The organism is Lutimonas halocynthiae (genome assembly GCF_030409835.1).
Lineage (GTDB): Bacteria > Bacteroidota > Bacteroidia > Flavobacteriales > Flavobacteriaceae > Lutimonas > Lutimonas halocynthiae.
Window position 1 is genome coordinate 519,045 of record NZ_JAUFQO010000001.1, and the last position, 57,671, is coordinate 576,715.

Below are 57,671 nucleotides of genomic sequence, written 5' to 3' on the forward strand. Positions count from 1 at the left end.
ATAAAAATTTCTGCTCCACTTATAAATAAAAACATATTCTTTCAATTACTCCACAAAGATAAGATAAATACTCATTTGACAGCAGTAAGAAGCCAATGGCATGCCAGTTTTTTACTCTTTGTATCTCCAACTGGTCAGATCAGCGCCAACAGGGGCAGATTCAGCGATTCTTTTCATAATTTTAGGGACGTACATTGAATTGTATCTTAAGCGAGATATATGGTTTGGGTTTTCCTGATCCCCATTCCAGCAATGCTCGGCTCTGTCACCATAATCTACTTCTCCTTCATAATAAGGGCTGGTTGTACTTTCTAAAAAAGCCTCCATAGAATAGACTGCGTTGTTAAGATAGTAATTGTCCATGTCTCCGCAATAAATGTGAATCTTTCCTTTGAGTTTTTCTCCTAATTTATCCCAGTCGCGTTCCAAAATATGTCTAAGGTCATAGTTCTCTTTCCAATATTCTGCTACTTCATGATTGATATCACCCGTATACTTATCCCAGATCCTTTCAGGGTAGCCATCTTTTCCCTGAGGTGAATATGTCGCTTCCCAAATATCAAATTGCTGGCCAGAACGTGATTTGTCACCCAGGGCCAGCTCGAGATGATTGTCTTGTTTTACCGTTGAGCTGATTTGTCCGAGATAATCCCTGCGAGAAGGAACTTCTAAAGTCTTGAAGTCGGTGTCATAGAAATAGGCATTTTGATCTTTATAAATGTCTGTTAGACAATAGCTGCTAAAATCAATCGGATCAGGGCAGGCAGCAAAGCAACCATTGTATTCATCCGGGTATTTTACCTGAACGGCCAAAGCCTCCCAGCCTCCTGTAGAGCCACCATAAAGAAAACGAGACCAGCCTTCTCCCATGCCCTGAAATTCTTTTTCAATATGCGGAATGAGTTCGTAGGTTATGGCATCTCCATAAGGCCCCTGACTAGCTGAATTAACAGCATAAGAGTCATCGTAATAGGGAGTTGGATGTTGGATTTCAATAATAATAAACCTTGGAAAATCGGGCTCATTCCATCTTTTATAAAAATCATAGGCCTCTTGTTGTTGGGTGATATTATAACCTTCAACACTGAATCTTTCTGAATAATCGGGCTCTAGATTTTCATCTGGGGGCGTGGTCCTAAACCCTCCAAAATCTGAAGGAAAATGCCCGTGAAAGATCATTAAAGGGTATTTGGCTTCAGGATGTTTCTCAAAATTCTTAGGCATTAAAATGTGAGCTCCCAGATAGATGTCGCGACCCCAGAAAGCCGATAGTTTTTCTGATTTGAACTTAATATGTTTGATCCATTCCGTGTCTTTTGGTTCTTCAATTTCAGGAATAACCTGGTCAAGTACTATTTCAAAATTTTCAAGCCCATTCTTACCTGCTTTTACCTTAAAAGGTTTGCTGAAGAGGTTGCCCGGAGAACGGTTCCATTGTTGCCCTTCGCCATTATCCATTGGAAGTTTTACGGTTTGACCGGTAGACAGTTCAAATGTTTCATATACATGAAAGACGGCCTGTACATAATAGTCACCTTCTTTTAAACCTGACAAATTTTCTACAGGAAACCCGAAGGATTCACTGTCGAATCGTATTTTTTCCCCATAGACATGGTCATTTATATTCATTCCAAAAACGACCTGTGTTTTTAAACCACCATTGATTTGGAACCTGGGTTCAGTGTCATTATTATTTGCGAAGATTAAAAGAAGCCTCCCGTCTTCAGGTATCGTTTCTTGATCTGTTTCAAGAATAATGCTGATTTCAGGACCAGAATTTGTCGTTTTTTGAGTGCAAGCTGTTATTGTGAGTAAGATAAAACTTAGTAAAAAAAGAAAATGTTTCATGAAAATAAATTTGAGAACAAGTTAGTAATAAATCACTTTCTCAATTGCTATTTATTTTTGGTAAGCATTCTTTTTATTTCATTCAGTTTCATTAAGGCATCGATAGGAGTCAAATTATCTATTTCAGTGCTTAGAATTTCTTCCTTAATTTCTTCCAATAATGGATCGTCTAAATTAATAAAACTCAGTTGAAGGTTTTTTTCAGAAGCCGATTTCAATTTGGCTTGTATGTCTTCTGAAGCATGACTTTTTTCCAGATGACTTAGCATTTTATTTGCCCGATGCAGAACCGGCCCGGGCATGCCGGCAAGTTTGGCAACATGTATTCCAAAACTGTGTTTACTACCTCCGGGAACCAGCTTTCGGATAAAAATGACTTTATCTTTTAATTCTTTCACTGAAACGTTGAAATTTTTAATTCTTTCAAAAGTTTCACTCATGTCATTGAGCTCGTGATAATGTGTTGCAAAAAGGGTTTTAGACTTGGCAGGATGCTCATGCAGGTATTCGGCAATGGCCCACGCGATTGAAATACCGTCATAAGTACTTGTTCCTCTCCCAATTTCGTCCAGCAGAATTAAGCTCCTTTCAGATAAATTATTTAAGATGTTTGCCGTCTCGTTCATTTCAACCATAAAGGTTGATTCACCCATTGAAATATTATCACTGGCGCCAACGCGGGTAAAAATTTTGTCGACTATTCCAAGTCGTGCATTCTGAGCCGGAACATAAGATCCTATTTGAGCTAATAAAACGATAAGGGCTGTCTGCCTTAAAATGGCTGATTTACCACTCATATTTGGCCCGGTAATCATAATGATTTGTTGCTGGTCACGATTTAAAATTACATCATTGGCAACATATTGTTCACCCGTCGGAAGTTGCTTTTCGATTACCGGATGTCTTCCGTTGTTTATTTCTATTAAGGTTGACTCATCAACCACGGGCCTGATATAATTGTTTAAGACTGCAACCTTGGCAAACGATCCTAGACAATCTAGCTGGGCTATAACCCTTGCGTTCTTTTGAATTCCGAGAATAAAAGGTAGAATAGATTCTAATAAATCGCCATAAATCTGCTGTTCAATACCTGAAATTTTTTCTTGAGCACCGAGTATTTTAGTTTCGTATTCTTTTAGTTCCTCTGTAATATATCTCTCTGCTGAAACCAAGGTTTGTTTTCTGATCCAGTCTTCAGGAACCTTATCTCTATGCGTATTTCGTACTTCAATATAATAACCAAAAACATTATTAAAGGCTATTTTCAGGCTACTGATTTGCGTCCTTTCAATTTCTCGCTTTACGATATGATCTAAATATTCCTTCCCGGAATTTGAAATATGTCGGAGGTCATCCAATTCTTGATTGATACCATTTCTTATCGCATTACCCTTATTAATATTAACAGGCGCATCTTCTTCTAATGTTAAACTGATTTTTGTGATTAATTCCTGTAGAGGATCAATTCCCTCAACTAGCGAAATAAGAGATTCGTGACTGCTTTTTAAGGCGTTTTCCTTTATTGGGATTAACGATTCCAAAGAATTCTTTAAAAGAACAACTTCTCTCGGATTGATCTTGCCTGTAGCAACTTTTGAAACAAGTCTTTCCAGATCACTTATTTGATCAATTTGTTCATTTTGAGATTGCAAAAATGCCTCATTCTGGATAAAAAACCTCACAATATCGTGTCGGTTTTTGATATCCTCAATATTCTTAAGAGGTAAGGCAAGCCATCTTTTCAAGAGCCTGCCCCCCATTGGAGATATGGTATGATCTATGACGTCTAATAGTGTTACGGCTCCCGGTGTATTGGCTTGATACAATTCTAGGTTTCGAATCGTAAATCTGTCCATCCAGACGAAATCATTCTCCACTAGTCTTTGAATATTGGAAATATGTTCGAGCTTATGATGTTGTGTTTCAGATAAATAGTGAAGAATAACTCCAGATGCAACGATGCCTTCATTGAGGTCTTCGACGCCATAACCTTTTAAGGATTTAACTTTAAAATGCTGGGTAAGCATTTCTTTTGAAGCATCTTCTTGAAAGATCCAGTCATCTAAATAGAAAGTATAGTATTGACTCCCAAAGTGGGTATTGAAATCACTTTTACAATTCTTCTGAATCAGTACTTCACTAGGGCTAAAATTTTGCAATAATTTGTCGATATAATCCTTATTCCCTTGTGAGGTGATAAATTCACCAGTAGAAACATCAAGAAAGGATATGCCAATCCGCTTTTTACCGAAATGGAGCGCTGCTAAAAAATTGTTACTTTTTGATTGTAATACTTCATCGTTTAAAGATACCCCTGGCGTGATAAGTTCAGTGACACCTCGTTTTACAATCGTTTTAGTGAGCTTTGGATCTTCTAGCTGATCGCAAATAGCGACCCGCTTTCCTGCTTTGACTAATTTTGGCAAATAAGTATTTAAAGAATGATGTGGAAACCCGGCCAATGCAGTTTCGCTTTCAGAACCGGCACCTCTTTTAGTCAGCACAATGCCAAGAATTTTTGCTGCAATCTTAGCATCCTCACCAAAGGTTTCATAAAAGTCACCAACTCTGAAAAGTAATAGGGCGTCAGGATACTTATTTTTGATGTTGTTATACTGCAACATCAAGGGAGTAACTTTTTTCGCTTTTGCCTTTGCCAATTGTGGGTTTTTTTAGTAAATATTCTTCATCCACATTAGAAATAGCGGACAGGAAAGCAAAGATATAATATTAATGAGAATAAGGAAATCACAAAGCATCAAATGCAAAATGAAATCGAAAAGGCCTATGATGTGAGTTTTTTAAAGGTGCAAACCGCATTCAGTTTTAGGTGAATTGTTCCATCTTCCGTGACGATCTTCACCTGGCACCGTACAATGAAAACATCCAATAGAAGAGTAACCCTTAGATTTCAAAGGATGAAACGGAAGGTGATGGTCTTTTATAAACTGATCTCTTTCGCCGTAATCGATATCCAATAAGGGGTAAAATTTTAACAGGGTTTCTTTCTCTTCAAAAATATGTAGATTATTTCGATGATCACTCTGCCATTTCATGAGTCCTGAAACCCAAATTTTATAATCCTTTTTAATATGATCCAAGGGCTTTACTTTATTGATGTGGCAGCAACGGTTGGGATTCTTTGTCCAAAGTTGGTTTTCTTTCGAAAATTCATATTCCTTTGGATCAGCTTTAATACTAACCACATTAAGGTCATATAATTTAGAAAGGTATTCCTTGTAAATAAGTGTTTCTTTGAAATGATAACCAGTATCTATAAAGTAGATTACCTGCTCTTTATTAATATCTGAAAAAACTTTGAGCAGAAAAGCTGAGGTTGCAGCAAATGCAGATGTAATCATGATGTCTTTCGCATCAAAATCTTTATATAATTGCTCAACTCTTTTGTACACACTTAGGGTGTCATATTGTTGATTTAATTTTTCAATTCCAGAATGATTTAAGGTACTTATCATAACGATTATTCAAATTAAGAAGGCTAAAATACTAATTCTAGCAGGTCTTTACATAAAAAAAGTGTTAAATAACAACTTATCCTATCGGATTACTATGATAAATGTCATGTTTTTGATAATTTGATTCTATTTTAAATAAAAACGCAGAGAGGGAGACTTCCTTAGTTTGATTTTATAATTTCGCAATTATAAGAAGACTCCATCATGCGAAAATTAAAGAATAGTGAATTAAATAGACTGAATGTAGCAGAATTTAAGGCATCGGAAAAAATTCCCTTGATTGTGATATTAGATAATATCAGAAGTTTAAATAATATCGGATCTGTTTTTAGAACTGCAGATGCCTTTCTGATAAAAAAAGTCTATTTGTGCGGCATCACTGCTAAACCGCCTCACAAGGAAATACATAAAACCGCTCTTGGAGCAACAGAGTCAGTTGATTGGGAATATGCCGAAAACACTGAAACTTTGACCAAAGAACTTCAGAGCCAAAATATCAAAGTTGTCGCAATTGAACAAGCTGAAAAGAGTACTTCGCTAGAGCAGTTCATGCCAGTAAAAGGAGAAACTTATGCCGTGATTTTTGGAAATGAGGTTAAAGGTGTTGCTCAAAATGTGGTTGATAGTTCTGATCACTGTATAGAAATTCCTCAGTTTGGAACAAAGCATTCTCTTAATATCTCAGTGAGTTGCGGCGTAGTTCTATGGGATCTTTTTTCCAAAATCAGGTTTACAACCTGAATCGAAATGAGTTTCCAGAATTTATGGCACTGATTTTGAATGATAAGCAACAGTTGCGTTGATTCCGTTAATCTCTGTGTCACTACTAAATTTTGATACTTTTTTAACACCTTTCATTTGAAAGTTTTATATTTTCGCTATCAAGGATTTTTATACGATAGATAAGACGCATGACGGATAAAAAACAGAGAAGGTATGATCAGGCCTATTTAAAAATGGCTAAGGAATGGTCAAAGCTATCGCACTGTAAGAGAAAACAAGTTGGAGCACTAATCGTTAAAGGTAAAATGATTATCTCCGACGGATATAACGGAACACCGACAGGTTTTGATAATTGCTGTGAAGATGACGATGGAAGCACTAAATGGCACGTTTTACACGCTGAGGCCAACGCTATTTTAAAAGTAGCCTCATCAACCCAGGCATGCCAAGGGGCCACACTTTATATTACCTTATCTCCTTGTAAAGATTGTAGTAAACTGATTCATCAATCGGGCATTAAAAGAGTGGTTTATGCCAATGCTTACAAAGATGAATCGGGAATTGACTTTTTAAACAAGGCCAATATTGAAATTTTATATTTACCGATAAATGAATAGAAAAACCAGAATATTTCTTCCTTTGATCATTGCAATTTCTATTGCTTTGGGGATATTTTTAGGGACCTCTCTCAACTATCAGAAAAAGACAATTACTTTTTTTGGGGGTACGCCACAAGAAAGAAAAATCAAGAGATTGATAGACTATATTCAATATGAATATGTCGATGAAGTGGATACCGATAGTTTATTGGACGGAACCATAAAGAATATGCTGGATAAACTTGACCCGCATTCTGTATATATTTCAGCTAAAGAGTTGGAACAGGTTTCAGAGTCGATGAACGGTAAATTTGTTGGGATAGGAATACAATTTAAGATGCATAAAGACTCTTTGACAGTTGTCAAAGTGCTTGAAAACGGACCGAGTTTAAAGGCAGGAATTAAAGCGGGTGATAGAATTCTTATTGCAAATAATGATACGCTTTTTGGGAAGAATATTAACAGCGCGTATATTCTCAAAACGCTTAAAGGAAAACCGGATACTTCCGTTGATCTTATAGTCTATAGAAAATCAGTAGGCAAACAACTCCCTTTTACGATTATTCGGGGAGAAGTGCCTATTAAAAGTGTAGACGCTTTTTATATGCTAAATGAAGACCTTGGTTATATTAAGATCAATAAATTCGCCGCTACTACTTATGATGAATTTAAAGTGGCTTTGGATGACTTACTCGATCAAGGGATGAAAAAACTTGTATTGGATCTTCGACATAATCCGGGAGGCTATTTACAGGTTGCTACGAAAATTATTGACGAATTTTTAGAGGAAGGTAAACTCATTGTTTTTACGAAAAACAAGAAAGATAAAATAGATGAAACTTTTGCAACAAGTAAAGGTGATTTTGAAGATGGGCATGTATTTGTATTGATTAACGGTGCTTCAGCTTCAGCAAGTGAGATTGTAGCAGGAGCCTTACAGGACAATGATAAAGGCACAATAGTAGGAAGAAGGTCATTTGGAAAAGGCTTGGTGCAGCAAGAGATGCAACTCGGAGATGGATCAGCAGTTAGATTAACAGTTTCAAGATATTATACCCCGACAGGAAGATCGATTCAGAAGCCTTATGAAAATAAGGAGAACGGTGAATACTTCAGTGATTTTGAAAAAAGATACCACAACGGAGAATTGATGAATGCCGATAGTATAAAAGTCATTGATTCTTTAAAATTCTCAACACCAAAGGGCAAAATTGTTTACGGAGGGGGAGGAATAATTCCTGATGTTTTTGTTTCAATAGACACCACTATGTTCTTTCCTGAATTTCACTATCGACGTTCCAGAGAATTTGTTTTTCAACACTTCGATCAAAATGTAAATGAATTTGAAGGATGGAGTTTAGAGAAATTTTTAAATGATTTTGATGCAGACAATCATATTTATAATGATTATATGGAGTCAATTCCTTCTGAGTACGCGGTTTTAAATACGGAGGAAGAGAAGAATTTTAAATTGTATTTAAAAGCATTATTCGCTCAGCAAATATTTGATATTAATGCCTATTTTAAGATAGTGAATGCTCAAGACATCATGCTTGAAAGAGTTGTTCAATTAAATGAAGAAGGATACCCTCTGGAGCCCTAAGCCGAATTATTTAGGCTCAGAATCGTGAACCATTGAAGTTTGCCCATCATTCCAAAGCGTTAAAATCTCAGTAGCAACATGGGCGCCGCTTCCGGCTGCTGTGGCATACTGACTTCTCCAACCGGCTAAAACACCTGCAACATATAAGTTTTCATCGACCAGGTGATCACTATTTTTTAGTTGTATCCTTTCTTTTTTGGCAGGAAGGTTCTGATGTGATTCTACATATTTAAACAGCCCTTCTATGTTGAATAAATTTGAAGGACCTACTGCAATAACTACTACTGAACTGGAATAACTATTTTTATTGGTCTTGATCAGAAATCCTGCATCTGAAGGTTTTACAGATGTGACTTTCTCATTTTCGATTTGAACAACATGTGGGTAAGTTTCACTTAATTGTGTACGGCCCATCTCTAATAATTCCTTACCAGTAGTTCCTGGAGCAATACCCAGAACATTGTTGAACAGTGCCCCATCAAGCGCCGAAGCTTTTTGATGCATTACAATACCAATTTTTTTCCCTTGAGCATAAGGCTTTAACTGGGCCGAACCTAATACAAGAGCACAAGACATTCCTGCAACTCCTCCACCAATTATTAAGACATCGAATTCCATACTTTCTTAGTTAAAAAGCCCTTGAATATTAGAAGTAAAAAGTTTTACCGCTATCGCCATTACGATTACGCCAAATATTTTTCTGACAACGCCAATCCCACCTTTTCCAATAAACTTTTCTATTTTAGTAGAGGATTTCAATACAGCATATACAAATATACTGTTTACTATTATGGCAATAATGATGTTAATTGTTTGAAATTCAGCCTTTAAGGATAGAATTGTAGTCATAGTCCCTGCACCAGCAATCAAAGGGAAAGCTAAAGGAACAACACTCGCAGTATCTGGAGAATCTTCTTTGTATAACTGGACTCCAAGGATCATTTCAAGAGCAAGAAAGAACATGACAAACGAACCTGCAACGGCAAAGGAATATACATCAATTCCAATAAGGTTGAGTATTTGTACGCCGACGAATAAGAACAATATCATGATTAACATGGCCACTATCGAAGCTTTCTCCGATTGAATATGACCGACTTTTTGTCTAAGATCAATAATAATTGGAATACTTCCAATTATATCGATTACAGCGAACAATACCATAGTCGCAGTAAGTATTTCCTTAAAATTAAGTTCCATTGAAATGATTTTAAATGTGCGCAAAGTTAGAAAATTACATTCAATGTGTGAGATAAAAAAAAGTGATTTATCAAGGATAGAATCTTTACTGAAAAACGGATTTAAAAATGAGCTTAAAAGCTTTGATGGAATGACCGATTGTTAAAAAGAATGTACTTTTGCGAAAGATTTAAAATAAGAGATGATGTTTCAACTTGATAAAACGATTGTTTCAGAAGAAATACTTGAAAAAGAATTTGTTTGCAATCTAAGTGCTTGTAAAGGGGCTTGTTGTGTGAATGGAGATGCGGGGGCACCTTTAGAAAAAGAAGAGCTAAATGAATTAGAGGAAATTCTTCCGGTTCTAAAAAAATACCTGAGGAAAGAAGGTCTTGAAGCAATAGAAAAACAAGGGGCGTATACGACAAATGAACTTGGAGAACATGAAACAACCCTTATCAATGGAGAAGATTGTGCTTATGTGATTTATGATGAAAAAAAAGTGGCCCTTTGTGGAATTGAGGAAGCTTATAATCAAGGAGAAGTAACATTTAAGAAGCCTGTTTCATGCCACTTGTATCCGATTAGAATAAAACAATATAGTGAGTTCGCCGCTGTTAATTATGACAAGTGGGAAATATGTGATGATGCCTGTAGTTTAGGGAAGGAATTGGCTGTTCCGGTTTATAAATTTGTTAAACAGGCCTTAGAGAGAAAATTTGGTCAGAAATGGTTTGCAGAACTTGATAAAATAGCGAAAGAAAGAGAGCGTTCTTGATGCTTAAGAATTGTATACGACAGATTTAGATAACTTAACTTATATTTACGTTCTCCAATACAGAAAGATTTAATAACTGTGGTGAACCGAATAGCATATCTATTTCTTCTTATTCTAATTCCAACAATGGGTTGGGCTCAATTGCTTGATAAAGAATATGTAATTCTTCAAAATAAAAAAGCCGCTGAACTCAATCGTCAGGGTAATTTTTCACAGGCAAATAAAACGCTCGATCAACTCTTGGTAAGATTAGAAAAGGAACAGGCAAGTGAAAGTTTCTTTGCCACTACGTTCCAGACCAAAGCAAAAATTGTTCAGAGTCTTGGAAATTATGAGGAATCTTCAAAACTTGCCAGACAATCTTTAATGATATCCCTGAAGTCTAAGGATAGCTTAAATATTGCTGATAGCTATAATACCATGGGGATCAATCATTATTTTGAAGCTGACTACGATAGCACAACTTATTATTATGAGAAATCTTTTGAAATTAAAAAGAGAATAAAAACAGATCCGCATGCTCTTGCCGTATCTGCATACAATATCGCTTTGGTATACGATGACCTCGGACAGTCTGAAAAAGCCATGGAGTTATATCAGCAAGCAGAATCTCATTTATTAAATAGTAAACGAAAAGAGACTTTTTTATCCGATGTCTATGTTGGTATGGCACTCATCTATTTTTATTCCGGTGAACTGGCAAAATCGGAGATTTATGCAGAAATGGCTTTGGAAGAGGGCTTGAAGTCGTATGGTGAGTTTAACCCTAATATGACTTTTGTTTACACTACATATGCCAATATATTAGAAGCGAAAGGAAAATATCAGGAAGCAATAGATCTTTTAGAGAAAAATCTTAAAATAAGAAAATCAACATATGGGGAGTATCATAGATGGACCTGTGAAACATACTACGATCTGGCAAATTCATATTTACTCATAAAAAAATTCGATCAGGCAGAAGCGCATTATAAAAAGGCAATTGAAATAGGAAAGAAGATAAATAGTGAACAGTATCTCGCTAATGCTCGCAATTTTTTAGCGCAGTTGTATCTCAATAGAGGAATGCATTTAGATCATGCAGAAGATTTACTATTGTCTTCACTTGAAACAAACGTCGGCATTTATGGAAATTCAAGTGACTTGGTTGCAGAAAACTATCTTCAGTTAGCTAAATTATATAAGAAAAAGGAAGATAGCCCACTCATGCTAAATCATGTTGAGAAAAGTTTAAAAGCAGCAGATTATAATTACAATGATCTTGGAAAAGTAATTGGACCTCTTCAGGCTATTGGCGCGCTCTCGTTGATGAGTGACTGGCATTTTGAGACCTACGAGAATGATCGGGAGATCAGTCATTTATTTGAGAGTTATAAGTTAATTGATCAAAAAACGGCCTTGATCCGACACCTACAAAGTAATTTCTCTACTGATCGTTCAAGAATAGATTTTGCAAACAAATACAGAGAAATTTTCGAAAAAGATCTTGGGCTTTGCTGGTTACTGTATCATGAAACGAGGGATAATGCATATTTACAAAAGGCATTTGACTTATCTGAAATTAACAGAAATACTACTTTGTTAAAAGGATTGCAGGGAATAAAATTTCGAGCCTATGGCGATATTCCTAAGGCTAAACTTGATTTGGAACAAAAGACAAAAAAGGAGCTGGAAAGGATAAAAATGGATATCTTTTTTGAAAAGAGTGCCACAAAACCTGATAAAGCTTTCTATAGGTCTTTACTGGATGAAAGAATCGTATTGAGTAATCGTCTGGATAGTATTTATAAAGACTTCAATAAAAACTATCCAAAATTTAAAAATTTTAAAGGAGGTGAAGACCTGGCAAAAATTGAAGAAATTCAGGCCCAATTAGATAGCGATACACAAATGCTGACCTATTTCTTAGGAGACAAAAGCTTATTTACTTTTAATATTACTAAGGATAGCATTAGCTTATTGCGAGCTGATATTGCAAAGAGTCTAGTTGAGGTTACGAATGATTTTAAAAACCACTTATCGAAGAGGGAAGACATAAATGAACTCAGCCATGATTTATTTATGTATCTAATGGGGCAGCAATTAGAAAAAGGTAAAAAAAACATAGTGATTGTAGCGGATAATGTATTGAATTATATTCCTTTTGAAGTATTGAAACTTTCTGATGGTTCGTTTCTTGTGGAAAATTATAATATAAGTTATACCGGTTCTGGGAGATTATTTTTGGAGTTAAATAATGAATTTTTTCAATATGATTCACAAGAGGATTGGGCTGGATTTGCCCCTACATACGATCCAGATAATGAGATCGTTGCAGCAAAAAATGAGATTGATGATATTGCTTCATTAACCAATGGGATGAAGTTTGTTGGAAATGAGGCTAAGAAGGATACGTTTCTTTTTCACAATCAAGATTATTCTATATTACATTTAGCGATGCACGCTAAGATTGACAATGATAACCCACTTTATAATAGACTTATTTTTGAGGATGGAGAGCTGACTTCATCAGAAATTTATAATTCAAGGTCCAAAGCAAACATGGTTGTCTTAAGCGCTTGTAACACAGGATTTGGAAAAATTGAAAAAGGTGAAGGCGTAATGAGCATGGCTAGGGCATTTCATTTTTCTGGTATCCCGTCTATTGTAATGAGTTTATGGAAAGTTCCTGATAAGGAGACCAAAACAATTATGATTGATTTCTATCGATTTCTGCAAGAAGGAAAGAGTAAAAGTGAGGCTTTGAGACTGGCAAAGCTTTCATTTCTGAAAAAGAATAAGAATACGGTTTTAGTACATCCCTATTATTGGTCTGGATTTGTGATAAATGGTAATGCAGATCCGATTCAAATTGGGAAACCAACGCATACTCTGCGGTGGGGCTTAATAGTTTTGATCTTGATTGTTGGCGTTGTGTTGATTTACAGGAAGAGGAAAAAATCAATCCAAAAACGCTAATATTTCATTCGCAGCATCTTTTTTGACGTTTTCAGCTGGGTCATTTATTATTTTGTTTAATTCTTTTATGGCATTTTCTTTGTCATTTATTTGGACATAAGCAAGAGCTAAATACCATTGAGACTTTTTATTGAATCCCTTCTGTTTAGCATTTAAATCATTAGAATTAGAAACAGATTTTAATAAATCTATGGCTTCTTCTGGTTTATTAATCGCCAAAAAACTGATTCCTTTATAAAAATCAATATAGACTTGATCAGGATTTTTAACTGAATTAAAAAGATTGATTGCTTTGTGGTAATTTTGAGCTTCGTAGGCAACAAAAGCCCTGTATTCAATAGTATTTATATTTTCACCTCTAACGATAGGTTGCACAATGTTCCTCGAAGGTTCGAAATAATCAGCATAAATAGCTTCATTCGATGGAAAGTACTTGCTCTGTATTCCCCAAATACCCAAGCTAGTTAGGATCAAAAATGATGCAGCAACCATCCACTTTTTAGGAATAAGCATCAATCTTGAATTCTTTTGAGATCTGTTTTCTATTTCAACCAAAGTAGATTTCAGGTCTTCCTGTTGCTTAATGGCAATTATTTCTTTGAGGTCTTTTTGAAATTGAAACTCAGTGATAAATTCCTTATTGTTTTGTAATAGATCATTAAAAAGTTTCTGTTCTTTCGGGCTGAGAGAATTTTCAAAGTAACGATCAATCAAATCATGATTTTTCATAATGTTTATCTACTAAATCTTTTAACTGTTTAATACAGCGTGATTTTTGACTTTTTAAAACCTTTTTGTTACTATAATTCAGAATAGTTCTTATCTCATCGAGATTATAACCTTGATAATAGAACAAATTTAAGATACTTTTGCATCTATCACCCAAACGATCATAGTATTTTTTCAATAACTTCTGTTCTTTAGTTAATGTAGCTCCATAAAGGTTAACATCAAAATCAAGGTTTTCTTCTACAAGATTAAAATCATTGGTTAAGATCGTTTTTGATTGCACTCTAAAATTATAGTATATTTTATACTTACCGATAGCGAAAAGGTAGGTCGAAATATTGCTTTGTAAGTCATCAATTCGCCCATTTATAGCGTTCTCCCTTAACACCATTATCGAATCTTGGTAAATATCTATGGCATCATATTCACTTACATTGTATTTTTTTGCAAAATTAAGAAAGCCTTCTCTATTCTCTATGTAGATCTTCTCTAAGGTAGCTTTATCACCTTGTTTTAATAATTCAATAATAGATTTTGGCTCTTTAGAATTCATGATTAACAAAGAAAGTAAAAAGATTTATAATAAGACCTAAGATTCGTAAGGAAGCATATGGGTCAGTTTGTGATAATCAAAATTATAAATAGTCTTAAATATTGAGTAGGATAATACCATTCTAATTAGTAAGGGGAATCCTTTATTTGCATATAAATATTCGGAATGATCGAGTCTATGGAAATATTATTAACCTTCTTTGGAAACAATTTTTTTTAAGGGCTGTTGAAAAGTAAAAGCCACCTTTTCAACAGTTTTCTGCTGAAAAAGTGGCAATATTCATAAGGGGAATTGTCATTAATTTATTATTTTTTTATTAATTCTTGTTCCATCTTCCAAGAGTGCATTAATAATCAGAATATTTCCTGATGAAAGATGATTTGTCTTTAGGTCGAATTCTTCTTTCTCAGGACTGGCATTAATCAATAATTTACCAAGAATATTATATATTTTAATATTATCCACTCTTTTGGGTGAGTTAAAATGTAAATTATCCTGATTGATTGAGACAATGAATAGACTGCTTAATTCTTGATCATCAACTCCGAGAACGGCTCCTTTTTGAGCCAAGATTAGTGAAAAACGATTTTTTTGATTTTCATTTGAGTTATAATCAAATTCATAAGAAGAATCACTTAGGTCATGAATCATGTTGGTCAAATTATCTTTAAGATATATTTGAACTTCATTGAGTATTCCTTCCCTCTTTTCAATAGCGATATTGAAAACTCTTGAGGAGGCCTTCGCCCCAAACCCTAATTCAATTTGTACTTCATCTTGCAATGAATGTAATCCTTGAATAGCAAATTTATCATTATTAATCATTGAATAAAACTGTACAGGATTTGCACTAAAAGGCATTTTTAGGGCGTCATATCCCATGTCAATACCAGAAGTAGCATTTTTGGAAAAACCAATCAAAAGCCTATCCATACCTCCTTTATTAGAAGTGAGGCTTAGCCATAATAAATCTGTTTCCTTGGAATCGCTGTTAGATTTATTTTGAAGACGCTTATCATCATCATCATCATCATCATCATCATCGTCGTCGTCGTCGTCGTCATTGTCATTGTCATCATCATCTTCATTGTCGTCGTCATCGTCATCGTCATTTTGACCATTCCAATAATCGCTGTCAAAGTCAGCAAAATCAGGATATTTCTTATCTTTTTTATTAAAGCAAATATTTTCTCCTTCTAATTGAATCTTCCAGTCTCCATCATTTTTGTTTTTATCTTTTGCTTTTTTATTATAGAGATAGACTTTGATGTCTCCTTGAATTATGTAGACTTCTTTGTCCTTCAGTTTGAACTTCTTTCCGTTAAGTTCGACATAAGTATCTTTTGATTTTGGCTTTAACCTAATGAAGGTGGCATTTCCTTTATAAGAATATTCTTTTCCTTCTTTTTTCAAGAATTTCATGTCGATATTCCCTTCAGGAGTATGCATTAAGAACATTTTATCTTTTGATGAACTTGGATCTAATCCTATTTCACCTTCTAAATTATCACTACAGACAGGGGTCTCGATGACTGATTTACCATCACTAATACAGATGTTATCTCCAGCCAATTCAATCCGCCAATCACCATCATTCTTATCTTTATCTTTTCCTTTCTTGTTATAAAGTTTCACTTTCATTTTACCTGAAAAGACATAGGTTCTTTTATCATCTAGTTCCATAATCAAACCGTTGATCAAGAGGTAAGTGTATTTTGATTTTGGTCTTATTTTTAGATTTGTAGCACCTCCGGTATAAGAATAATTTTTACCCTTTTTCTTTAGGTCGCTTATTTCAATTTTACCTGAATTAGTCGTTAACACGAAGTTTTTGTCCTTAGAATTACTTGGATCAATTTCGATTAGACCAGTCAACTTATTATCACATTTCTGCTCTTCTACAAGATCAGAGCCATCACAATCCTCATCAATGCCATTATTGGGAATTTCTTTTGCTGCAGGATTAATATCAGGATCCAGGTCATTACAATCTTCTAAGCTATTGAACCCATCTTGATCAAGGTCAGCATAACCTGTAATTAAGTCATATCCATCACAGTCTTCATCTATTCCGTTATTAGGGATTTCAATAGCTCCGGGGTAGACATTAGGATTGTCGTCATCACAATCGTCAATACTGTTAAATCTATCACCATCAGAATCCATATAGTCAAGCGTCGCCGGATTACAATCATCATCTATGTCGTTATAAAGGATTTCAGTAGCTCCAGGGTTTATAGATGCATCACTATCATCACAATCTTCACCTTTTTCATAACCATCTCCGTCTACGTCATTCTCGTTATAATTTGCGTTTGCATCAACTACCCGCATTGAATTATTAAATACTGCCGTACCTGGGTTGATTGCTCTAACGAAAAAACCTTGACCTGAGTTAATATTTTCTGAGGGTAGATCAATTCCTTCACTGCTCATTGAAGTTCCTCCTAGGATGTTGTATGTTATAAAATATGAGGAGGTATAATCGTCACCTAGATTTTCGGTATTGTGTGCCCATAGATACACGGTAGGATCTAAATTTGTCACATTCTGATTCAAGAATCTATCAATGGCAATTCCAGAGGGATAAGGGTTTCCTAAAAAATTAAAATCATTTTGTAAATCACTATCGTTCAAATTGCCTTTGAGGTCAACTGAAATTAAACCATTGTTTGGAACTCCATTGAAACTTATTTCATGCATTCCTATGCTGCCTTGAGGCCCTTCAGATGCATATCCAACACCAGGTATCATATTCCCTGAAGCCATTGTCCAGACATTCCAGTAACTATTATCGGGGTCATTGTTTGGGTCGGAGGAAGTTGTATTTGACTGATCATAAGTAAATATCCGATTAGGGTTTACATTTGAGAAAACAGATCCCAGTGATGCCGACATAACAGGAGATGACCAATACGACAACTCTTTTGCGTCTTTGCGAGTAAAAGATTTTTCAATTTTTGAAATCGAACCTTCAACCGCTGCATTATCATCAGTCATTACCAGAGACTCCTTATCACCAATAGTAAAAGTTCCTTTAACGATTAGGTCTCCACCTACAACAACACTATTTCCGGTATTGCTGTTAAAATTTAAGTCAGAATTAATAAGAAGATCTTTGGACACTATATTCCCGTTTGAGGCTGAATAGGGAGCATTAACAATTACATTAACTCCTGAATTCGGCATTCCATTTGACCATGTGTCATTTTCCCAAACGGTTATTTTTGTATTTTTGATCGGAAAGTTGCTAAAGCTGACTAATTCTATATTATTTTCATTTGTAATATACGCGACAGGGGAGCTCAAAGATTTTGAAAATCCATAATGCGTAACCCCAGCATTCACACCTGGGAATCCCGATAGTTTAAGAATGATCAAGTTATCCTCAACATTTATTTCATTTATAGATACAGCGCCTGCGTTCACAAGAATGAAATTTTCTACTGGACTCGTCATGCTTAATGATGTTGCATCTGTTTCAATGATTAGTGTTTTATCATCTTTTAGATAAGCATCAACTACCATAGGCGTCTGCATGCCTTTTCCTTGTCCCATTCCATATAAATCTCTTCTTAAAAGTTGGTAGAGTCTATTACCAAATTCTTCATAACCACCTTCAAAACCAAAATGACAATCAATATTGGTTGCCAAAGGAGGAGCGTATTGTAACGATGCTGTCTGTATGACATGAATTTTTTCATCAGAAGATGCCAATTGTCTTTGCGCCTCTTTAATATGCATTAGACTGGTAGCCGAGCATGCACTTTTAGTTTGAAATATATAAATATGCTCTAAACCTTTGAAATCGTTTCGCCAGTTTTGAGTTAAATTTTTGAACCCAGCTACATATTGACTTAAAGAAGTATTCACATCGCTTTCACCTTGTGACCAAAAAATCCCGCGAACGGCATCTTTTAAACTACTGCTATTTAATCTGAAAAGTAATCTTTGGTAGTTATTTTTTGATTGGCTCTCGTCATAGTTTGCTGCAAAATATTCAATTGGTTTTCCTGGACTGGCACCATTAATGATCGCTACTGGTATTTTTTGCTCGTTGATAATTTCTCTAGCGACTTTCATACCCCATTGACCGGTATTACCATTCGTAAAGTTTGTTACATCTCCTTCTCCAACATACCAATATGGATTCTGTTCTAGCGCTAAAGAATTATTAGTTCCATTTGCAAACACCCTAACAAATTCACTTTTTAATGGATCTGAGCTACCTTCATAGGCCTGTGCTTCTGCATTTGACTGACCCTGGATAACGAATACATCGCCTGAGACAATATTATTACCTCTGCCTGAAGGGTTCGTAATCTCAGAAACATCTGAGCCGTTTATACCACTTAGATTTATCGAATAATTTGCCAATACAGCTTGAATTTCAATATCAAATTTAAAAGTTATAATTCCGGAGCTACCAACAAAAGATTTTTCTTGAACTGCGTACTCGGAATTCACTCCATTTAGCGTTCTAATAATAGTGATTCGCAAAGCATCATAAGAAACTTGGTTGAGATCAACAGAACCTTCAACTGAGAATTTACCAGTATTCGAACTGACAGCTCTTGGCACCAACTGGTTGTCAAGGGGCATATTTGTAATAGAAATCTGGCTCAGCCCGAAAAAGGGAATAAGAACCAAAAAGAAAAGTAGGTTTTTGAGGGTCATCGATTTTTTCATAACAATTTCAATTAGCAATATCATTAGGCATATCACAAAGCTATAACAGCTTGTAAATTGAATAGTAAGAAAGAAATAAAAATCAGCAAAGAGGGATGAAGGTTACAAGGAACGTAATTCCTGTAACAATTCAGTTATGCTTTTGCAGAGTAGTTTTTTCTCATAGCTTAGAGTTAAATTACACAAAAATAATACCTAATGTAAAAGCAAATGTAATAGATTTGGCCATACAATCCTAATAAAAATAAAACTAACGTATTTATAAACAGGGCGATAAGTTAGCTTAGTACGTTGATTTTAAGGATTAAAAATTCATAATGCCTGTTGAAATTATGAGGGCCTTAGAAGATTATTTTGGTATCTTCGATTTTTTAAAAATTGTAGAATGCAAAGGATATTTAAGTTAAAAGGAAAAGTTCAAAACTATGCATGGGGAGGAAATGATTTTATTCCGAATTTACTTGGTTTGAAATCAGACGGGCAATCTTATGCAGAGTATTGGTTAGGGGCTCATGTAAATGCTCCAGCCTTTGTGGAGACTATGAATGGATCTATTGCTCTCGATAAATTTTTGGCTGATAATCCAAAGCAGTTCTTGGGGAATGAAATATATAATATGTACGGAAGACTTCCGTATCTCTTTAAAGTGCTTGACGTTCACGACATGCTTTCCATACAAGTTCATCCTTCAAAAAATGAAGCAGAAAAGGGTTTTAAAAAGGAAAATGAATTGAAAATACCGTTAAAAGCCCCAAACCGAAATTATAAGGATGATAACCACAAGCCGGAGATTATGGTTGCTTTAAATGATTTTTGGCTTTTGCATGGATTTTTACCTAAAGATAGCCTGATAAAAGTACTTGAAGCCCGTAGTGAGTTAAATCCATTAATTGACGTTTTTAACAAAGGTAGTTACAGAAGCTTATACGAGTATGTGATGCGTCTTCCTGAGGCTGAAAGTAATGCAATTTTAGGTCCGTTGATCTCTAGAATCATGCCTCAATTTAAACAAGGAAAGATAGACAAAATGAGTCCTGATTTTTGGGCAGCTAAGGCAGCAATTAAAGATCTTGAATCGGGAAATTTTGACAAAGGAATCTATTCCATTTATTTTTTCAATATTTTGAATGTAAATCAAGGAGTTGGCGTTTTTCAAGATGCCGGAATCCCGCATGCATATTTAGAAGGGCAAACTATGGAGTTAATGGCAAATTCTGATAATGTTTTAAGAGGAGGTTTAACACCAAAACACATTGATATACCGGAATTATTAAAACATATCGTTTTTGAAGAGACGCATCCGAAAATTTTGAAAGGTGAGCTCATCAATCATGGAATGGAAACCGTTTATAAAAGTATCGCGCCTGATTTTGAATTAAGTCATATTGTTTTAAAAGAAAAGGAGGTCTTATCTTCAAAATCCAAAACTGCGGAAGTATTTATCCTCATGGAGGGAATTGCTCGGGTTACTGAAAATGAACATGTTTTAGAACTGAAGAAAGGAGATTCATTTATTGCCCTGGCTGATGCGGAATTTACGATTTCTGCAGAATCAGGAACTAACATTTACAAGGCAACAACACCATATTAATTGCACATGAAAAGTATGATTTCAATAACCACAATTCAAAGAATAATTTTTATTTTTTCTGTATTCCTTTTGCCTTTAAGCGCAATGAATGCCCAAGACACTTATAAAAGAAATAGCAATGCAGATGTTCAACATTATAGATTTGATCTCAGAGTCAATGATGATTCGAACGAGATCTTAGGACAGTCATTTATAAAGGTAAATTTTGACAAAGAAATAGACACATTTGCGATTGATTTAATCGGAAAGTCAAATCAATTTGGGATGGAAGTTCTCGAGGTTTTAGAGGATGATACAAAAGCAAACTACACCTATCATAACAACAAAATATTGATCATTCCTAACTTGAAGGATATCAAAGAAAGAACCTTTAGCATCAAGTATAAAGGAATTCCAGAGAAAGGCCTTGTTATGGATACCACAATGTACGGTCAAAGGTCTTTTTTCGGAGATAATTGGCCCAATTTGGCAAGGTACTGGTTGGCTTGTGTTGATCATCCTTATGACAAAGCTTCTGTGAGTTTTAATGTTTATGCTCCAGATTATTACGATGTGGTGGCTACAGGAACTAAAACAGAGGAAAGCAATCTAGGTGATGGAATGAAATTAACCTGCTATAATGAGCCGGCACCTGTTGCTACAAAAGTCATGACCATGGCGGTTACAAAATTTGCGTACAGCTATTTGGGAAAAGTAGGTGATATCGAGGTAAGTGCATGGGTGTATCCTGAGAACAGATTAGAAGGCTTTGCTGATTTTGAAGAAGCCACTAAGATCCTGGAATATTTTAGCACTAATATTGGGCCATACTCATACGCTAAACTGGCCAATATGCAGGCAAAAACACAATGGGGAGGTTTGGAAAATGCGGGGACTATATCATATAAAGAAGCGTTAATTACAGGAAATAAAAAAATACAAGAATTGATGGCGCATGAAATAGCACATCAATGGTTCGGAAATTCAGCAACAGAGAATGATTGGAATCATGTTTGGCTTAGCGAGGGCTTCGCAACGTATTTTGCCATTTTGTATCAAGAATCAGTCGATGGTAATGAAAAGAGAAAAACAAAATTGCTTCAAGATAAAAATGAGGTGATCGAATATTATCAAGAAAACCCTTCCCCAATAGTTGATTCAAGCATAAAAGACCCTAAAAAAGTGTTAAGCAGAAACACCTATCAAAAAGGAGGCTGGGTATTGAATATGTTAAGACATCAATTAGGAGATGAGGTTTTCTGGGAAGGAATAAGACGTTACTACGCTGCGTATAAAGACAGCAATGCCATGAGTTCAGATTTTCAGAGGATCATGGAGGAGGTTTCAGGAAAAGAGCTGAATGAATTCTTTGAACAATGGCTTTATGTAAAAGGTTACCCTGAATTGAAATGGGGATGGAAGTATACAAAAGGAAAACTCAAAATTTCTGTTAAACAGTTACAAAAGCACCATACTTTTAAGTTTCCAATTGAATTTGGAATTAAATCAGAAGATGATATCAAGACCATTTCTTTTGATGTAGAAAAAGGTTCAGAAACATTTGAGATAGAGATGAAAGACAAGCCCGAATCTGTTGTGATTGATCCTGAACTTTGGTTGTTATTTGAAGAAAAGTAAAAATTAATCTGATTTATAGCGTAGCTAATACCTCACATCCATAGTAAATCCGAGCCCTATGCCTTTGAGCCTTTTTTTCATTTTTAGCAGTCGCTTCCCGTCTTTTGCATCTAAACCGAATCCTGCGGCTAGATAAGCAATTAGTTCTTCTGAAAATCCGGTATAATCCGTTTCATCTTGGTAAAAATTGGCCCGCTCTTTATGCAATATAAATAAATCTTCAAACAATAACTTATGCGAAGCTTTACCTTCTGAAGGATACCAAATATCGATATCCAAGGGCCTATAATGTAGTTTGTTGTTTTGTGAAGTATTTGGTTTATACAGTCTCGTAGAATCAACCAAATGCATGGTTTTAAACCCGGCAATGTACTGGGAACCATTTTGGGCAAAGCCTACAGAAAGGATTGAAAGGCATAGAAGTGTAAATACCTGAATTATTTTCATAACACAAATATAATCGCCTCCAACTCATGCAAGAATTAAAGTTCTGTTAATATAATCACACTTTAAATCAAGGTAAAGAAGATATGATATTATGCAGCATTATGACTTTAGGATATCCCTTGACGCATTAATCCTTGAATGATAATGAATTTTAAAACGATTATTCCTCCTATACAAATTGTAGTGATCATGATTTCTATTTTTAGAATTTACAAAGCGAAGGTAAAGGCAATTTCAATGAATGATTACGGCGTAGCATGCCCGAGTCTAATTTTCACTATTTTTACTCTAATTAACAGCATATGAAAAAATATTATTCATTGGGGGAACTTCTGAAAGAATACAGAAGGATGAATCATTTATCTCAATCTGATTTGTCGATCAAAATGAATGCGGATATTAGGACGGTTCAGCGATGGGAAAAAAATGAAACGATTATTAAGGAGGAGAAGGTAGCAGAATTGGTTGAGGAAACTTTATTACCTTTTCAGCTTATAAGAAATTTGAATGCCAATGATCCGATTCCTACTTATTTTGACTTTAAGACTCAGAAGTATTCTTTATCCGAATTAGCAATTGATCTTCCGGATGCTTCCTGGTATAAGTTGAAAATGAATGCTAAAACAGACAGAATAAGAGCCATTGATTTAGATTATGATTTTGAATTTTTGATGAATGCGATGCAAATCTCTGAAGTCTGTCACAAAAGCATGCTGGCCTTATTAAAAGAGGCTTTGTTTCATCTTCCGAAGGTAAATATGCTTATAACAGATGAATTAGGTTTTTACGCGGGATTTTCTTTGGTATTGCCTATTAGTGAAAAAGCCTATCTTGATTTAAAAAGTCAAAAAATAAAGCCAGATGAACTTAATGAAACACATATTGTGGACCCTGATTTTCAAGAGAAGTGTATTTATTTGAGTTTTCATTTGACTGCTGACAGTAATGATAATATTCAATACCTGGTAGGAGCTCTATTGGAATTTTTTGACAAAATAAATGAAAAAGACTACCTGTATTGTATGATTGAAAATAGAAAGGACTCTTATCATTTACCAGAGCAACTTGGGCTGAAAGAGATTTGGAATGATGTCAGTGAAAATGATTTTCAAAGTTTTTTTGAAGGGGATTTTAAGGTGTTTTTAAAAGGGGCTTGAATAAATTACGATCTACATCAAACCTTTTTCTTCCAAGGATGCTTTCAATTTAGTATGATCTTTCCAAAACTGGTCTTCAATCTGATTCATCACCTCCTCAAAATCAGGATGACTTTTAAGGGGCTCAAGGATGGGGTCTATTTCCATAAAAACCAAGATCCAATACTGAAAATCTTTTTGTGTTGCAAAAATTTTGAGCTGCTCAATGGCCTCATCATTTTTCCCTTCAAAAGCATACTTTGAAGCCATACTGGCACTTTTATAAATAGACTCGTCGTTTTCACAATATTCGGAATAGGATTTTTCAAATTCCTTTGCCTGTGCATCCAACCCTTCCTTTTGGTAGACCCAACTGATTTTGAGATCCTCATGAGAATACATGTCCAGTCCGTATTTTACTCTGGCATTTGCAAAACTTTCATAGTAGGTAAAAGCAGAATCATATTCCTTCTGAAAGTAATAGGCTTTACCTATTTCCTGTAAAATATCCAATCGGGTACTATCTTTACTATATTCATAAATCAATCGATTTTTAGTCTCTTCTAAATCTCTGTTCTTGGCATACATAATATATGTTTTTACCAAAGGCGAATAATAATTGTTTGGATTGTAGTCAAGTGACATGTCGATATAAGTAATGGCCTCATCCACAAAACCAGTTTGAATAAGGGCATTACTAAGATGCAGATAGACATAACTTTTAGCAATCGAATCATTGGCTCCGATATTGAGTTGAATACCTTTTAAAGCGTATTCCAGATATTTGCTGGTATTAGGTATGGCACGGGCATATAAATCAGCCAGCATTTGAATCACCGGTGAAGAGTTAGGATTGTATTCCAGTGCTTTTTTAAGATAAGGAAGGGCTAACCTAAAGTCTTCAATAGTCATATAGTAAAGGGCCTTTGAAATAAGACTTTCTGCAGATTTCGAATCATAAAGAAGTGCCTTATCCGAATAATTATTGATGTCTTCTGTGTGTTGTTTATCGGCTTGATTTAAATCCATGAAATAATATGCAATGGCGGTATGCGCATAGGCCAAGGCAAATTGATCATCGTTTTCGATGGCCTTCTTAAATAAGGGAATGGCCATTACCAGGCCTTCCGTGGATCTGCTATAGTAAGGGTCAAGTGCCTGAAGGTAATAATCATAGGCCACCAAGTTTTCAGTCGGTATTTTCTCAATTTGCTGCATTTCTGCTGGAGTGACCATAGCCTTGATTGCAGTGGCTATTTTTTTGGCTACTTCATTTTGCAGTGCGAATACATCCCCCACTTCACGACTGTATTGTTCCACCCAAATGGGTCTGTCACTTGAAGCTTCGATTAATTGGATGTTGAGTAAAACCTGATCTCCAATTCGTTGTCCGCTTCCTTCTACCAAGTAATTGACGTTGAGTTCTTCGGCAATTTCCGGAATACTCATAGTAGTTTCCCTATACTTTTCAACGGAGGTTCTACTTATAACTCGAAGGTCTTCAATTTTTTGAAGTTTGTTTAAAGATGATTCCATGAGACCATTGACGAAATACAGATTCAAAGAATCGTTACTTTCATTTTTGAAAGGTAATACTGCAATAGATTTTTCCACTTCACTAGGCTTGGTATCTTTTTTATTGTTGAAAAGAAAAACAGATAGAACAATTAGTATCGCTGATGCTGTGCCCAAAATCAGCCATCTGTATTTGCTAAAAAGGTTGGTCTTTTCTTTAGCAGGCTCATCTTCAACTTTTCTTTTGCCTGCCTCACCAGGGGGGTATCCATAATATTCTCGAAAACATTTGATATAATAGGAGGTACTTCCAAAACCCACTTTGTAAGAAACCTCAGAAACCGTCATGGAATTCTGTTTTAGCATTTCCATGCTTTTCACAAGTCTTACTTGACGCATAAATTGACTCGCAGATAACGTGGTGTCTTTTTTGATTTTTCTCAGTAAGTTAGAACGACTCATGTTCATGACTTCTGCTAATTCTGAAACTCCGAATTGTTCATTCGAAATATTTTCCAGAATAATCGCTTCTGCTTTTTGAATAAATTCCGATCTGGTTTCTGAGGTATTTGACATGCCAAATTAAGTTCCTACGAAAGTAGAAAAATTTATGTAGATGCTAGCTATTAATCTAGCTACAGATTTATCGAAAAAAAGAGTTTTGCGTCATAATTTATATGCTTGCGTCATGTTTTTCACACCTTCATCAAACTTGATATAGATTGCTGCATAGCTGATTGGTAAGGCCTGCAGGCTTGTCGCATCTTTGTATCAACAAAAAAACATTAAAACTTTAAAAACTTAAAAAAATGAAAACACAAAAATTTAATTCCTTAAAAACTGTATTAAGCATGTCTTTAATAGTGCTATTATTTACGAGTGCCTGTGCTCAATCCGGAGGCAGTGCCAAAAAAGATGCCACTAATGGTTCTCAACCAAAAGAAGTTGTTAATGCTCCTGATATGGATTTGCAGGCTGCCGTCATGAGCGGTAATCTGGAAGTTGTTGAGCAACATATTACAGCAGGATCTGATTTAAATAAGAAGGACCAAATGAGTGGCTCTACTCCTTTAATAACTGCTACAACTTTTGATCAAAAAGAAATTGCAAAAGCATTGATCGATGCAGGTGTAGATCTGTCTATTACAAATAATGATGGTGCAACCCCTTTGCATGTAGCCGCATTTTTCTGCCGAGTTGAAATTGCTCAGTTCCTAATTGATGCCAAAGCAGATAAAAATGCCAGAAACAATTTTGGTGCAACACCAGGAGAAAGTGTGAGTGGACCATATGCTGAGATTAAGCCTATCTATGAAATGTTACAACAACAATTAAGCCCGATTGGTTTACAACTTGATTTGAATGAAATACAAGAGTTGCGTCCGGTGATGGCCATGATGTTACAATAATTAAATCTAAACAATTTTCAAAATGAGAGCAGAAAGAAGACACGATATAGATTGGTTACGGGTAATTGCCATTGGTTTGTTATTGATTTATCATATAGCCATCATTTTCCAACCATGGGCGATGTTCATAGGCTTTATCAAAAGCGATGAATCACTTCAATCCCTATGGAAACCTATGACCATGCTAAACGTTTGGCGAATTCCACTTTTATTCTACGTTTCAGGGATGGGGCTCTATTTCGCCATGCGCAAAAGAAATTGGAAACAGCTACTTCTTGACCGGACAAAACGAATTTTGTTACCCTTCGCTTTTGGCATTGTGGCTATTGTTCCTTTACATATGTTTATTTTTCAGAAATACTATAATTTGCCCCTGAGTTATTATCCGCATCAAGGCCATTTATGGTTTCTGGGGAATATCTTTGTGTATGTAATTTTACTTTTGCCACTGTGTTATTATCTAAAGAAGAACGAGGATGGGTTAATTAAAAGAGCCTTATCCACTATAATGAGTCATCCAGGAGGCCCTTTATTGATATCCTTATTTTTTGTCATTGAGGTTTTGTTGGTAAGACCCCAGCTGTTTTCATTGTATGCCCAGACCTGGCATGGTTTTTTTAATGGACTTCTTGCCTTCTTTTTCGGTTTTCTTTTAGTCTACAGTGGTAAGACGTTCTGGCAAACTGTATTGAAATGGAGGTGGTTGTATGTTGGTGTAGCCATCGTACTATATGGAATTAGATTCATAGTATTTGCGACTGAAGCACCTTCATATCTGACGGCTATTGAATCTAATTGCTGGATTTTAGCAGTATTCGGATTTGGCTATAAGTACTTGAACAAACCGAGTAAAACACTTACCTACTTGAGTCAAGCCGCTTATCCAGTATACATCATACACATGTTTGCACTGTACGCAGGAGCTCTGTTTATTTTACCATTGGAGATAGCTCCGGTACTGCAGTTTATTGGGATTATCATGTTTACATTTACAATGTGCTATTTTATATATGAATTCATCATCAGAAGGATTCGTATCTTGAGGCCTTTATTTGGAATGACGGTCAAAAATTCAAGGAAACCAAGTCAGATAACAAACGAAATACCACAGGAATTCATATTAGAAAATAGCAGTAGTGAATTCAGTGAAGATTTAATAAAATAGGTATGAATAAGAAACAAATAAAACGATTACTCAGAATAGTATTAATTATGGCAAGTATAGGCTCTTTGTATTTCGTGCCATGGATTTTGGTAAAGGCTTGGATATTACCACTACCTGATTCGGTTCAAGAACAAGTAGAAGAGGCCATAGATCATGGATTTGATGGGATGATCGTATATGTAGACGAAGGTGGCAAACCTCCTGTATTTTATGCCTCAGGTTGGAAGGATCGAGAAAATAAGATCCCTGCCGACCCAGAGGCCTTATTCAAGATTGCCAGTATCAGTAAGTTATATGTGGCTGTTGCGATCACAAAATTGGTCAATGAGCAACGTTTGTCTTTAGATAAAACGCTCGCTGATTACTTTCCGGAACTTGCAGGAAGAATAGAAAATGCTGATAGAATTACCTTGAGATTGATGGCGCAACACCGGAGTGGCATTCCCAATTTTACCAACCATCCGGGTTTTTGGAATAATCCGCAGGAAAGCAGTAAAGATGTGCTTGAATATGCACTTGATTTGCCGGCTAACTTTGAACCAGATGAAGACTATGAATATTGCAATACCAATTATTTGTTGCTTTCCAGACTCATTGACAAGGTGGTGGGTTATAGCCATCATCAATATATCCAGGAGGAAATATTGATCCCTCTTGGGTTGAACAATACGTTTTTTTCGCTTAGTGAAGTGAATATAGACGATTTGATGAGTGGCTATTATGTTGGATATGAAGAGGATCTGAAGACGAATGATTATGGTTCAATGATCGCTACAGCAGAGGATATCGGTATTTTCTTAAGGGCATTAAATGAAGGGTCGGTGTTTAAAGAAGGCGGACAGGAAATCTATTCTTCCATTTACGTCTACGAGCATGGTGGTCTGATTCCTGGCTATCAGAGTCTGGCAGAATACCATAAAGACATCGACACAGTCGTTATTCAGTTTATAAATACTACTGACTTTAATGGATATGATTGGAATTTATCAGAAATCGTAATTAACCGTATTGTAAAAATAGTGAGGAGAAAGAGGGCTGATTAGTAATTTTATAGCTTCTCACAAAAAAAGACGCACGAGTGAACTCGGCGTCTTTTTTTGTTTCGTCAGGAGGGATTAGCTTGGTTGGTTGATAACGTTTCCAATTCTATTCATTAAACTTATGCAGGCCGCTCTTAAAACTAGTCCTAATTCTTCAAATCAATGATAATTGTCATTTGAATACAGTTTCAATTAAATTAATTTTGGGTAAAGCACGAGATTAAAATGGGAGGAGAAGGCAGTATGCAGCATATGATCACCACATTGCGTAATAACAGTAATATGTTACGCAGGAAAGGAATGTTTCAAAGAAAAAGGTCGTTTAGAAGCATAAAAAGAGAATATCAGATCGCCTCAAAAGGCATAAATACATCAAAAAAGCTGTCTAAAGAAGCGTTACTTCAGATTAGAAATAAAGTTATTGAGAACAGGAGAAGAGAAAATATGAAGACCTTCATTATTCTTTTTATCATAGTAGTTTCAATTATACTTTTGGTAGTATATATGATCAATTAAAAATTCCATCTTAACCAATTGTCAATTCATCCAGTTTTTTCAGAGTCAAATTGATCAATAAAATCGTCTTATTCCGTTAGAAAACAGGCTACAGCAATTTCAGATACAGCGTTTTGGTTTTCGGTATCTTATAGGATACTTTCAGAAATATTTTTTGTTTTCCCGAAGAGTTTAACTTCACGGGTCCCGAGAGACTCCGTTCCTGCAAATGAATCTGCTTTACTTAGCTTTTGTATGATTTTTTAAAACCTATTTTTGTTATTGGTTTTTCTTTCTTCTCGATTAATTCGTCTAAGTATTGAAAAACAAGATCAATGTTTTTATTTTGATTGGACAAATTCTTTTTAATTTCTTCGATTTCTAGTTTTATGTTTAGATTATCTGTGAGCATTTTTCTGATCTTGGTAAATACTCTAATAATTCTAATATTTACAGCAATTGCTCTTGGACTATTTAGAACACTTGATAACATTGCTACTCCTTGTTCCGTAAAAACATATGGAGCATATCGTAACCCCATTTTGTTTGAAGAATTGGAGGTGACAAATTGGCTCCTCCAATTTGCAAATTCCTCTTTAGTGAGTTCAAACATAAAATCTTCTGGAAACCGATCTGTATTCCTTTTTACTTGTCTTTTTAGGAGGGATTAGCTTCGCTGGGCCCTGATGCTCCCATGTTGAGAATCAATATTTTTATGGTTTCACCATATCACATCTTTCTCTTACCATAAAAAAAGCAAGCTGTTTTTTCTGGCTCGCTTTAGATGTGCTTTTGAAAATATTGATTCATTTGTGGAGATACCGGGATTAACTTCGTTGGTCCCAAATTACTCCGGTCCTGCAAACCTGTCGGCCGAAGGCGGATAAATCTGCAAATTTCTTGGCAGGAACAATACATTTTTAATCTGGGGATACAGATCCTGGTGTGAATAAATACGTGTTTGACCTGAGTAAATAACTGAATTTTTTTGCCTACTTTGTCATTTTTTACTATTGGTTTATCTTGTTGTTCAATTTTCAGGGTTAAACAGAAGCTATTTTTGTTATGATTAAATCTAAATATTAAAAGAAGATTTTAATATCTATCCTTCTTGAAATAGTTGGATTTCCATTTTCCTACCCTGAGGCGTTAGCAACCAAACAAATGCTTAAATTTAAAAATGCGGCACATTGAACTTAGCTTTATTGATTCAAAGGAATCATTGTTAAATGAGATCAAAAGACATTTTCCTCATGGAGTGATTTCGGAAGAAGGCTTTAGCCTGAAAACGAATACGGAAGAATTCAATTTTGAGGTCATTGATTTTTTCAGTGATGTCCATATCGCCCTTTTCGATTGTACTATGGGCGTTGACACAACAATTACAATCAAGCCAAATCATCTGAAGTCATTGGTGGTCCGGTTCATTTTGGAATCAAGCATCGTTTACGGAGATGAGCTGACTGCGATCGGTGAAGGTTTGGAAAATGGGGTCAGCCTTTTCAATACCTATACGGAGCAAAAAATTGTAATCCGTAAAAATAGAACAGTAAAGTGGATCGCTGTCCACATACCTATAGAAGAATGGATCGCGTTTACGGAGTCAAAATGGGAAATGCTTGATGAAATTGTGGCAAATCCCGCTCCCTGGATCCTATTTGAGAACATGACTCCGAAGTTCTCGACATTGATGAAGGATATCTTTTCATACCGAAAACTTGAGGTAGGCAAAAAAGGGCTGATCTCATCCAAATCGATAGAATTGACCACGCATTTTTTTATCCAGCTTTACAAAAGGCATTCAGATAATGAAAAATATGGCATTCCGGACGTAGACTTGACCAGGCTTTTTGCCATAAGACAATTGTTATCAGAGAATATTGATGCGCCTCCGGATATGGAAACCTTGAGCAGGACCTTTGCCATGTCGTCAAGCAAATTAAGGTCCAACTTTAAAAAAGTATTTGGAATGCCTCCTTACCAATACGTATTGACAGAAAGATTGAATGAAGCTTACCGCCTTCTGGAATCAAGTTCCAGATCCTTGACCGATATCGCCTTAACGCTTGGGTTCAATGACCAGAGCCATTTCACAAAAAGCTTTAAAAAAACATTCAATTGTCTGCCCAGCAGCGTGAGACAATAATTATTAACTTCCTTAGCTCTTTTTTGATTGGGAAGGGAACCATTCCAATTTCGTTGGCAAAAGCTACTACACGATCAAAAATCGCACTGTCTGTTGCACTGTGCCCCATAACTTCTCCGAAGTTCGTATCCCAAATGCCATTGACGAAATGCAAAACCAGGAACTTATCTGGTCTATCCGTGTATTCAGAGTAATCACTGGGCAAAGTAGAAGAAGAAGTCGTTGTGAATATGGTCTTCTCCTCCTACTTTCATTATATTTTTAATCTTCATTTCTCCGTTTGTTTCATCGATTATTATCCAATGGCTCAATATCTCCCGGCACCCATGTTTTATCAAAGAACTCCTGTTTTGGTCCGTAAAATCTCAAATAGACAAAGAATCCAGTCTGTTCGTCCGTCTTAATCCAGTTGCTTTCTATTCCTTCCGGAGGAGTGGGTCCCATATAGAGATCAATACTTCCATTTTCATTAACCTGCAGGTCACCATAAGAATCTAATCCAGCATCTTCTGTATCTGTAACGACCATTGAACGTGTTTCTGAGTTATAAACCATCAGGGACCAAAAATTGACTACAGGAACATCCGGTGGCAGGGTGAGCTTATAATTCTGGGATCCGTCCAACCACGCTCCATTGCCGTCTTTGTAGGCGGCAAAATACTGTGACCCCACACCGACATTTTTGGCTACCATTCCATTTGCTGTAAAACAGGCCTGGTGGGTGTAGGTAATTCTTGCTTCAATGTCTAAGTAATTTTCGGTGTAAAAGGTAGGGCGTTCTGTTAAGAAAATCCACTCCCATTGACCGTCAGTATAGGGATTCTTATTCTCGTTGCGTGACGAATATGCGATGGCCCTGGCCATAGCGTTTCCGGTTTCTGATGCTCTTTTGAACAATGCTTTCATTTTAGTATCGGGAGAAAATGGCTGGCCGTTTTCAATTCCCAATGAACTGAGCATGCCCAAATAAGCCATGTCGATATCCCGAACATTTTCTTTAGTAAATATTTTCCCCAATTGATCAAAAAACCGCTCATCTGTAGGAAATGTAAGGTCTGCGTGGATATCAGAAACCATTTTATAGGTCATTTCAGGCTGATCGTCTATTTTACTTAACGGATAAGTCCTTATTTGTTTAAGGTCATCCACAGGTGAAGATCCGTCATTTCCCTGAAAGGCCCTGACTAGCCAAATATTCATGAATGTAGTCGATTCATAGGTGTAATATCCATCTGGAATTTCACCCTTGTAATTTGGGGGCAGAATCAAATATTTTCCCCCTGCTCCTTTATCCGGTCCAGCCAGACCAACATCAGTTATTGGGGCATACCAAAGGTCATCTACCATTCCCAACAGGTTCTCTGGGAATTCAAGGACAAAAGGACCTGTTTCAGATAGATCAAAATAGCCGACTGAATAAATGGATTGAGAATTTCCTGTAAATACAATGGTCTTTGGTGTTGCTGATTTCTCCCAAATATTCGCGGTATACATATCGGCACCATAATCCCTTTGAAGGCCTTCAATGAAAGAATAGGTTGCTACGGCAGGAGTTGCCCATAAATAGGATTGAACTGCCCTTTGATAATCCAATTCTTCAAAAATCGACGGCATATCAGAAGTTACAGGATATCCATTCTCGAATTTGTATTGATCTTTTTCCATCGAATTTTCTTCGGTGCTATTAGTGCATGAACTTATTATCAAAACACTCAGCGCTAAATACATTATTTTTCTCATGATTCTATATTTTAATTATTAGACAACAAAAGTACTTCTGCTAAAGGCCTCAAAATTGTACAATACGGCAAACCATTGGTAAAAAATGATATAATTGATCAAAACAATTCTCTCATCTTTTCGTGGTGTATATCCCTATCATTGATTTCTTGCGTGTCCCTGTAGTTGTTTTTTGGCATCAAGGTTTGCAAGGCTTCAATTTGAGCAGGCGAGGCACTGCTGGCGTTCTTCACAACAATCCAAAGCACATCCTGGGTACAAGGGGGTGTCGTTAGAGAACCTTCATAGGTAAATACATCAACACTGTCCATACCGAATATGTCCGAAACTTTGGATCCGAGGTTGTAACTTTCATTTATTTCCAGGGTCTCACCTACTTGTATTGGCAGGTAATTATCCAGGAATGTGAATGTTGGGTCAGGCTCTCCTTGTTGAACCAGAAGGGCAAGAACAATATATGAGTCTGTTTCTTCACAGTGGTGAACAAGATGAATCTCTAAAGGGTAGCGAACGCCATTAATCGTGTGCTCAGAAAGAGCGTGAAAATGAAACTGAATCATTTTAAATTTCTTTCCTTCATATTCCATTGTATTGAGGTCTCCGTCAAAATTATACTGAATTGTATGTCCGTTGTTCGTTATAGATCTAATCGTTGTTTCATCCTCATAGATCATTTCATCGATTTTCCCGAGGAAATTCCCTGGAGATGTTTCGACATCGATTATATTAATTGGAGATTGATGTAAGCCATCACATTCAGAATCCTGCTCCAATTGGACCCAGTGCTCTGGTCCACTCTCGCCGCTGTAGTCCCACTTCACATGTTCTGATTTCTGTTCTGGCAGCTCTGAGTTAGATGTGCCTTTTGGACTCTCACAACTTGCATATATGAGGAGAACCAATATCGATGCTAAAAATGCTTTTGTTTTCATTTTTTAGTTGTTTTGTATTCAAAATATTATAATTCTATTTTCTTAAAATCTCCCAGTGTCCATCTGTTGTCTGAAGTTGGAAATAACTCTGGAAGCGGATCATACCATCTAAAAAGGGCAAACCACGAGCCATCACCAACGGTGAGAACATGGTTCGAAATCGGCATACCTTCCGGGCATTCAGGGCCGAAGGTCAAGGTTACCGAACCATCTTCATTTGTCAACAAGTCAATTTGCTTGGAAGAAACGGCAACCTTCTCCACATCGTCAAAGAATGTTCCTCCGGTTTCGAATTCGTACACGTTGACAGACCAAAACTTTCCAGCGGGCACATTAGGTGGAACTGTGAGTTCGTAAGTTGCGTTACTGGAGAAAACATTTCCATCCTTGTCCTTTTGACCGATCAGATAAAAGGTATCTCCTCCGAGGTGTTTCGGACCCCAAATAGCCCAGTGCCATGTTTGAGCTCGCATTTCCCAGTAGTAGATTCCTTGTTCGTCAACATAAGTAAATTGAGTTTGAGACTCCACAGGGTCTACTGGAGTTGTCCAATTCGAATTGGAAAAGAACTTATTCCCGACGTTTCTGAATCCTGACTGTAATTCTTCTTTGACCACTGAGGCAATTCTTTTATGAGATTCGTCTGCTACAAAATCTTTACCCTTTTCGATACCCACAAGGTGCATTTTTTGTATAAAACTCGTGTCAATTTCCTTGTGAGCTTCGGTTTGAATGTAATGATCTATCAGTCTGAAAAAGTTTTCGTCATAGGGTGGTCTTGGATCGTATGGTTTATTTTCTCCATCCACAAATACTGTCTCTCTCTCTGTTCCAAATGGGTATAATTTCATCTTCTTTATGAATTCAACAGCCATGTTAATATCCTCTGGTTCGAATGACAGGGGTGTAATCCTCAGTCCCGCTACCGAATTATAATGGGCACTTGGAATATGTAGATAATCGTCAGGTATCTCACCGTCATAATTAGGGGGTGTAATCATAATTTTACCTCCCAAGCCTTTATCGATACCATTTTCTCCACCAACGTCCTCAAGGGGAACCATAAACGGATCCACAATAGAACCAAACAGTCCTATATTCTCATCTGTTTTGGGAATCTCCAATACAATTGGACCTTCGTAAGTATCAATCGATGCAGATATATAGAGAACCACATCATTTGGTGTAAGGATTTTATTATTGTGATCTAATGGTTGTGACCAATAGAGAATTTGGTTGGCCAAAGCTCCCATGTCACGTTCGTTCGCCTCTTTTTGGGCAAAGAATGACACCAATGGCATCCCCCATTTACCCAATTCGATCGCTGATTCCTCATTTTCTTTTGCAATGATAAATTGATTCTTAGCTTCTTTCTTATCCGATTGATGGCAAGAGGTCAGAAATAGAATGCCAAGTAAAATTCCTAAATGCTTTACGTTTAAATTTCTCATGATTTTAGATTTTAATTATTACACAGCAAAAGTACTTCTGTTAAAGCCCTGAGAATTGTACAATTCGATAAACCATTGGTAAAAAATGATATAGTTGGTCAAAACAATGCTGCAATCGTTTTGTGGTAAATACCATTATTTACCTGCCTAAAATTGAAGAATTAATTGAAAAAGAAAGTAAGATCAAAGAAAGTGCATTGTCTGAAAAGGATAAAGACTTGTTCTGAGAAAATGAAACTTGCTGATTTCATTTAAAGGAAATTTATAATCAAATAGTAATAAAAGAAAACTGAAAGAATCGTCAATTAATGGTTCATTTTTATTTGTGGAGATGGAGGATTACCTGCATTGGTCCCTAGTGACTCCGGTCATGCAAACCTGTCGGCCGAAGGCGGATAAATCTGCAAATTGCTTGCTCGATAATCAATCAAGGGTCAAAAAAAGAAGATCAAAAATCAAAAATCTCCAATCTTCAATCTTCAATCAAGATTATTCCTCCTTTTGCTTTATAAATATCGGGATTAGCTTCGCTGGGCCCTGATGCTCCCATGTTGAGAATCAATATTTTTATGGTTTCACCATATCACATCTTTCTCTTACCATAAAAAAAGCGAGCTGTTTTTTCTGGCTCGCTTTAGATGTGCTTTTGAAAATATTGATTCATTTGTGGAGATACCGGGATTAGCTTCGCTGGGCCCTAGTGACTTCAGTTCTGCAAATAGAATCTGCAAATTGCCTATCAGCAATTAACATCTTTTCATAAAAAAAATCGCTCAAGTAAAAACTTGGCGATTTTTTTGTTTCGTTAGGAGGGATTAACTTCGTTGGTCCCTAATACCTCCCATTCTGAAAATTGAATAATCGGATTATCATCCGATATTTCCTTTGTCGACATTTAAGAAAGTGAACTTTCTACATGTCTCCTTACGGAAATTTCAATTCAATTTTCTTCATTCAATTTATCTGTGGAGATGGAGGGTCTATCACCTAGATCTCAAGCATCTATATATCAACAGTTTAAATCCTGTAAATCATTGAGGTGACCGAATAGGTCACTTTTCTTAAACTAGTTTCAATGTAATAAATTTTAGTAAATTCAACATAAGTGCAAATTACATGTTGATAAAAGAGTATAGCAATGAGTGATTCATATGATCCTAATGGTCAATTCTACTTAAGTTTTCCTGCAATAGAATCCAAAGGAATTATCCAGCCTCAGGAGACTTATGGCATATTTTTTTGGAGGATTTTAGGAGTGAGAAAGTATGGAAACTTCCTATCCACATTGAAAGACGAGTTTAAGGCTCAACTTGAGTTCTTGACTGAAATTGGATTCGAAGAGCTTTCAAATGACGAGATCCTATGTGATGAATCATTTATTAGCGATTCGATGAGATTGAATTGTAAGTCATATCACAACAATGGGTCACACGAAGTTTGAATACACCTTTGAGAATACACAAGATCCATTTCTGGATTACGGAGTTGAAATATTTGAACGTTTTTATGAGGATGCTCAGCCTAAGTTCAGATTTAAGTATGAAATAGACAAGATTGATGGCGTCACAGTCATATACCTTCGTAGGATGGCAGGGAGACGCCACTGGGGACGATAATCCGATTTTAATAACCATGAATTCGGATAAATCGATTACTGCCGTATTTGAAGAAAAGGAAATGGAGTAACTCTAAGAAGTTGTTAAGATTGATGTAAGATGATAAGGCCTTATTCACGTTTGAAATTTCACTACTTCCTTTTGTGTAAAGTGGCTAAATACTTGGATTAAACAACATCTTGTGTATGTAGCATAGTAGAGAATTCATTTGATAAATCAAAAACAGAAACATAACTATCATATCCTTTTCTAATTAAACTATTTATCATTTCTGGATTTTGAAAACAATGGATTGCTATTAATTTTAATTTGGGAAATTTCTCTTTTAATGCGGAAATGACCTCTTCTTCATATGAGCCTAAATCCATTAGATTTACCAAAAGAATTCTTGGTGAATACAAAGTTTGACTGCCGTCTAATATTTCATTATAATTTTTAAAAGCAATAGTAAATACTTCTGAAACTTCTTTTACTATTTTCTTATTCACTACATTCTCTTTACCTACCAGCATAATTAACCTATTTAAAAGGCAAAATTAACTAGTAATTATAATGTGTAAATTGGTAAAAAACCTAATTAACCTGATAGGTAAATTACCTATACATCATCAAAAAGTTGCCTGTCTATGGCGTATAAAACCAGACCTGCTACATTTTTACTTCCGGTTTTATCTAATAAGTTTCGCTTATGTGCATCAACTGTTCTTACACTTACAAATAATTGATCAGCAATTTCTTTGTTCGATTGTTCTTTTAAAATCAAATGTAACACTTCCTTTTCCCTTTCGGTTAAGGGCATTTCAGTTACAACCTTTGATGTTGAAATTGGTTTTACTTTACGAATGTTATTTAAAATAATATTGGTAACCTCTGGAGAATAATAGGTGTTACCTTCATAGACACTTTTTATCGCCTGTATCAATTCTTCCTCACTACAATTCTTAAGTAAATATCCAAGAGCACCTTCTGCCAACATCTGTTTTATATGTTGACTTTCTCCCATCATTGTTAAGGCAATTATTTTAATTTCCGAATGATCAGCTTTTAATTTCTTAATCAATTCTAAGCCGTCCATGATTGGCATATTCAAATCCGTTAAGACAATATCTACAGATACTTCTTTTAATTGATTCAGGCAGTCTTCGCCATTCTCTGCTTCTGCAACTATTTCAAAATCTTGATGATCTCCCAAGAAGTTTTTCAATCCTTCTCGTATCATTTTATGATCATCCACTAAAAAAAGTTTTATCTTTTCCATTGTTGTTACATGCTTTTATTTATTTCTACTAAAATAGTAGTTCCTCTGCCAATTCTACTGTCTATTTCTAAAAAACCGTTTATGGCATCTAATCTGTTTCTCATACTCTGAAACCCTAAACCTTTATTCTTCTCTGTTAATTTTTGAATGTCAAAACCAACGCCGTCATCCTCAATGGTTAACATATACATTTCATCATAATCTTTCAATTGAATAGATACATTTTCTGCTTTTGAGTATTTAATGATATTATTAATGGACTCCTGTAAAATACGATATAAAGTAATTTCTATTTGTTGATTTTCTATTCTTTCTTGTTTGAAGTTATGTGCAAAATTAAAAGTAATTGATTCAGAACTCTTATCCATTTGATCAATTAAACTCTCATATGCAGAAATAACTCCAAAATCTATTATTGCTTTAGGCATTAGTGAGTGAGCCACAACTCGACTTTCTTTAATGGAATCTTGCAAATAATTCCAACCTAATTCAAATTTTTCTTTAGCATTATTACCTAATTTATTGAGTTCTTTTTTTGCAGTTTGAAAGTTTAAAGATGCTATGGTAAGTGTTTGCTGAAGGCCATCGTGTATATCTCTTGAAATTCTACTACGTTCAATATTTTCCGTTTTTAAAACGGCTTCAAGCATTTCCTGAGTTCGTTTTTTATCTGCGGTAATATCTATATGTGTCCCGACCATTCTCATTGGTTTTCCCTCAGTATCTCGCTCTACAATTTTACCTTTTACTTGAATCCAGATGGTATCACCATCTTTCTTTTTCATTTTATACTCATCCAGCAATTGCTTGTCATTGCCTTCAGTCATTAATTTTTGATGATTTTCTTTTAGAACCTCTCTTTGATTTTCATCCGAAATCCTTTTATAAATCTCTTCTCTGGATTCTTCAAATTCATAAGGGGCGTAACCTAGCATTGTATAAATTGCTGAGCTAAATTTTATGGTATCAGATTTCACATTCCAATCCCATATACCATCATTTGATGCATCTAATGCATATTTATAACGTTCATCACTTACTTTCAAGTTATTGTTAACTTCAACTATTTTTTGAGTACGCTCCTCAACTTTTTGTTCTAAATTTTCATTTAAATTATTAAGTTCTTGATTCTGGTCTTCAATCGTGTTTTTTTGCTTTTTAATAAATCTAATTCTATTAAATAGAATACCTGAAAACCCCAATACGATCAGAAGAATTACAAATAAAGTTTGACGTTGATTTTGCGTTTTTTCGAGCGTCGCTTTTTGAATTTCTCTTTGGCTTTCAAAATAAATACTGTCTTTGAGTGCTTTTTTTTCGTACTCATACTTAAACTCTTGACCTATAATTGCTCGCTTATTATCTATAGCTTGTATGCTATCATTTGTGGATACATATAACTTGTATGACTCCAATGCTAGTTTGTCATTTCCTAAAGAATCATATAATTGAAATAAATCAAAAGAAGCATCTCTAACCTCTGCAATAAACCTATTTCTTGAAGTCTCTAAGCTTTTGTTGAAATAAGCTAAAGCCTGTTTTGTATTACCAATAGCTTTATAGTATAAGCCCATTCCTCTTTGTGCCATAGCAACTCCTAGAGTATAATTTATCTCTTCAGAAATAGTTAATGAACGTGATAAGTTTTTATAAGCTTCCGGATAGTTTTTGAGGTGTATTTGAATTTTACCTATTTCTCTTAGCGCTCGACCTATAAACGCTTTATTACCAATTTCCTCAGAAATTAAAAGACTTCTGTTTAAATATTCAAGTGCTTTATCTTGGTCTTTGTATTTTACAGAGGCTTCACCCAAATTTGCTAAAACCTTAGCAAGACCTTCTTTATTGTTTAATTTTTCATTTAGTTCTAATGCCTTATACGTATGCTCTAAAAATTGTTCTTTATTTTCCAGGTCGTAATGTAAACTTGCTATATTGATATGGTCTGTGGCAGCACTTGCTTCATCTCCATTTTTTTCATGGTAAGCTAATTGTTTCTGGAACAATTCTATAGCCATAGATAAATCACCTTTCCTTTTCTTTAAAAGCGCTAAATTAGTTGAAGAAGCGGTAGTATTCATTCCTAGTTCTTCGTATAAGCTAATACACTGTTCAAAACAGGCTTCTGCAGATGGATAGTCGTTCTTATAAATATAAACAATACCAATGTTGTTTAAGTTATTTGCCACTTGTTCTTTATCGTTTAACGCTTTTGATACTTCTATTGCTTTACGATAATAAACAATGGTACTATCATACTCATACTTTTTATTCGTAACCAATCCAAACCTGGTATATGCTAGTGCAATACTTGAACTATCTCCATTTTGTATGGCAGTTTCAAAAGCTTCAGTATTTATTCTATTGGCAGTATCAAAGTCTCCTTTTTTATAATATACAGACCATATTACTCGTTTAGATTTAACTTTATATTCTTCTAGTCCTTTAGCATAGGCAAAATCATAAGCTTTTTCAGCATAAAACAGGGAACTATCGGCGTTTGTTTTATTATACTTTTTAGCATATTCAGTCAATGCTTTTACCCGAATTTCATTTGATTGCTTTTTATCTTCCCAAACATTCCATAAGGAATCTAAATGTTGCTGCCCGAAACAAGGGGTTACCAATAAAATAGTAATTGTGACTAATGTGATACTGTGTCTCATTCTTTATATTTCCTTTATTTCGTCAGTCAATTTAATTGAATATTACCTGGCGGGATTCTTCTTAGCGTTATCGCAATTATGTTTGAAAAAAGAATTTTTATCAATAAAGTAATCTTAATTAAAATTGATGATTCTCTTTCTAGAATCTAATATAGGTAATACTCATAGAAAGACCATTTCGAATAATATGGTTTTTGTAGTATCAACAGGATTTTTAGAAAACACAAAGAAGTCAAATGTTTTATTAGAAGGTTTTTATATGATCTATAACCTTTGTTCATGACTTATTCTATTAATTAAGAATAGAATCCTTTCCAACTATTAAGAAAAACACTTAAATAATTATAAGATAGGTAATTCACCTAATTATTATGATTAGGTGATTGGCTGATAGTTACAGCTGTGTTTTAATAGACCTTTGTCTTGTTAAAAGAAACAAACAACAATTAAATTCTAATTCAAACATTATGAACACAAATCAATTAAAAGGGAAAGTAGAAAAAATACAAGGAGATGCAAAAATCTGGTTAGATCAAAAAACAAATAATCGAAAAATGGAAATTGAAGACAATATTCATGTAGCAAATGGAAAATTAATAAAACAAAAAGAGAAGGCCATGGAGCAATATGAAAAAGCAAAAAACACTATGGAGAACAGAACCGAAGAAGTTCGTAATAAGGCTCAACTAAAATGGGATAAGTTAAAGAATGATGATATCAGGGAATTGGATAAGAGTTTCGAAAAATTCGCTAGTAAATTAAAAGAAAAATACAATCATACTCAAGAAGAGACCAACTCTCAAATAAGAGAATTTATGAATCAATTTTAATAATAAATAAACAAAATAATTAATATCAAAAAACAATAATTATGTCAAACATTATCTCACAATCAATCAAAACAATTAAACACTGGTGGTTATTTTTATTATCAGGTATATTTTTAATCTTGGGTAGCATTTATGTATTTTCTACTCCACAGGAAAGTTATTTGTCATTAGCCTGGTTATTCAGTCTTTTAGTATTCGCAAACGGTATTTCAAATGTTATTTTTTCAATTGCCAATAGCAAGCAACTTAAAGGATGGGGTTGGTATTTAACTGGTGGAATATTTGAAGTTTTAATAGGAGTATTATTACTATCATATCCTGCTATAACCATTATCTTACTTCCTGTATTTGTTGGGTTCTGGTTGTTATTTAGGGGTATAAATATGATTGGAAACTCTTTTGAACTTAAAGATCTAGGGGTCCTGGATTGGGGTTGGTTTCTACTATTGGGAGTAGCCTTAGTGGTAGTGGCAACTTCAATGATTTTACTGCCAATTATTGGTCACTTAACTGTCATTATTTTAACAGGATTTGGTTTATTCATCTTAGGATTAGCTAATATTATGTTAGCATTTAAATTAAAAAAAGTGAAGTCTTTAACCCTCGATAAGGTCAGTCAATTTAAACGTCAAATAAAATCTCATTTCGATAACCTTAAAAAGGAAGTTGTCAATAGCTATGAAAGATTGAGCGAAGAAGAAAAATTAAAAATAGATCAGGCTATTGAAGAGTTCGAAGCAAATTCTTAGGGTTTAATCAAGCAAAATCCATTCTAAAAAAAGGCACCTTATCAGGTGTCTTTTTTTATACAATTACAATTCTTTAGTCTACCTATAGACAGTATAGTTGATAATCATTTCCATTTTAAAAAGCCTGGATGTTATGGATAGGTAATTTGCCTAAATATTTTGATTAGGTGATTGGCTGAGAGACAACTTTGGTTAATAGTGAATCTTTGTAGTGTTAATAAAAACAAACAATAATCTTTAAACAAATAGAATTATGAAAACAAGTAAAACAGTATCAGAAGTAGTTAAGAAATCATTTAAGAAAATAATGGCCGTAGGAATTTTAATCGCAATACTTGGAGTTATTGCTCTTATTTATCCTGAAGGATTTGGAAAAGTATCGGTAAAAACAATCGGCGTATTTATGGTAATCGGTGGAATATTAAGGTTAATATTTGCCATCACTTCATTTTCAATGGGAACATTATTCTCTCGTTACCTTTATGGAATATTAATGATCATTGCTGGTGTTTGGGTTGTAGGAAATCCTGATATGGGATTAGAAGCCCTAACAATTGTAATGGCTGTTTATTTTATCATAGATGGTTTAACTCAATTAATGTACTCATTTTCTCTGATGCCAATAGGCGGTGGAGTATTCTTATTATTAAGTGGTATTGTAGGAATAGTTTTAGGTGTTCTGATTTTTATGAATTTCCCGGAATCTAGTACATATGCAATTGGGATCTATTTAGGTATTAAACTTTTGATAGATGGTATCACATTAGGATTAACAGGAAGAGCCGTTTACAAAACAGTGGAGCTTAAGGCATAAAGGACTCAATAAGAAAAATACCTGCTGAAGAACAAAGAATTATTAAAATAAACTTAAAACAAATCACAATGGAAATAAATACTATTAAAATCGAACAAAACAATTACATTACTAAAGTGTATAGTTGGATGGCACTTGCTTTATCCATAACAGGAATTGTCGCCTCATTAACGTATAATAATACCTCCTTTTTTGAAGTCATTGTAAATAACAATATTGCATTTTATGGATTATTAATCGCTCAATTTGCTTGTGTCGCCTATTTAAGCTCAGCAATTAGAAAAATGTCGGTTAAAACAGCAACAATTGTTTTTGTAGGGTATTCTATTTTAAATGGAATAACTTTTTCTATATTTTTTGAAGCTTTTACAGGTGAATCTATTGCCACTTCATTTTTTGTTACTGCGGCAACTTTTGCTGTAATGAGCATAGTAGGTTATGTAACTAAAAGCGATCTAACGAGGTTGGGAAATTTTGCTTTTATGGCTTTAATAGGATTAATAATTCTTTCAGTAATCAATCTGTTTTCACATAATGACATGCTATTTCAATTCAGTAATTATGCAGGAGTTCTCGTTTTTATAGGTTTATTGGCTCATGATACTCAAAAGATAAAACAGTTCAATGTAATCGGAAACGACGGAACCGATGAAAACGAAAAGGAAGCAATTATGGGGGCATTGACCTTATATTTGGATTTCATTAATCTTTTTCAATATTTTTTAAATTTATTCGGAAACAGAAAATCAGAATAATATACTTGAATCCAAAGAACACCCAATTCGGGTGTTTTTTTTGAAAACATTTTTCTGCTAAGTAATTCACCTAGTTCAATGAAATAGGCTTTTCACCAATGTCACACAGGTATATGAGGCATATATTTGTAGTGTAAAACAATAACAATTAAACAATAACAATAAAACTATAACCATGAAAAATTTAATGAACACTTTAGAAACACCAATCGATATTATAAACGTATATATCATGTATTTTACAGGTAAAGTAAAACTTCCAATTATGTAAAAAAACCACTTATAAAATTATTTGAATTAGTTACTAAACAAACATCCTTTCGGATGTTTTTTTTTTGATCGTATTCTAAATTATTTACTTAGGAAAGCCTAATAGTTCATTTGTTATTGGATTAATTATTTCTGTCACACTCTTGGGATCTGCAATGAGATTGCTATTGAATGTCCTCTGGTTATGAATAGGTATTCTGTTATTATGAGTCTTTTTTATAGGTGATTTACCTAATCCATTGATTTAGGCATTACCCTAATAGACAAACTCTTAGGTGACTATATATTTGTCGTATACAAACAGAGCAAATAAACTATAAACAATTAAAAACTATTATCATGAACAAAAATCAATTTGAAGGAAAACTAAATCAAGTTACAGGAGATGCAAAAATCTGGTTAGGACACTTAACTGACAATTCTAAAACAGCATATTCTGGAACTGCAGACAAACTAAAAGGTAATATCCAGGAAGATCTAGGAGATGCTCAGGCTAAATTTGAAAAAGCAAAAAATGCTTTTGAAACCAAAACTGAAGAAATCAATAATGACATTCAAACCAAATGGAATAAATTTACAAATGAAGATGTAAAGGAAATCAACGGAAGTTTCGAGACTTTCGCTGCTAAAATCAAAGATAAATACAATAAAAGCCAGGATGAGGCACATACTCAAATAAGAGAGTTCATGTCTAAATTCTAAGACAGAAATCAAAAAATCACTTAACTCTAAAATAGAGCGCTATCAGCGCTCTATTTTTTTTTCATCTATCATAGGTAATTCACCTAATCTATTCATTTAGGCATTACCCTAATAGGCAGACTCTTAAGTGACTATATCTTTGTAGTGTACAAACAGAGTAAATATAATTTAAACAACCTAAAAACTATTATTATGAACAAAATGATTATTACAGTATTTAACACTGAAGAAAAAGCTTTCGAAGGATTAACGGCATTCAAAACATTACACAAAAATGGAGACATTAGTGTATATGCAACGGCAGTAATTAACAAAAACGAAGCAGGTGAAGTTGAAATTAAACAAGTATCTGATAATGGTCCTATAGGAACTGCTGTCGGGATGTTTTCCGGAGCACTTATTGGACTAATTGCTGGTCCAGCGGGTATGGCTGTTGGAGCAATGACTGGAATGTACGGTGGTATGTTCTATGATCTTGATAATGCTGATGTAGATTCGACATTTTTAAATGAAGTTGCAAAAGCTTTAGAAGAAGGTAAAACGGCTGTAGTGGCAGATGTGGATGAAGCTTGGACTGCTCCTGTAGACAATAAAATGGATGCTTTAGAAGCTGTGGTTTATAGAAGAAGTAAATCAAAAATTGCTGAAGATCAATTGAATAATGAACTAAATGCGATCAATGCAGAAATTGAAGAATTAGAAGATGATCTTAAAGATGCAAATGATGAAATGAAAGCGAGTATTCAAAAGCAAATTGACAAATCTAAAGCGAAAAGTTTAGTAATTAAAAAGACTGTTGACGAAAAAATGAGCGACCTAAAAGCGTACTCAGCGGCTAAAACCGAGAAGCTTAACAATCAAATAAATGAGGCTCAAGTAAAAAGAAAAATCAAATTAGAGAGAAGAAAGGAAAAGCTAAATAAGAACTATGAGGCCACAAAAGAATCACTCGAAGCTACATCGATATATGCTTCAAAGTATATCTCATAGTTTCGATTGATTGAGTAGTTTGATTGAAATAAAAAAGCACCCTTTTGGGTGCTTTTTTATTTATTACAGATACTATCTAAAAAGTAGTTTTAGCAGTAATTTTTCATCTTTCTGGTGACCCATTTGATAGAATTAAAAAAGGTCACCGAATAGGTCACTTCAAGAATGTTAATATGTGTGGATTTTGATACTTAAAAGCATAAAAAAATCCTGTAAACATTGAATTTACAGGATTTTATAACGTTTTGATACAAAAGATGTGGAGATGGAGGGACTCGAACCCTCGTCCAAACAAGCAACTAAAATACTTTCTACATGCATAGTTTTTATTTGGTTTTAGTCCTGAAGCCGACTAAAAACGACCTACTTCAAGCTTAGTTTCTTTAGTTTCAAAAGACCAGCGAAACGATGATCTTTCTAGGTTTACTTTTACGATGCCTCAAAACTGACCGCCGTTAACCAAGGCTTTCAAGAGACATTCAGCTTTCCCGTCTAACGGGACTAGGCTCATCCTACTGTGATTCGGATTAAGCAGCTAAAGCGTAATTATCTTCGCCGTTTAAAAAGTTGAAATTGAGTTTTACGAGTGCTATTTCATTGCTCGACATGCTTATATCTTAACTGATCTTGCTGTCAAAACCAGTCATCCCCAAACTTTAAAGAACTTTAAAGCGCAAATGTATAAAATTCAAGTCGATTACTTGTGCATTTGTGCAATTCAAAATACCTTAGCGCAAAGACTGTTCCAAATCTGGAAAACAGGTAACATTGTCATCTTTTTATAAAACAACATCTATATGAAATTCGGTATCATTCGTGAACGTAAGAACCCACCTGATAAAAGAGTAGTGCTTACACCAAATGCTTGTAAAGTTTTAACAGGATCCTTCAAAGATATTGAGATCATTGCAGAGAGCAGTTCTATCAGAACTTATGCTGATCAGGAATATAAGGCCAATGGTATTGAAGTAGTTGATGATGTTAGTTCAGCAGATGTTTTACTCGGTGTTAAAGAAGTTCCGATTGATGCCTTGATTCCTGACAAAAAGTATTTCTTTTTTTCTCACACGATCAAAAAACAACCCTATAACAGGGAGCTTTTAAAAGCTGTTTTGTCAAAAAATATTGAACTGTATGACCATGAAGTTATCACTGACAAAAAGGAGATAAGACTGGTGGCTTTTGGGAGATATGCCGGAATCGTTGGAGCATATAACGGCATTCGTGCTTTTGGATTGAAAAATGAATCTTTTCAATTGCCAAAAGCAGAGGAGCTTGAAGATCAAAAACAACTCATACAAGAATTGAAAAAGATTGAACTACCTAACATTAAAATAGTCCTTAGCGGAAAAGGCAGGGTTAGCAATGGTGCTAAAGAAATGCTTGATGGAATGGGCCTGAAGGAAGTTAATGTTGAAGACTATTTAACTCTTGAATTTGATCAGCCGGTTTATTGTCAAATAGATGTTCTCGACTACAACTACCGTATTGATGAGACCAGACTCGATATGTTTGACTTTTTTGCACACCCTGAAGCTTATGCCAGTGATTTTTATCGCTTTGCTAAAGTAAGTGATGTGTATATTGCGGGTCATTTTTATGCATCTGGAGCTCCTTTTTTATTCACGCGTCAAGATGCTAAGAAAAAAGACTTTAAGATTAAGGTGGTAGCAGATATTAGTTGTGATATTGATGGTCCGGTAGCCTCGACGCTGAGAGCCTCTACCATCGCTGACCCTATTTACGGTTATGATCCTCAGAAAGAGATAGAAGTCAATTTTAAAGATCCGGAAGCTATAGCCGTAATGGCGGTTGATAATCTTCCAAATGAATTGCCACGAGATGCCTCTCAAGGGTTTAGTGAGAATTTTGTCAAGTATGTGATCCCGGCCTTTTTTAATGGAGATAAGGATGGTGTTTTACAGCGGGCAAGAATGACTCAAAATGGTAAGCTTACTGATAGATATACTTATTTACAAGACTTTGTTGATGGTAAAGAATAAACTAAGAAGCTTTTGACGGTTTTAGTCTGATAAGGATTCCGAAAAGAATAGGAAGAATCCCGAATACCAAAGTCAATAGGATCCAATGTGACTGGGTCAAGAAAAAGGCTGCGATGCCGAGAAGCAGAACGATAATTCCAAAAATGACGAGCCTGCTCGTTACAAACCTGTTGAGGTTTAACAGAATCAGTCCATAAATAAGTATAGCAACAGGAACGACCAATTCACCACGATCAGTATTAAATAACAAAAAAATGATGATCAGGCCCATAAAACTTGGGATGAGCAAGTTGAACCTTTTTTTAAAGCTTACAGGTTGATTACTTCTTTTAACAATACGCGAGATCGTAATAAGCGTAATTAAAATGGTAACAACAGCTAATGCAAATAGAAGAATTTCAAAATAATTTATTGGTAATTGATTTAAACCAAGTTCTCCATAATAATAGTCGAAAAACAATTTTCTGGCTAAAAATATGGCCAGAAGGGCATACAAACCAGAGTATATAAAAATTTTGGAGCGATAGTTCATGAAGTTGAATTTGGCTGCCAAAAATTTAAGCAATTAAATCCATTATTCTAGAAAAAAATAATTGATTTTTTATCAAAATCACCCAAGATGACCGTCTGCTCTCACTTTTAAAATGAATAAAAAATGTTAACCACGTTTTGTTAATAATTATTGAAAATGGTTGGATTTAAACTTCTGTTTTATATTAATTTTAAATCCCCTATCAAACTCAAAATACATTTAAAATCATGGTGGAAGAAAAAGTTAAAAATGGCGAGTATGCCTATGAACAAGTGTTAAAAAGCTCATTATCATACTTTAAGGGCGACGAGCTTGCTGCTACAACCTGGATTAACAAATATGCTGTTAAGAAAAGTGATGGTACTTATAAGGAATTGACGCCTGATGATATGCATCAAAGGATGGCTAAGGAGTTCGGCAAAGTTGAAGCCAAATATAATAAGGTAAAAACACCTTCAGAAGGACTTTCTGTATATGGAAAGGATAGAAAGAAATTAACTGAAAAAGCCATTTATAATTTATTTAAAGATTTTAAATATGTGATTCCTCAGGGGAGTGTCATGTTTGGGCTTGGAAACCATGAAATAATTGCTTCTTTATCAAATTGTGTAGTGATTCCTCCAGTTTATGATTCGTATGGTGGTATTTTTTATACAGATCAGCAAATGGCCCAACTTTTTAAGAGACGTTGTGGGGTAGGAGTTGATTTATCAGAATTGAGACCAAAAGATGCAAAGGTTTCTAATGCTGCCGGTTCAACAACAGGTGCAGTATCTTTTATGAATCGATTTTCAGCGACAACCAGAGAGGTGGCTCAAAACGGGAGAAGGGGTGCTTTAATGCTCACTATGGATATTGCGCATCCAGACATTGAAGAATTTATCACGATCAAACAAGACCTGACCAAAGTAACGGGTGCAAATATTTCTGTAAGGCTTTCTGATGAGTTTATGACCGCAGTGGAGAATCATGAAACCTATACTTTAAGATGGCCAATTGATTCAAAAGATCCTAAATATACCAAAGAGGTTGATGCCCAGAAATTGTGGAATACAATTATCAAGAGTGCACATAATACTGCAGAACCAGGACTTATATTCTGGGACAGACAACACAATTATTCTACTTCATCTTTATACCCAGGATTTAAGAACTCTTCTACAAACCCATGTTCAGAAATTGCGATGCAAGGTGGTGATAGCTGTAGGTTAATCGCAGTGAACCTTTTCAGTTTTGTAGACAATCCTTATACGGAAAATGCGCGTTTTGATCAAAAGAAGTTTTATGAGGTGGTGTACGAAAGCCAACGTTTAATGGATGACCTGGTTGACCTTGAACTTGAAGCGGTAGATAAAATACTTGATAAAATACAAGGAGATCCTGAGCCTGATTCAATAAAAAGGGACGAGATAGAAACTTGGAAACTACTACAAGAGACAGGAAGAAAAGGACGTAGAACCGGTTTAGGTTTTACGGCGCTTGCTGATGCTATGGCTGCGTTAGGATTAAAATTTGATTCTGATGAAGCGATTGCGGAGGTTGACAAATTGATGAAAACTAAAATTTCAGCAGAGTTTGACAGCAGCATTGATATGGCCATTGAAAGAGGTCAGTTCGAGGTTTTTAACAGAAATGTTGAAGACAAATCTGAATTTGTTCAAATGTTGAGAGATGAATTCCCAGATATGTATACGCGAATGATGGATCATGGGCGTAGAAATATATCTATTAGTACGGTTGCTCCGACTGGATCACTAAGCATGTTGGCTCAGGTCTCATCCGGAATTGAACCAGTGTTTATGACTTCATATAAAAGAAGAAGAAAGATTAACCAGGATGATAAAAATGCAAGGGTTGATTTTGTAGATGATCTTGGTGATGCCTTTGAAGAATTTATAGTGTATCACAAGAAAGTAGAAGAGTGGATGAAAGTGACTGGGGAAACAGATGTTAGCAAGAGCCCTTATGCAGGTGCAACGGCCTCTGAAATTGACTGGGAGAAAAGAGTTGAACTTCAGGCTTTGGTCCAAAAATACACAACGCATTCAATTAGCTCAACCATTAACTTGGCGGCAGATGTAACTGAAGACTTGGTTGGGGATATTTATATGGATTCCTGGAAAAAAGGACTTAAAGGAATTACGGTTTATAGAGATGGATCAAGAAGTGGAATTTTAATTGCAGATGACAGTAAAGAGTCAAAAGAAGACAGCAATTATAATAAGGAAGTTGAATTCACAAAGAGACCGAAAAAGATTGAAGCTGAAATCGTAAGATTCCATAATGAATCTGAAAAATGGCTAGCTGTTGTAGGTCTTATTGACGACAGACCTTATGAAATTTTTACGGGTAAAATGAACGATGCTTTTAATCTGCCACAATGGTTAGAAAAAGGGTGGGTGATCAAGAACAGAGATGAAAACGGCGATGCAAGATATGATTTTCAATATATGGATCGAGAAGGTTATAAGATTACTATCGAAGGGCTTTCAAGATCATTTGATAAGGAGTTCTGGAATTATGCAAAACTGATTTCAGGTATTCTTCGTCATAAAATGCCAATGAATTATGTTGTTGACTTAATTCAGAACCTGAACATGTATGATGACCATATCAATACATGGAAGAATGGTGTAGCCAGAGCGCTTAAAAGATATGTGCCGGATGGTACAGCAGCAGCCGATAAAAAATGTAATGAATGTGGTGATCCGGAAGGGGTTATTTATTCAGAAGGCTGTTTACAATGTGTGAGTTGTGGTCATTCTAAATGTGGCTAAACTTAAGTGTTAAGGATTAAGTACTAAGGATTAGGTACTGATGTATAGTTTAAAAATAAAGAGTTGATTTGAAAAGTGCTAATGTACATTCAAATCAACTTTTTTTATGGATTAATTTCACCTAACACCTAACACCTAACACCTAACACTTAATCCTTAACACTTAGTCCTTAGCCCTTAACTATTCAAAAGTCAAATTCAGAAATAATCCGCGCGTACCAAGAAAATCAATCGGTCCTGTCCAAGGGCTCGAATACTGAGGGTAATCAACAGGATTGTAATCTTCAACCAATTCATTGCTCATCGCAAAAACGCCTCGTATCGATGGGGTGAATTTAAAGAAGTACATATAGAAGTCAACACCAAAACCAACTTCATACATAAAGTTACTTTTTGTCATTCTAAATTCTTGCTCAAAATTATCTTTCCCGTTTTTTTCATTACTTGAGAAGTTATAATCATATGATACACCTCCAATAATATAGGGTCTTATATTGTTCAAACGGTTGGTACTGAATTTAAGAAGCAGGGGTAAATGTAAATAGGTTCCGGCAACTTCTCTTTCAGTATTACTTGTAGAGCTGCCATAAATTGGAATGCCATTAGGTGCAGCATCAAGATTAGGGTCAATAAATGTCAGGGTTTTTGCATTTGACATCAGACCAGGCTCAAATCGTAAATTGATATTGTTATGCAGTCTGTAATCAATTACAAAGCCAATATTAAATCCTAATGAAGCCTGTGTATCAACAAACATATCCTGTTCAGGAGTTGGGTTTACAGGAGAGTTTGGATCCTGACCACTTTGATCGTGGTAATTGATCTCAAAACTGTTTTTATTAAGGCCTAGATAATAGCCGAAATGAATTTTTCTTTTATCGAAATTAGGTAAATACTCTATCCTTTCCTTCTGAGCAAGAGCCGAAGGGATAATGAAACAGAGGATAAGACCGAATAAAACGAATTGCCTTTTCATAGCTTTATTTAATTGCATGGTAAATAGTCGCGACACCGAGGGTCTGAGGATATATCTTAGAACTATTAAACCCCGATTTTAGTAAAATATTGTTAAAGCTTTTGCCGTATGGAAAAGCTGCTGCTGATTCAGGTAGGTAATCATAAGCATTCTTGTCTTTCGAAAAGAGCTTCCCTACCGTGGGAATCACATATTTCGAGTAGAATTGAAAGCCTTGTTTAACCGGAAATTTACTTGGCTGAGAAGTTTCCAAAACGGTTAATGAACCGCCAGGCTTCAAAACGCGAAGAATTTCCTTTAAACCAACTTCTAAATTTTCAAAATTTCTAACTCCGAAAGCAACGGTAATAGCATCAAACGTTTCCTCTTCAAAAGGTAACTGTTCTGAATCACCTATAATCATGTCTATTTTGCTGTCTAAGCCTTCTTCAGTTACTTTTTGTTTTCCGATGTCTAACATGCCAGGAGAAATATCAAGCCCCGTAACGTCATCAATATCTGATTTAGCAAGAAGGATCGCTAAATCACCGGTGCCGGTGGCGATATCCATCACTTTTTTAGCATTTCCGGCTTTTACAAGTTCCACGACATGTTTTCTCCAACTGATATCAATCCCAAAGGTCAATACCCTGTTGAGAAAGTCATAATTAGAGGAAACCTTATCAAACATTTCGGTAACCTGCTCCTTTTTTCCGAGCTCAGAATCCTTATATGGAGTCACATTTTTTGACATCGCAAAATTTTGCGTAAAGATAGCGATTCGAAACACATTTTGCATCATTGCTCTAAAAAAGCAATTTAATTGGCAAAACACTTGACAAAGGGTAGTTTGAGATTGTATATTTGCAGGCATTTTAACCAAAAAACAACTATGAAGTTATCCAATTTCCAATATGAATTGCCAGAAGAGCTGCTAGCTGAATATCCGTCAGAGCACAGAGATGAAGCAAAATTGATGGTTCTTAACCGAAAAGAAGACACTATTGAGCACAAATCCTTTAAAGATATCGTGAACTATTTTGACGAAGGAGATATTATGGTTTTTAACAATACAAAAGTTTTTCCTGCACGTCTTTATGGGAATAAAGAAAAAACAGGAGCAAGAATTGAAGTGTTTTTATTGAGAGAATTGAATGCTGAAAGTAGGTTATGGGATGTGTTGGTTGATCCGGCAAGGAAAATTAGAATAGGAAACAAGTTATTCTTTGGTGAGGATAGTGGATTGGTTGCTGAAGTAATTGACAACACCACTTCAAGAGGAAGAACCCTTAGGTTTCTTTATGATGGTTCTTATGAAGAATTTAGAAAAAAACTGAATGAAATGGGGCAAACACCCCTTCCAAAATATATTAAAAGAGAAGTTGAGGATTCTGACGAAGAAAGATACCAAACTATTTATGCAAAGCATGAAGGTGCTGTAGCTGCTCCAACTGCAGGTCTGCATTTTTCTAAGCATTTATTGAAACGTCTTGAAATTAATGGAGTAGAATTAAAAGAACTGACATTACATGTTGGTTTAGGTACTTTTAACCCAGTTGAGGTTGAGGACCTTTCTAAGCACAGAATGGACTCTGAAGAAGTATTCATTCCTGAAAGTACTGCTGATGCGGTAAATCATGCGATAGATACCAAGAGAAGAGTTTGTGCAGTAGGAACAACGGTGATGCGTTCAATGGAGAGCTCAGTTTCTGCCGATGCCCACTTAAAACCTTACGAAGGATGGACGAATAAATTTATTTTCCCTCCTTATGAGTTTAGTATTGCGAATTGTATGATTACGAATTTTCATACACCCAAATCTACTTTGATGATGATGACTTCTGCATTTGCAGGTCATGACTTACTCAAAAAAGCTTACAAAGAAGCCATAGAAAAAGATTACAAATTCTATTCTTATGGTGACGCCATGTTGATCATATAAAATGTAGAAAACTGAATTAAGCGTCCGCTCGACCATTATCAGATTGGTTGTCGGACGTTTTTTTATACCCTATGAGTGAAAAAAAAGACATAAGATCCCTTTCAAAAGAAGACCTTAGAGAATTCTTTCTTGAACATGACCAGAAAGCCTTTAGAGGTAATCAGGTGTATGAATGGTTATGGCATAAAGGGGCGCATGACTTTGACAGCATGACCAACATCTCAAAAGAGACAAGGCAATTTTTAGAAGATCATTTTGTAATCAATCATATTGAGGTTGATGATATGCAGCAGTCTTCAGATGGGACCATCAAAAATGCGATCAAGTTGCATGACGGTCTTATCGTTGAGTCTGTTTTTATCCCAACACCAACAAGAACTACCGCCTGTGTATCCAGCCAGGTAGGTTGTAGCTTGAATTGTACTTTTTGCGCAACGGCAAGATTAAAGAAAATGCGGAATTTGAATCCGGATGAAATTTATGACCAGGTAGTTGCAATTGACAGACAGAGCAGGGTTTATAAAGGACATAAATTGAATAATATTGTCTTTATGGGAATGGGTGAACCATTGCTAAATTATAAGAATGTATTGAAGTCAATTGAAATGATTACTTCAGATGAAGGGCTGGGAATGTCTCCCCGGAGAATTACGCTTTCTACTGTTGGGCTGCATAAAATGATCATGAAACTGGCTGATGATGAAGTCAAATTTAACTTGGCGGTATCATTGCATTCTGCTATTAACGAAGTAAGGTCTAAAATGATGCCTATCAATGATAAATCTACTTTAGAAGATTTACTTCATTCACTTCAATACTGGTATGCCAAGACGAATAAGGTAATCACTTTTGAGTATGTTGTTTGGAAGGGAATTAATGACAAGAAAAAGGATATTGATGCCTTGGTGGCTTATTGTAAGAAAGTCCCTTCAAAAGTGAATCTGATAGAATATAACGCGATTGAAGAAGATGGTTTTGAACAGGCAGATCCTGCAGCAATAGCTTATTACCAAAGAGAGCTTGAACGGAATCAAATTACTGTCAATATCAGACACAGTCGCGGTAAAGACATTGATGCCGCCTGTGGTCAGCTCGCCAATAAAACAACAGTTTAGAATTTAAACTCCACACCAATCGGGCAATGGTCACTATGTTTGGCTTCAGGAAGTATAAAAGCACGTTCAATCTTTGCCTCTAATGGCTCACTAGCCATACAATAGTCTATTCTCCAACCCTTATTGTTATTCCTGGCATTAGCCCGATAACTCCACCAGCTGTAGTGATGCGGTTCTTTGTTTAAAAACCGAAAAGTATCTATAAAGCCATTGTTTATAAAATCATCAATCCATTTTCGTTCTACAGGAAGAAACCCTGACGTGTTTTTATTTTGTTTAGGATTGTGAATGTCTATGGCCTCATGACAAATATTATAATCCCCACAGATCAATAAATTAGGAATTTCTTTTTTTAGCTCATTGACATATTCCTGAAATTCAGCCATATAGTTCAGCTTGAAATCCAACCTGGCATCATTAGTTCCTGAAGGTAAATACAAGCTCATCACAGAGACATCATCAAAGTCTAAACGCAGATTTCTACCTTCAAAATCCATAGTTTCAATACCAGTGCCATAAGTGACTTTATTTGGTTCTGTTTTTGACAATACTGCAACGCCGCTATAGCCCTTTTTTTCTGCTGAAAACCAATAATTATATTGATATCCAGCATCCTCAAATAACTGAAGGTCTAATTGTTCTTTCTGAGCTTTGGTTTCCTGAATACAGATCACATCAGGATTTGCAGCTTTTAACCAGTCTAAAAAACCTTTTTTTATGGCGGCACGGATGCCATTGACATTATATGATATTACTTTCATAAATTTAATTTTGATGTTCGTAAAGATCGTAAAAAAAACAAGACATAGATCTTAGGTTTCCAAGTAGAGATCTCTTAATTTTCTGCGCATTACCTTACCGGAAGCGGTGCGAGGTAGTTGGTCAATTTCAACAAGTTTTTCAACTTTGAACAAGGGGTTGAGCCTTTCTCTAATAATAAGTTTGGCCATTTTTAACTGTGCGTCCATGGTTAAATCACTCGGAATTAAAATGACATAAATGACCAGCTGAGAAGGTCCGCCATTTTTGGGTGAAATGGCTATAGCTGCACTTTCTTTTATAAATTCGAGTTGGTTGATTACTTCCTCGATCTGAACTGAGCTCACTTTTATCCCGCCGAGATTCATGGCATCATCAGCTCTTCCTTGCGCCTTATAATAACCATTCTCTAATTGAATTAACTCATCACCATGTTTTCGTAACACCTTGTTCTGATAAGTCGGATTATCTTTGAAATACACTTCGTGATGGTCTCTGTTCAGAAGTGAATTTGAAAGGCCCATAATTGGTGGAATCAAGAACATTTCGCCTTGATTCGTAAGATCTCCATTTTCATCTAAAAGAACAAACTCACCGCCAAGTGCCTGACTTGAAAAGGTACTGACAATATTGTCTTGAACAACAGTACTGGTAACATAGCCTCCACCGATTTCAGTTCCACCACAATACTCAATTATAGGTTTGTTGTTGGCTAATTGCATTAAATATTCCATTTCTTCAGGGTTTGAAGCTTCACCTGTAGAACTAAAGCACTTGATCTTTGACCAATCAAATGCTTCCATACTTTCAGTAATTTTCCATTGCCTTACGATACTGGGAACAAGTCCTAGCATGGTAACACCTGCGTCTTGTACAAAAGATCCAAATTCACTTCCCATGGGGGCTCCGTAATACAAGGCCATTGTTCCTTTATTGATCAGACTGGCAAAAATAAGCCATGGCCCCATCATCCAACCCAAATTGGTGGGCCAGCAGACTACGTCGTTTTGTTGAATATTATGATGATAATAGCCATCTGAAGCGCATTTTATGGGTGTATTATGTGTCCAGGGAATGGCTTTCGGCTCACCGGTAGTACCGGATGAAAAAAGCACTGTT

48 protein-coding genes, 1 other RNA gene and 1 pseudogene (2 of these 50 cut by a window edge) are annotated in these 57,671 nt (G+C 35.3%); 25 read left to right on the top strand and 25 right to left on the bottom strand.

The annotated features are described in order from the left end of the window. The 4 genes from QWY87_RS02335 to QWY87_RS02350 form a co-directional block, all read right to left on the bottom strand. Window positions 1-35, bottom strand: partial view of a Sec-independent protein translocase subunit TatA/TatB gene (locus QWY87_RS02335; protein WP_290287771.1) — the beginning only. Its footprint begins 250 nt before the window's first position; the window shows 35 of its 285 coding nt (coding positions 1-35); its start codon is at window positions 33-35; its stop codon lies beyond the left edge, outside the window. 76 nt (window positions 36-111) lie between these two features. Continuing rightward, the gene (locus QWY87_RS02340) at window positions 112-1,848 is read right to left on the bottom strand and encodes an alpha/beta hydrolase-fold protein (protein ID WP_290287772.1); all 1,737 of its coding nucleotides are present in this window, start codon (window positions 1,846-1,848) and stop codon (window positions 112-114) included. 47 nt (window positions 1,849-1,895) lie between these two features. Further along, complete coding sequence (gene mutS, locus QWY87_RS02345; RefSeq protein ID WP_290287773.1) at window positions 1,896-4,508, bottom strand: DNA mismatch repair protein MutS; 2,613 nt, start codon at window positions 4,506-4,508, stop codon at window positions 1,896-1,898. Between the two features lie 141 nt (window positions 4,509-4,649). Then, entirely contained in the window at window positions 4,650-5,324 is a 675-nt protein-coding gene (locus QWY87_RS02350) for a phosphoadenylyl-sulfate reductase (protein ID WP_290287776.1), read from the bottom strand. Window positions 5,325-5,528: 204 nt separating this feature from the next. On the opposite strand from QWY87_RS02350, the gene QWY87_RS02355 reads away from it, so the two are divergent. The 3 genes from QWY87_RS02355 (at window position 5,529) to QWY87_RS02365 (ending at window position 8,249) form a co-directional block, all read left to right on the top strand. Beyond that, window positions 5,529-6,065, top strand: coding sequence for an RNA methyltransferase (locus tag QWY87_RS02355; RefSeq protein WP_290287777.1), 537 nt, complete (start codon window positions 5,529-5,531; stop codon window positions 6,063-6,065). Between the two features lie 170 nt (window positions 6,066-6,235). Continuing rightward, window positions 6,236-6,664: a deoxycytidylate deaminase gene (locus QWY87_RS02360; RefSeq protein ID WP_290287779.1), complete on the top strand. Its 429-nt coding sequence runs from the start codon at window positions 6,236-6,238 to the stop codon at window positions 6,662-6,664. Then, window positions 6,657-8,249: a S41 family peptidase gene (locus QWY87_RS02365; RefSeq protein WP_290287781.1), complete on the top strand. Its 1,593-nt coding sequence runs from the start codon at window positions 6,657-6,659 to the stop codon at window positions 8,247-8,249. The genes QWY87_RS02360 and QWY87_RS02365 overlap by 8 nt, the downstream gene beginning before the upstream one ends. Before the next feature lie 6 nt (window positions 8,250-8,255). On the opposite strand, the gene QWY87_RS02370 is transcribed toward QWY87_RS02365, so the two are convergent. Both QWY87_RS02370 and QWY87_RS02375 read right to left on the bottom strand, forming a co-directional pair. Further along, a complete protein-coding gene (locus QWY87_RS02370; RefSeq protein ID WP_290287782.1) occupies window positions 8,256-8,867 on the bottom strand; it encodes an FAD-dependent oxidoreductase in 612 nt (203 codons plus the stop codon). 6 nt (window positions 8,868-8,873) lie between these two features. Then, entirely contained in the window at window positions 8,874-9,449 is a 576-nt protein-coding gene (locus QWY87_RS02375; RefSeq protein WP_290287783.1) for a MarC family protein, read from the bottom strand. A gap of 184 nt (window positions 9,450-9,633) precedes the next feature. Here QWY87_RS02375 and QWY87_RS02380 point away from each other — a divergent pair, with 184 nt between their 5' ends. After that, window positions 9,634-10,206 (top strand): DUF3109 family protein, encoded by a 573-nt coding sequence (locus QWY87_RS02380; protein WP_290288034.1) that lies wholly within the window; start codon window positions 9,634-9,636, stop codon window positions 10,204-10,206. 81 nt (window positions 10,207-10,287) lie between these two features. After that, complete coding sequence (locus QWY87_RS02385; RefSeq protein ID WP_290287784.1) at window positions 10,288-13,164, top strand: CHAT domain-containing protein; 2,877 nt, start codon at window positions 10,288-10,290, stop codon at window positions 13,162-13,164. On the opposite strand, the gene QWY87_RS02390 is transcribed toward QWY87_RS02385, so the two are convergent. The 3 genes from QWY87_RS02390 to QWY87_RS02400 all read right to left on the bottom strand — a co-directional run bounded on the left by QWY87_RS02390 (window position 13,147) and on the right by QWY87_RS02400 (window position 19,135). Continuing rightward, a complete protein-coding gene (locus tag QWY87_RS02390) occupies window positions 13,147-13,893 on the bottom strand; it encodes a tetratricopeptide repeat protein (RefSeq protein WP_290287785.1) in 747 nt (248 codons plus the stop codon). The genes QWY87_RS02385 and QWY87_RS02390 overlap by 18 nt on opposite strands. Next, the gene (locus tag QWY87_RS02395) at window positions 13,880-14,446 is read right to left on the bottom strand and encodes an RNA polymerase sigma factor (protein ID WP_290287787.1); all 567 of its coding nucleotides are present in this window, start codon (window positions 14,444-14,446) and stop codon (window positions 13,880-13,882) included. Before QWY87_RS02395 ends, QWY87_RS02390 begins: the two co-directional genes overlap by 14 nt. Window positions 14,447-14,743: 297 nt before the next feature. After that, window positions 14,744-19,135 (bottom strand): DUF8693 domain-containing protein, encoded by a 4,392-nt coding sequence (locus QWY87_RS02400; protein WP_290287790.1) that lies wholly within the window; start codon window positions 19,133-19,135, stop codon window positions 14,744-14,746. Between the two features lie 385 nt (window positions 19,136-19,520). Between QWY87_RS02400 and manA the strand changes: the two genes are divergently transcribed. Both manA and QWY87_RS02410 read left to right on the top strand, forming a co-directional pair. After that, window positions 19,521-20,726, top strand: a complete 1,206-nt coding sequence (gene manA, locus QWY87_RS02405) for a mannose-6-phosphate isomerase, class I (RefSeq protein WP_290287791.1) — start codon at window positions 19,521-19,523, stop codon at window positions 20,724-20,726. A gap of 6 nt (window positions 20,727-20,732) precedes the next feature. Beyond that, the gene (locus tag QWY87_RS02410; protein WP_290287792.1) at window positions 20,733-22,343 is read left to right on the top strand and encodes a M1 family metallopeptidase; all 1,611 of its coding nucleotides are present in this window, start codon (window positions 20,733-20,735) and stop codon (window positions 22,341-22,343) included. Window positions 22,344-22,367: 24 nt separating this feature from the next. Here the strand turns inward: QWY87_RS02410 and QWY87_RS02415 are convergent, their stop codons facing one another. Next, the gene (locus QWY87_RS02415; protein ID WP_290287794.1) at window positions 22,368-22,790 is read right to left on the bottom strand and encodes a hypothetical protein; all 423 of its coding nucleotides are present in this window, start codon (window positions 22,788-22,790) and stop codon (window positions 22,368-22,370) included. Window positions 22,791-23,092: 302 nt separating this feature from the next. On the opposite strand from QWY87_RS02415, the gene QWY87_RS02420 reads away from it, so the two are divergent. Next, entirely contained in the window at window positions 23,093-23,947 is an 855-nt protein-coding gene (locus QWY87_RS02420; RefSeq protein WP_290287795.1) for a helix-turn-helix domain-containing protein, read from the top strand. Window positions 23,948-23,959: 12 nt separating this feature from the next. On the opposite strand, the gene QWY87_RS02425 is transcribed toward QWY87_RS02420, so the two are convergent. Continuing rightward, a complete protein-coding gene (locus tag QWY87_RS02425; protein ID WP_290287797.1) occupies window positions 23,960-26,017 on the bottom strand; it encodes a helix-turn-helix domain-containing protein in 2,058 nt (685 codons plus the stop codon). A 233-nt stretch (window positions 26,018-26,250) separates the two neighbouring features. On the opposite strand from QWY87_RS02425, the gene QWY87_RS02430 reads away from it, so the two are divergent. The 4 genes from QWY87_RS02430 to QWY87_RS02445 all read left to right on the top strand — a co-directional run bounded on the left by QWY87_RS02430 (window position 26,251) and on the right by QWY87_RS02445 (window position 29,571). Next, window positions 26,251-26,850 carry an ankyrin repeat domain-containing protein gene (locus tag QWY87_RS02430; RefSeq protein ID WP_290287798.1) on the top strand — a complete coding sequence of 200 codons (600 nt, stop codon included), beginning with the start codon at window positions 26,251-26,253 and terminating at the stop codon, window positions 26,848-26,850. Window positions 26,851-26,872: 22 nt separating this feature from the next. Next, on the top strand, window positions 26,873-28,015 hold the full coding sequence (locus tag QWY87_RS02435) for an acyltransferase family protein (RefSeq protein WP_290287800.1): 1,143 nt from the start codon (window positions 26,873-26,875) through the stop codon (window positions 28,013-28,015). Window positions 28,016-28,017: 2 nt separating this feature from the next. Continuing rightward, window positions 28,018-29,058: a serine hydrolase domain-containing protein gene (locus QWY87_RS02440; RefSeq protein ID WP_290287801.1), complete on the top strand. Its 1,041-nt coding sequence runs from the start codon at window positions 28,018-28,020 to the stop codon at window positions 29,056-29,058. Window positions 29,059-29,337: 279 nt separating this feature from the next. Beyond that, a complete protein-coding gene (locus QWY87_RS02445) occupies window positions 29,338-29,571 on the top strand; it encodes a hypothetical protein (protein ID WP_290287802.1) in 234 nt (77 codons plus the stop codon). A gap of 223 nt (window positions 29,572-29,794) precedes the next feature. Here QWY87_RS02445 and QWY87_RS02450 read toward each other — a convergent pair. Then, a pseudogene (locus tag QWY87_RS02450) lies at window positions 29,795-30,199 on the bottom strand (ORF6N domain-containing protein); the annotation flags it as partial. A gap of 531 nt (window positions 30,200-30,730) precedes the next feature. On the opposite strand from QWY87_RS02450, the gene QWY87_RS02455 reads away from it, so the two are divergent. Next, a complete protein-coding gene (locus tag QWY87_RS02455; protein ID WP_290287803.1) occupies window positions 30,731-31,696 on the top strand; it encodes a helix-turn-helix transcriptional regulator in 966 nt (321 codons plus the stop codon). Here the strand turns inward: QWY87_RS02455 and QWY87_RS17845 are convergent. The 4 genes from QWY87_RS17845 to QWY87_RS02470 all read right to left on the bottom strand — a co-directional run bounded on the left by QWY87_RS17845 (window position 31,665) and on the right by QWY87_RS02470 (window position 35,819). Then, window positions 31,665-31,928 carry a 3-hydroxyacyl-CoA dehydrogenase NAD-binding domain-containing protein gene (locus tag QWY87_RS17845; RefSeq protein ID WP_435389486.1) on the bottom strand — a complete coding sequence of 88 codons (264 nt, stop codon included), beginning with the start codon at window positions 31,926-31,928 and terminating at the stop codon, window positions 31,665-31,667. The two genes, QWY87_RS02455 and QWY87_RS17845, sit on opposite strands and share 32 nt — an antisense overlap. Before the next feature lie 53 nt (window positions 31,929-31,981). Continuing rightward, complete coding sequence (locus QWY87_RS02460) at window positions 31,982-33,436, bottom strand: DUF1254 domain-containing protein (protein ID WP_290287804.1); 1,455 nt, start codon at window positions 33,434-33,436, stop codon at window positions 31,982-31,984. A gap of 98 nt (window positions 33,437-33,534) precedes the next feature. Then, window positions 33,535-34,257 (bottom strand): carbonic anhydrase, encoded by a 723-nt coding sequence (locus tag QWY87_RS02465; RefSeq protein ID WP_290287805.1) that lies wholly within the window; start codon window positions 34,255-34,257, stop codon window positions 33,535-33,537. A 137-nt stretch (window positions 34,258-34,394) separates the two neighbouring features. Further along, a complete protein-coding gene (locus QWY87_RS02470) occupies window positions 34,395-35,819 on the bottom strand; it encodes a DUF1214 domain-containing protein (protein ID WP_290287806.1) in 1,425 nt (474 codons plus the stop codon). A 1,138-nt stretch (window positions 35,820-36,957) separates the two neighbouring features. Here QWY87_RS02470 and QWY87_RS02475 point away from each other — a divergent pair. Continuing rightward, the gene (locus QWY87_RS02475; protein WP_290287808.1) at window positions 36,958-37,260 is read left to right on the top strand and encodes a hypothetical protein; all 303 of its coding nucleotides are present in this window, start codon (window positions 36,958-36,960) and stop codon (window positions 37,258-37,260) included. Window positions 37,261-37,376: 116 nt separating this feature from the next. Then, window positions 37,377-37,505 carry an InlB B-repeat-containing protein gene (locus QWY87_RS02480; protein ID WP_290287810.1) on the top strand — a complete coding sequence of 43 codons (129 nt, stop codon included), beginning with the start codon at window positions 37,377-37,379 and terminating at the stop codon, window positions 37,503-37,505. Window positions 37,506-37,602: 97 nt separating this feature from the next. On the opposite strand, the gene QWY87_RS02485 is transcribed toward QWY87_RS02480, so the two are convergent. The 3 genes from QWY87_RS02485 to QWY87_RS02495 form a co-directional block, all read right to left on the bottom strand. Further along, entirely contained in the window at window positions 37,603-37,947 is a 345-nt protein-coding gene (locus tag QWY87_RS02485) for a hypothetical protein (RefSeq protein WP_290287811.1), read from the bottom strand. Window positions 37,948-38,033: 86 nt separating this feature from the next. Beyond that, window positions 38,034-38,693, bottom strand: a complete 660-nt coding sequence (locus QWY87_RS02490) for a response regulator (protein WP_290287812.1) — start codon at window positions 38,691-38,693, stop codon at window positions 38,034-38,036. Window positions 38,694-38,698: 5 nt separating this feature from the next. Next, window positions 38,699-41,227 (bottom strand): tetratricopeptide repeat protein, encoded by a 2,529-nt coding sequence (locus QWY87_RS02495; RefSeq protein WP_290287813.1) that lies wholly within the window; start codon window positions 41,225-41,227, stop codon window positions 38,699-38,701. A 599-nt stretch (window positions 41,228-41,826) separates the two neighbouring features. Between QWY87_RS02495 and QWY87_RS02500 the strand changes: the two genes are divergently transcribed. The 6 genes from QWY87_RS02500 to QWY87_RS02525 all read left to right on the top strand — a co-directional run bounded on the left by QWY87_RS02500 (window position 41,827) and on the right by QWY87_RS02525 (window position 46,469). Continuing rightward, on the top strand, window positions 41,827-42,189 hold the full coding sequence (locus tag QWY87_RS02500; protein ID WP_290287815.1) for a hypothetical protein: 363 nt from the start codon (window positions 41,827-41,829) through the stop codon (window positions 42,187-42,189). 41 nt (window positions 42,190-42,230) lie between these two features. Then, a complete protein-coding gene (locus QWY87_RS02505; protein ID WP_290287817.1) occupies window positions 42,231-42,938 on the top strand; it encodes a DUF308 domain-containing protein in 708 nt (235 codons plus the stop codon). A 253-nt stretch (window positions 42,939-43,191) separates the two neighbouring features. Beyond that, window positions 43,192-43,752: an HdeD family acid-resistance protein gene (locus QWY87_RS02510; protein ID WP_290287820.1), complete on the top strand. Its 561-nt coding sequence runs from the start codon at window positions 43,192-43,194 to the stop codon at window positions 43,750-43,752. Between the two features lie 68 nt (window positions 43,753-43,820). Continuing rightward, window positions 43,821-44,507: a Bax inhibitor-1/YccA family protein gene (locus tag QWY87_RS02515; protein WP_290287822.1), complete on the top strand. Its 687-nt coding sequence runs from the start codon at window positions 43,821-43,823 to the stop codon at window positions 44,505-44,507. 609 nt (window positions 44,508-45,116) lie between these two features. Continuing rightward, entirely contained in the window at window positions 45,117-45,479 is a 363-nt protein-coding gene (locus QWY87_RS02520) for a CsbD family protein (protein WP_290287824.1), read from the top strand. Between the two features lie 192 nt (window positions 45,480-45,671). Continuing rightward, window positions 45,672-46,469, top strand: coding sequence for a DUF1269 domain-containing protein (locus QWY87_RS02525; protein ID WP_290287826.1), 798 nt, complete (start codon window positions 45,672-45,674; stop codon window positions 46,467-46,469). 257 nt (window positions 46,470-46,726) lie between these two features. On the opposite strand, the gene ssrA is transcribed toward QWY87_RS02525, so the two are convergent. Next, window positions 46,727-47,120: a transfer-messenger RNA gene (ssrA, locus tag QWY87_RS02530) on the bottom strand. Window positions 47,121-47,266: 146 nt separating this feature from the next. Here ssrA and QWY87_RS02535 point away from each other — a divergent pair. Beyond that, entirely contained in the window at window positions 47,267-48,472 is a 1,206-nt protein-coding gene (locus QWY87_RS02535) for an NAD(P)-dependent oxidoreductase (RefSeq protein ID WP_290287828.1), read from the top strand. A 1-nt stretch (window position 48,473) separates the two neighbouring features. Here QWY87_RS02535 and QWY87_RS02540 read toward each other — a convergent pair whose 3' ends face one another. Beyond that, the gene (locus tag QWY87_RS02540) at window positions 48,474-49,004 is read right to left on the bottom strand and encodes a hypothetical protein (protein WP_290287830.1); all 531 of its coding nucleotides are present in this window, start codon (window positions 49,002-49,004) and stop codon (window positions 48,474-48,476) included. Window positions 49,005-49,231: 227 nt separating this feature from the next. Here QWY87_RS02540 and QWY87_RS02545 point away from each other — a divergent pair, with 227 nt between their 5' ends. Next, window positions 49,232-51,781 carry an adenosylcobalamin-dependent ribonucleoside-diphosphate reductase gene (locus QWY87_RS02545; RefSeq protein WP_290287832.1) on the top strand — a complete coding sequence of 850 codons (2,550 nt, stop codon included), beginning with the start codon at window positions 49,232-49,234 and terminating at the stop codon, window positions 51,779-51,781. Between the two features lie 181 nt (window positions 51,782-51,962). On the opposite strand, the gene porT is transcribed toward QWY87_RS02545, so the two are convergent. Next, window positions 51,963-52,757, bottom strand: a complete 795-nt coding sequence (gene porT / locus QWY87_RS02550; protein WP_290287834.1) for a type IX secretion/gliding motility protein PorT/SprT — start codon at window positions 52,755-52,757, stop codon at window positions 51,963-51,965. A gap of 4 nt (window positions 52,758-52,761) precedes the next feature. Beyond that, on the bottom strand, window positions 52,762-53,490 hold the full coding sequence (ubiE, locus tag QWY87_RS02555) for a bifunctional demethylmenaquinone methyltransferase/2-methoxy-6-polyprenyl-1,4-benzoquinol methylase UbiE (protein WP_290287836.1): 729 nt from the start codon (window positions 53,488-53,490) through the stop codon (window positions 52,762-52,764). A 138-nt stretch (window positions 53,491-53,628) separates the two neighbouring features. Here ubiE and queA point away from each other — a divergent pair, with 138 nt between their 5' ends. Both queA and rlmN read left to right on the top strand, forming a co-directional pair. Then, a complete protein-coding gene (gene queA, locus QWY87_RS02560) occupies window positions 53,629-54,678 on the top strand; it encodes a tRNA preQ1(34) S-adenosylmethionine ribosyltransferase-isomerase QueA (protein ID WP_290287839.1) in 1,050 nt (349 codons plus the stop codon). A 71-nt stretch (window positions 54,679-54,749) separates the two neighbouring features. Beyond that, window positions 54,750-55,793 (top strand): dual-specificity RNA methyltransferase RlmN, encoded by a 1,044-nt coding sequence (rlmN, locus tag QWY87_RS02565; RefSeq protein WP_290287841.1) that lies wholly within the window; start codon window positions 54,750-54,752, stop codon window positions 55,791-55,793. On the opposite strand, the gene QWY87_RS02570 is transcribed toward rlmN, so the two are convergent. Continuing rightward, entirely contained in the window at window positions 55,790-56,554 is a 765-nt protein-coding gene (locus tag QWY87_RS02570) for an exodeoxyribonuclease III (RefSeq protein WP_290287842.1), read from the bottom strand. The genes rlmN and QWY87_RS02570 overlap by 4 nt on opposite strands. Window positions 56,555-56,605: 51 nt before the next feature. Beyond that, a protein-coding gene (locus tag QWY87_RS02575; RefSeq protein WP_290287843.1) for an AMP-binding protein crosses the window boundary here: on the bottom strand, window positions 56,606-57,671 show its 3' portion. Its footprint extends 752 nt past the window's final position; the window shows 1,066 of its 1,818 coding nt (coding positions 753-1,818); its start codon lies beyond the right edge, outside the window; it ends in the stop codon at window positions 56,606-56,608.

Excerpts from the sequence above, each read along its gene's own strand:
- QWY87_RS02340 (WP_290287772.1), bottom strand. The coding sequence starts at position 1,848 with ATGAAACATTTTCTTTTTTTACTAAGTTTTATCTTACTCACAATAACA.
- QWY87_RS02350 (WP_290287776.1), bottom strand. The coding sequence starts at position 5,324 with ATGATAAGTACCTTAAATCATTCTGGAATTGAAAAATTAAATCAACAA.
- QWY87_RS02355 (WP_290287777.1), top strand. The coding sequence starts at position 5,529 with ATGCGAAAATTAAAGAATAGTGAATTAAATAGACTGAATGTAGCAGAA.
- QWY87_RS02360 (WP_290287779.1), top strand. The coding sequence starts at position 6,236 with ATGACGGATAAAAAACAGAGAAGGTATGATCAGGCCTATTTAAAAATG.
- QWY87_RS02365 (WP_290287781.1), top strand. The coding sequence starts at position 6,657 with ATGAATAGAAAAACCAGAATATTTCTTCCTTTGATCATTGCAATTTCT.
- QWY87_RS02370 (WP_290287782.1), bottom strand. The coding sequence starts at position 8,867 with ATGGAATTCGATGTCTTAATAATTGGTGGAGGAGTTGCAGGAATGTCT.
- QWY87_RS02375 (WP_290287783.1), bottom strand. The coding sequence starts at position 9,449 with ATGGAACTTAATTTTAAGGAAATACTTACTGCGACTATGGTATTGTTC.
- QWY87_RS02380 (WP_290288034.1), top strand. The coding sequence starts at position 9,634 with ATGTTTCAACTTGATAAAACGATTGTTTCAGAAGAAATACTTGAAAAA.
- QWY87_RS02390 (WP_290287785.1), bottom strand. The coding sequence starts at position 13,893 with ATGAAAAATCATGATTTGATTGATCGTTACTTTGAAAATTCTCTCAGC.
- QWY87_RS02395 (WP_290287787.1), bottom strand. The coding sequence starts at position 14,446 with ATGAATTCTAAAGAGCCAAAATCTATTATTGAATTATTAAAACAAGGT.
- QWY87_RS02400 (WP_290287790.1), bottom strand. The coding sequence starts at position 19,135 with ATGAAAAAATCGATGACCCTCAAAAACCTACTTTTCTTTTTGGTTCTT.
- manA (WP_290287791.1), top strand. The coding sequence starts at position 19,521 with ATGCAAAGGATATTTAAGTTAAAAGGAAAAGTTCAAAACTATGCATGG.
- QWY87_RS02410 (WP_290287792.1), top strand. The coding sequence starts at position 20,733 with ATGAAAAGTATGATTTCAATAACCACAATTCAAAGAATAATTTTTATT.
- QWY87_RS02415 (WP_290287794.1), bottom strand. The coding sequence starts at position 22,790 with ATGAAAATAATTCAGGTATTTACACTTCTATGCCTTTCAATCCTTTCT.
- QWY87_RS02420 (WP_290287795.1), top strand. The coding sequence starts at position 23,093 with ATGAAAAAATATTATTCATTGGGGGAACTTCTGAAAGAATACAGAAGG.
- QWY87_RS02425 (WP_290287797.1), bottom strand. The coding sequence starts at position 26,017 with ATGTCAAATACCTCAGAAACCAGATCGGAATTTATTCAAAAAGCAGAA.
- QWY87_RS02430 (WP_290287798.1), top strand. The coding sequence starts at position 26,251 with ATGAAAACACAAAAATTTAATTCCTTAAAAACTGTATTAAGCATGTCT.
- QWY87_RS02435 (WP_290287800.1), top strand. The coding sequence starts at position 26,873 with ATGAGAGCAGAAAGAAGACACGATATAGATTGGTTACGGGTAATTGCC.
- QWY87_RS02440 (WP_290287801.1), top strand. The coding sequence starts at position 28,018 with ATGAATAAGAAACAAATAAAACGATTACTCAGAATAGTATTAATTATG.
- QWY87_RS02445 (WP_290287802.1), top strand. The coding sequence starts at position 29,338 with ATGTTACGCAGGAAAGGAATGTTTCAAAGAAAAAGGTCGTTTAGAAGC.
- QWY87_RS02455 (WP_290287803.1), top strand. The coding sequence starts at position 30,731 with ATGCGGCACATTGAACTTAGCTTTATTGATTCAAAGGAATCATTGTTA.
- QWY87_RS02460 (WP_290287804.1), bottom strand. The coding sequence starts at position 33,436 with ATGAGAAAAATAATGTATTTAGCGCTGAGTGTTTTGATAATAAGTTCA.
- QWY87_RS02470 (WP_290287806.1), bottom strand. The coding sequence starts at position 35,819 with ATGAGAAATTTAAACGTAAAGCATTTAGGAATTTTACTTGGCATTCTA.
- QWY87_RS02475 (WP_290287808.1), top strand. The coding sequence starts at position 36,958 with ATGAGTGATTCATATGATCCTAATGGTCAATTCTACTTAAGTTTTCCT.
- QWY87_RS02480 (WP_290287810.1), top strand. The coding sequence starts at position 37,377 with ATGGCGTCACAGTCATATACCTTCGTAGGATGGCAGGGAGACGCCACT.
- QWY87_RS02485 (WP_290287811.1), bottom strand. The coding sequence starts at position 37,947 with ATGCTGGTAGGTAAAGAGAATGTAGTGAATAAGAAAATAGTAAAAGAA.
- QWY87_RS02490 (WP_290287812.1), bottom strand. The coding sequence starts at position 38,693 with ATGGAAAAGATAAAACTTTTTTTAGTGGATGATCATAAAATGATACGA.
- QWY87_RS02500 (WP_290287815.1), top strand. The coding sequence starts at position 41,827 with ATGAACACAAATCAATTAAAAGGGAAAGTAGAAAAAATACAAGGAGAT.
- QWY87_RS02505 (WP_290287817.1), top strand. The coding sequence starts at position 42,231 with ATGTCAAACATTATCTCACAATCAATCAAAACAATTAAACACTGGTGG.
- QWY87_RS02510 (WP_290287820.1), top strand. The coding sequence starts at position 43,192 with ATGAAAACAAGTAAAACAGTATCAGAAGTAGTTAAGAAATCATTTAAG.
- QWY87_RS02515 (WP_290287822.1), top strand. The coding sequence starts at position 43,821 with ATGGAAATAAATACTATTAAAATCGAACAAAACAATTACATTACTAAA.
- QWY87_RS02520 (WP_290287824.1), top strand. The coding sequence starts at position 45,117 with ATGAACAAAAATCAATTTGAAGGAAAACTAAATCAAGTTACAGGAGAT.
- QWY87_RS02525 (WP_290287826.1), top strand. The coding sequence starts at position 45,672 with ATGAACAAAATGATTATTACAGTATTTAACACTGAAGAAAAAGCTTTC.
- QWY87_RS02535 (WP_290287828.1), top strand. The coding sequence starts at position 47,267 with ATGAAATTCGGTATCATTCGTGAACGTAAGAACCCACCTGATAAAAGA.
- QWY87_RS02540 (WP_290287830.1), bottom strand. The coding sequence starts at position 49,004 with ATGAACTATCGCTCCAAAATTTTTATATACTCTGGTTTGTATGCCCTT.
- QWY87_RS02545 (WP_290287832.1), top strand. The coding sequence starts at position 49,232 with ATGGTGGAAGAAAAAGTTAAAAATGGCGAGTATGCCTATGAACAAGTG.
- porT (WP_290287834.1), bottom strand. The coding sequence starts at position 52,757 with ATGAAAAGGCAATTCGTTTTATTCGGTCTTATCCTCTGTTTCATTATC.
- ubiE (WP_290287836.1), bottom strand. The coding sequence starts at position 53,490 with ATGTCAAAAAATGTGACTCCATATAAGGATTCTGAGCTCGGAAAAAAG.
- queA (WP_290287839.1), top strand. The coding sequence starts at position 53,629 with ATGAAGTTATCCAATTTCCAATATGAATTGCCAGAAGAGCTGCTAGCT.
- rlmN (WP_290287841.1), top strand. The coding sequence starts at position 54,750 with ATGAGTGAAAAAAAAGACATAAGATCCCTTTCAAAAGAAGACCTTAGA.
- QWY87_RS02570 (WP_290287842.1), bottom strand. The coding sequence starts at position 56,554 with ATGAAAGTAATATCATATAATGTCAATGGCATCCGTGCCGCCATAAAA.